The following is a 55,968-nucleotide window of genomic DNA, read 5'->3' on the forward strand; positions in this document are numbered from 1 at the left end:
CCGCTTTGCACCTGCTTGCTCATCTTCACAATGTCGTTGCCGGAATCGTAGTCGTATTCCCAGTGGAAGCCTTTATCATCTTCCATCAGTACCAGTCCCGAACGGTTGAGCACGCGCGTTCTCAACCCTTCTTTCGAGACGGTACAAATCAGGCGGTCGGTGGTGATGCGAAAGTGGTCGGTTTTTTCGCGAAACTCCAAAAAAACAGGCTCTTGCCGGGAAGGCACGCCTTCGGGGAAAGCATAGCTGAAATCGGGGGCAAACCCGTTATCGGTGGCAAAGCGAAACCGCAGCACCTTGTCGGTAATCACCTCTATTCGTAACTGAACACCATTGTCGCAACGGAAGATAAAGTCGGTGCCTTCTTGCTGACTGGCAACTACTTGACCAGGAAAGAAGTCCTGTTTCGCCTTAGCGACCAGGTCGTTCACCATATAATTTTGGCCTTCGAAATTATTTTCGTTCATAAAGGATATGTGGATAAAAAGAAAAAAGCACAGGAATTGAGAGTGAGTTGAACAAGCCCGAAAAAGTCCTGTTCAGCTTGCAAAGGTAAAAATGAATCCCACGAATTTTGCCTAACATTGACCATCATTCCCTATAATTGCTCTAGCGGCCCTGCCAGCGCATTTTTTGGGTACTACCGCTCTCCTTCGCCGCCGATCATGAAAACTGCCCCACTAAAGGTATTGCTACTAGGCTGGGACACGCCCAACGTGTCCACCGAAGTTGTACCGCCAACCACTGCCCTACTCCAGGCCCTCGCCCCGCGCGCTGAGCTAACGCTGCTATTACCGCGCCTCTCCGAGCCGATGCAACTCTCCAGCCTCGTACAAACTACGGGCCTTGGCAATTTGACGGCCGAGGAACTCGTGCAGCTAGAGGCCCTATACGAATCCGACCGGTCACAGACCTTGCAGTGGCCCGTGGCGCCTTACATCGGAGCTACGCTCGATCAGGAAAATAGTTCGAACGGAGTACCTGCCGCGCCTTACATAGGCCGCTCCGATGAGGAGGTGAACGTGTCGTCCTCTTCAGCGGCCGCCGATTTTGCCGCGCCGGACGAGGTATCGGCTGGAACGGTAGCAGTTGGTGAAGCAGCGGATCTGGCATCCGATGAGGTTGCTCCGCAATCCGATGACTATGCGTTTGCAAGTGAGGAAGCGGTACCGCAGCCTACGGAAGCACCTAGCGTTCATTCCAACAATGGAGTGCCGGCCGAAGTAATCCCGACTGGCTGGATGGCGGAGTTGCCAGTTCATCAATCCATTCTTGATGTGGCAACGGCTGCTTTGCAAGCAATACCAACCGACGATGCCAGCCTGAACTTTCGCGTTATTCAGTACGCCCGCCTGGCTACTCGGCTAGCTTCCAGCCAAGACTTTTCTGTGATTTACGCTTCTGATTGGCAGTCGTGGCTGGCGGGCATGGAAATTCGGCAGCTTACGGGCAAGCCGCTGGTGCTGCACGTCTATAGCCTAGCTCAGGAGCGAAATACGCCCGCTGACCGCGGTTGGGTGATGGAGTTAGAGCGCATTGCCCTGCGCCGCGCCGACTTGGTGCTAACAGCCACCGCCGAACTGGCTTTGCGGGTGATAGAGCTGCACGATGTAGCTCCGCAGCGCGTGCGCCGCCTGAGCCGGGCTGCCAATCAGGAGCCCGATCTTCTTGCTGAAACTATCTTGTCGGCGCTGCGGGAAGTGTCTTGATGCAAATAAGGTAGGGGTGAAAAAACTGTACTCAACCAGACAATTATTTTGTTTGACTCTGGTTAGCTAAGCCCTCGTGCTACCTTTGCGGCGCGCAAGAGTTTGCGCGCTACACTTTGCGTTTTTTCTATGGCTGATTCTCAGGAACAGGTTTTCGATGCCGAACTAGAGTTGCACCCCAGCGACGGAGGCGTGTTTCTTTTCATCCCTTTCAGTGTGCCAGAAGTATTTGGGCAGCGCGGACCAGTACACGTGCGCGGCACCCTCGACGGCTTCCCGTTCCGTTTGCCCTTAACCCTCGACGAAGACGGCCACCACATCCTGGCGGTAAACAAGCAGTTGCGCAACGCCGTGGATAAAACATGGGGCATGCCGGTGCACGTGACCATGACGCTGGATACCGACGAACCCGGTTTCACCGTTCCCGACGACCTCGCCCGTGCTCTCGACCGAGCTGGCTTGCGCGCTAAATTCGATCAACTAGCTTACCCTCACCGCCGCGAGTACGTGCAATGGGTGGAGCGCGCCAAAAAGCCCGAAGCCCGCATCCGGCGCATTCAGGAAGTACTGGAAGGTGCGGAAGCCGGCAAAAAATTGAGTTAAGTTCAATCAAAGCAAAAAGCCCGTCGTGCTGAGCACGACGGGCTTTTTGCTTTAAGAATAAGGGCTCCTACCCTATCCGCATCAAGACCAAAGCGGTGCGGTTGGTGACGTAAAGACTAAGTTTTTCCAAGCCTTCCTCTTCGAAGGTTTCATAGGTTAGAGTGGCATCGACGCGGTTGTGACCACCGAATTCGGGGGCGTCGGTGTTGAGCAGAATGCGGTAGCGTCCGGATTTGGGCACGAAGAAGTGATAGTCGGGGATGCTGCGCGAAACGTGAAAGTTGAACACGAACACCAACGGGCCCCGCTCGAAAATCAGCACCTGATTGACGGTGTCGATATTGAGTTGGTGCGCGGCCGGATGAGCTAGCAAATGGTTTTTGCGGGCCAGCGTGAGTTGGGCGTGGTCGAAGGCCAGCAACTGCTGAAACTTGAGGTCCTGGTTTTCGGCTAGGCTCCACTGGCGGCGGGCAAAGTGGTAGCTCCAATTGTTGCCTTCGCGCGGGAAGTCCACCCATTCCGGGTGGCCGAACTCGTTGCCGATGAAGTTGAGGTAGGCCTCGCCGCCGAGGCTCAGCGTCAGCAGCCGGATGAGTTTATGCAGGGCCACTCCCCGGTCGGTTATGGGGTCGGGGTCGTCTTTGCGCATGTGCTCGTAGATGGCCTTGTCGAGCAGCCAGTGCGAGAGGGTTTTGTCACCAACGAGGGCCTGGTCGTGGCTTTCGGCGTAGGCGACGGTTTTCTCGCCGGCCCGGCGGTTGGTAAGCGTGTACCAAAGGTCGTGCAGGTTCCAGTTTTCGTCGCGGGTGTGTTTGAGTAGCTTGATCCAGTAATCGGGAATGCCCATGCCAAGGCGGTAGTCGAACCCAACGCCGCCTTCCACAATAGGGCGGCACAAGCCGGGCAGGCCGCTCATATCTTCGGCAATCAGCAGTGCGCCCTTCTTCATTTCGTGTACCAGCGTGGTAGCTAGTTGCAGGTACAGAATGGCATCTTCGTCGGCTTCGGGCCCGAAATACTGTTCGTAGCCGCTGAAGGCCACGCCTTCGCCGTGGTGCTGGTAGAGCATGCTCGTCACGCCATCGAAGCGGAAGCCATCGAAGTGATACTCTTCCAGCCAGTAGCGCAAGTTGCTAAGTAGGAAGCGCTGCACTTCGGGCTTGCCGTAGTCGAAGAGCTTGGAATCCCAACCGGGATGGTTGCCGCGCGGGCCGGGGTGGAAATACTGATTGCCGGCGCCGTCGAAATCAGCTAGGCCCTCCGCTTCGTTCTTCACGGCGTGCGAGTGCACGATGTCCAGCAGCACCGCAATGCCGCGCTGATGCGCTTCGTTGATTAAATACTTCAGGTCTTCGGGGGTACCGAAGCGCGAACTGGCCGCAAAGAAGTTGGCGACGTGGTAGCCAAACGAGCCGTAGTACGGGTGCTCCATCACGGCCATCAACTGCACGCAATTGTAGCCGCCATCTTGAATACGAGGTAGGATGTTATCGGCAAACTCGCGGTAGGTGCCCACTCGCTCGTCCTCGGTGGCCATGCCCACGTGCGCTTCGTAAATCAGCGGTTCCTTGACGTGGTTGTGGATGCGGAACTTCTGGTCGGTCCAGACGAAGGACTTCTCGGGGCGCCAGAGCTGGCCGGCGAAGTCGTGGGTGTGCTCGTCTTGAACCGTGCGGTGCAAGGTAGCCGGCAGCCGATCCTTGCCGCCCTTGGCCGTGCGGACGTGCACCTTGAAACGGCTGCCGTGGGTGAGGCGGTCTTTGTAGTCTCTGTCGGGCAAGAATACTTCCCAAACGCCATCCTCCCCGCGCGTAAGCGGCGTGCCGTACCGGTCCCACCCATTGAAATCCCCGATAAGCGACAAGCCTTCCGCGGCCGGCGCCCACTCCCGGTACCAGAAACCCCGCTTGCGTGAATCGTAGTTCAATCCCAAGTGCTGGTGCAGGGAAGCAAACTTGCTCAAAGAGCCCCAACTATCCTTTATTTCGTCGAGGCGAAGGTTTAGGCGCGTGAGGCGGCGGCGTAATACGGGCTCGAAAGGCATGAGCCAGGGGTCTTGCTGCACCAGGGGAAGATGGGGTGTTTTCAGAGCCGGAATAAGCATATCGGGGGCCATAGGAGCAGGAGTAAGAGCGTGAATCGGTAAGATAGGAAGGTATACGAAGGTACAAGCCAGCTGAACGCCAGGCGCAAAAGGATGTACTTGCTCCCTGGCGGCAATTTTATGAAAATTCCTTTAGCAGGCGCTAGCGTGCAAACCCAGCGCAGTTGCTTTACTTCGAACCTAGCTTTTTCCTTGGTGTTAGGACCAGATGGCGACGTATCGTATACTCGCTCTGCTCCGATGCCGAAGCCGAAGCTTCGCGCTACCCCGAACTACCTTCGCTCTATGAAACGACATTTTCTTCCGCTGGCCCTGGCTGGGCTTGTTTTCTCTTGTACCACGGGGCAGCGCCCAGAGGCAGTTATTACGTCTGGGGCCGCTGCTAGCCTAGCGGCCCCGGTGCCGGCCGTTACACCCGTCGTGATGGAGAAGGCCATGGTGGTTTCGGCGCATCCGGAGGCGACGCGCATTGGGGTCGAGATACTGCGCCGGGGCGGCAATGCCTACGATGCCGCAGTAGCCGTGCAGTTTGCCTTGGCGGTGGCCCTACCTACGGCCGGTAATATTGGCGGAGGTGGCTTTCTGCTTTATCGTAGTGCCGACGGCACGGAAGGCGCGCTAGATTTCCGGGAAACCGCGCCGGCCGCCGCCACGCGGGATATGTACCTCGACAAGCAAGGCAATGTGATACCCGATTTAAGCACGCTCGGCCACCTGGCGGCGGGCGTGCCGGGTACGGTGGCAGGTATGGAGGCCGTACACAAAAAGCTAGGCAAGCTGCCGTGGCGCGACGTGGTGCAACCCGCCGTGGACCTCGCCGCCCAAGGGTTGAAGCTGACGGAAAAGGAAGTTAACGGCCTCAACAATCAGCGGGAAAACTTTTTGAAGTACAACCCCACTACGCCACCAGCTTACGTGCGTCCTGACGGGGCTACCCGCCCCTGGCAAACTGGCGACGTCATTAAATATCCCGACTTGGCCAGCACCCTCGGCCGCATCCGCGACCAGGGCCGCGCCGGATTCTACACCGGCCAAACTGCCGAACTGATTGCAGCGGAAATGCAGCGCGGCAAGGGCCTTATCAGCAAGCAAGACTTAGTTAATTATCAGCCCAAATGGCGCACGCCCCTGCACGGGCAGTACCATGGCTACGAAATACTGACGTTCCCGCCGCCTAGCTCGGGCGGCGTGGCGTTGCTGCAAATGCTGCAAATGCTGGAAGCCTACGACCTGGGCAAAGCCGGTTGGCACTCTCCGCAGGCCACGCACTGGATTACGGAAGCCGAGCGCCGCGTGTATGCCGACCGCGCCACCTACCTCGGCGACCCGGATTTCGGCCAGGTGCCGGTAGCACAGCTTCTCGACAAGCCGTACAACCAGCAGCGCATGGCGTCCACTCTACCCTACCGGGCCACGCCCAGCGCCCAAGTAGCGGCGGGCGCGGGCTTACCCGGCTACGAATCCGACCAAACTACGCACTACGACATTGTGGATGCCACCGGCAACGCGGTAAGCTGCACCACCACGCTCAACGGCGGCTACGGCAGCAAAGTGGTGGTGGCCGGCGCGGGCTTCCTGTTAAACAACGAAATGGATGATTTCAGCAGCAAGCCCGGCACGCCCAATGCCTACGGCCTAGTAGGCGGCGCAGCCAACGCCATTGCGCCCGGCAAGCGGATGCTATCCTCAATGACGCCCGCCATCCTCACCAAAAATCAGAAATTGGCCTTGGTAGTAGGCACTCCCGGCGGCAGCACCATTATCACCAGCGTCATGCAAGCCATCATCAACACCCTCGACTACGGCATGAACGCGCAACAAGCTGTGGCTGCGCCGCGTCTGCACCACCAGTGGCTCCCCGATTATATCGATGTAGAAGAAAAAGCCCTGCTCCCTGCCGCTCAAGACTCGTTGCGCGCCCGGGGCTACAAGCTAAACTCCCGCAGTCCGTGGGGCCGCATTGAAGTGATTCGGGTGCTACCCAACGGGCGGCTGGAAGGCGGCGCCGACCCCCGCGGCGACGATACGGCGGCGGGCTATTGAGTAGCCAAACGTAAGCCATTAAGCCCAACAAAACGGCCTACTTCCGCTTCGGAAAAGTAGGCCGTTTTGTTGGGCTTAATGGTTCAGTTCAACCACTACAAGCTTATTGCTGCTGCAAGTCGCGCTGGTGTTGCAGGTTGCGCGCCGCGTCGGTGAGGGCCTTGGATAGCTCGTCGAGGGAGTTGATGAAGCGCGGGTTAGCGTTATCGACAATGCTGTTGATGTGCTCAGCTAACGTTTGCAGCGTGTCGCTGATGGGATTGGGATCGGTGCCGTTGAGGAAGCCTTTTAGCTGCACTAAATCGGCGGCGATGGTAGCGTGGGCCGTCTCGCCGGAAGCGCGGAGCATTTGGATCCAGCCATCGATGTTTTTGTGGGCGAGGTCGAGGGCTTGGGCAAGGTCGCCGCTGCGGAAAATGCGCAGGGATGCTTCGAGTTGGTCGGCGCTGGCAGAATGGGAAACAGACATAGCGTAAGGGGTTCGGTGGAAAATGAGGAATCCTTATCTACTGCATCCCTAACGTTAGGGTTGGCCATGCCATATTATTTTCAATTACGGCGCAGCTTGTGCTTCCAAGCTGGTTTGTCGAGTCTCGCGCCCCTACTAAAACCGCAGTGGCTCTGTTAATTTACCGCCTGCACTTCTTCCTCGGCCCACTATGTAGCAGCCTTGCTGCCCCAGGCTTAGCAGCGCCGAATGAAGCTACAGCTGCCAGCAACAGAAAAGGCTGCTCCAATTGTTGGAGCAGCCTTTTCTGTTGCTGGCATGCAAACTTACGCTTTCAGCGAGGTAGCGGCCGAGCTGAGCGTTTGGCCGAGTTGCTGGAGCTTGGCGCTGGCGTCGGGAGTGGCGCTTTCGGCGGCTTTGGTGGTATGCTCGCCTAGCGTTTTCAACGACTGACCAATTTGGGCACTATCACCGCTACCAATGGCGGTTTGCAGGTTTTCTAGCTCGGAGGCAATGGCGCTCAGGGATGGGCTGCCGGCGCCGTTGAGCGTGGAAATCCAGCTTTGGATGTTGCCAGCGGCGGCTGGTGCGGCGGCGGTTAGGCCACCATCGAGGGCTTGTAGTGTGGCGTCGAGTTGACTGGTGGAAGAGCTCATAGCAAAGTGGTTTGGTTGGAAAAGAAATGAACACTTCTACTACCCTCCCGGCTCCTCAATGTTGATTTTCAAATCTTGAAACAAAGTTCAAGAAAACATATTACGCGCTAGTTGGTAGCTCGTCAGCTACGCGCTAGCTCAATTACGGTGCAAAAAACAAGGCCGGCCCTATCTCCCCGCAGGAGCCGGACCGGCCTAAATCTTATACACCATTAATTTATTATCGAAAACTTAACAGCTGTTCTACGACACCTTGAGGTTGCCGGACGCTGTGATGAGCGTTTGGCCCAGGTGACGCAGATGGTCGCCGGTTTCGCCGTGTAAATCGCGCGCTGCCAGGGAAGTATCTTGTCCCAACTGCTGAAGCGAGGCCGCAATGGCGGGCCGGTCGTCGCGCTCCACATGGGTGCGGAGAGTACGTAGTTGGCTTTGAATGCCCATCAAAGCCGAACCACCGAGGCCATCGAGGGCCGCAATCCAGCTGTCGATAGCGCCAAGGCCGGCATCGACGGGATGCGCACTAGGATGCTCGAACGTGTGGTAGATGCTGCGGATGGTCTCTTCGATGCGGTCGTTATGGTTCATGGGAAAGGAAGTTTGGAAGGTGACAGGAAATTCTACCCGACTGTACGCCGCCCAGCCAGCAGGCGTTGCCATAACCGCTTCGCTGAGGCCCATAAGGCATTGGGGGGCCTTCAGATAGCCATTGGCTTTTACGAGTTTACTGGAAATAGTAGCTCACAAATGCGCTTCTCATTCTCGCTATTGATGGCGTTATACCTTGCAAAGCATTATTGTTGACCGGCTATATTGAGAACATATAATAATAAGCCAGTAGTCGGTCGCGCTTCCAAGAGCTGTTGCTTGGATTAAGAAGGAGCCTATAGTCGCGGTAGCCTGATGCTTAGCTGGTCCTTACTATGGCTACCGTTCACCTCTTTGTTCTACCCCGATGTATACCAACAAAACCTTTCCCCTGCGCATTATTTTGTTCTTCTGCTGGCGGGAGCTGCTGTGGTTCACACTGTTGAGCGTGGTGGTGCTGGCCGTTTACAAAGGCCTGGGCTGGACGTTCGTAGCCATTCCGTTCTTGCCAGTAGCCACCATTGGCACGGCGGTGGCCTTTTATGTGGGCTTCAAAAACAACTCCTCATATGAGCGGCTCTGGGAAGCGCGGCGCATCTGGGGCGCCATCACCAACGCCAGTCGGTCGTGGGCGACGCTGGTAAACACGACGGTGGGTCGCGCGCAGTACGACGACAATCCAGACGCCATCATCCGGTTGCGGCGGCAGCTGATTTTGCGGCAGGTAGGCTGGGTGAATGCGCTGCGGCTGCAACTCCGGCGCCGGGTGCTCTGGCAGGAGGACCCCACGGTTCGGTCGTTGCACGTAAAGCTGGTGGAGCAGCAGCACCGGCAAGCCGAAGAAATGCACGCCACGCTGGCGCCCTTCTTGCCTTCTTTCGAGCTGGCCTGCACCGACTGCGGGGCCACCAACGTGCCCAACCTGCTGCTGCACGCCCATGCCGCGCAGCTTGCCGATTTGAAAACCCGAGGCCTGCTCGATGCCTTCGAGCACGCTGCACTATCGGCGCTAGTGGTGGAGTGCTTCGCCCAGCAAGGCGGGGCCGAGCGAATCAAGAGCTTTCCCTTCCCGCGGCAGTACGCCCATTTCAGCACCATCTTCGTCGGCCTCTTCACTTTCCTGCTGCCTTTCGCGCTTATCGGCGAAATGGCCAAGTTCGGGCCTAACGCGGTATGGCTCGCGCTGCCGTTCAGCGTGCTGATTTCCTGGGTTTTCTTCTCCATGGAATCCGTCGGTGATGCCAGCGAAAACCCCTTCGAAAACGGCCTCAACGACGTACCGATGTCCGCCATCTGCCGCAACATTGAAATCGACCTGCGCGAATTGCTTGGCGACACACCGCTGCCGGAGCGCCTTCAGGCCGTGGATGGGGTGCTGCTGTGAAGCTGTATTTATTGGGGCGAGTCGGCGCAACCAGAACGGCCATCTCACCGGCTCACAATTTCACGATTTCGCCGCTACTATAGTGAAGGCAAGCTGGAAGTCGTTGCGAATGGCGTAGGAGCCCAGGTTCTGGAAAAAGCTGCTGGAATTGTAATTAATGCCGAACTGGGTGCGGTCGAGGGTGGCGGTGCCTTTGATGCGCAGTTGGCCGTTGGGCAGGCGCTCCAGGGTCAGCGGAAACTGCACTGGTTTGGTTGTGCCTTTGAGGGTAAGCTGGCCGGCAGCCGTACCGTCCTTCATTTCGCGCAGCACAAACACGGCCGTCGGATATTGTTCGGCGTCAAAGAAATCAGTGCCGCGCAGGTGTTCGGCTAACTTGGCATCTTCCTGCTTGATAGTGCGCATGTCGAACTCGAAGCGGGCGTTGCGCAGCGTACGACCGTCGTACTCGAAGGTGCCACGCTGTAGCTGTACGGAACCCGTAGGCGCCCAAGTTCCGGCTTCGGCGTGGCCGGTCCAAGTGAGCTGACTGGCGTCCGGGTTGGCTTGGTAGATAGTGGCCGCTGGCTGGAAAGAGGCGAGCGACAGAACAAGCAGGAAGGCGAGGATAGTTTTCATGGGAAATTGGAAGGAGATGACAGACTGTGCGAGAAAAATGTGGGTGCCGCTCAGCGCACGGTAGCTTCGGTTTCGATGAGGCTGGTGCCTTTGTAGAGCTTGCCGGTTTTGTCTTTGGCCAGCACGTACCAGAGCGCGTCGCCGCCGTAGAGGCGCTGGGCGCTGTCGGCGTAGCGGTAGTTTTTCTCGAACGTGTAGGTCTGGCTGGCTTGAAGCCGTGCACCGGGGCAGCGGAACAGCTCGGCAAATTCCGCCGGAGTTTCCCGCATATTGGCCTTCCAGCCTTCGGCGTTATACCAGATGAAGCTGCCACATTCCACTACTTCCAACTCCCCTACTTCCGAACGAACCGTGGTACTGTGCTTCCACACGTAGCCGTCCGGCTGCTCGGGATTGGGCTGTGGATAAACAGGATTGGGCGTGTGCCAGAGCGTGAGGCCTACGGGCACCTGCCGGAGCTTGTCGGGCAGCACGCGGCTGTGGTCCGACCAAGTTGAAGGAACAGCAGCAGTAGTTTGAGCCAGCAGCGAGACGGCGGGGGTTGCCACTAAGGCAGCTAGCAGGAGGAGTAGTTTCATGGTCATACCGGGTTGAAGTATGACCCAAAGGTGCCCGCTCAAAACACCCCAAACGCCCCAGATCCAGCACCGGGACGCCCCATATCATGATATGGGCGTCCTTTAGAGTGACTGAGGAAGAGCGTTAATACAAGCAAGCTAAACAGCTAGCCACCAGCCTCATTCACTCTAAAGTCTCGCGGGGCTACGCCGGTGAACTGCTTGAAGATGCGGTTGAAGGTGGTCTTGGAATTAAAGCCGCTTTCGAAGGCGATGCCAAGAAGGGTGAGGCGCTGGGCATCGGAGGTGGCAAGGCGGCGCTTTACTTCGGCTACCCGGTAGCTATTCACCAAATCGTTGAAGGGCTGGCCGAAGCCGTTGTTGACGGTGAAAGAGATGAGCCGGGGCGCCAAGCCCGTATGCGCCGACAGTTCGGCCAGCGTGAGCGTAGGGTTTAAGTACAGGCGCTCTTCTTCCAGGGCCCGCCGAATACGCGCCACCACGGCCGCGTCTACCGCCGTAGCGGCAGGTTTTGCGGCCGTTGCTGCTGCGCTAAGTTTGTTTCCAACAACTCCAGGCAAGGAAGCAGCGCTTTCCGTGTTTCGCTGCGCGACTACGGCATACGCTTGTGCGGCAGGCGCTGCCCCGTTGGGCTTCAGCGGAGCAGCTTCCGGCGCGGCTGCATACGAGGCAGCCGCCGGTACTAAAGCATCGGCCTCCCCTTCTTCCGGCGCGAAGCGGACGGCGTACATATCGGCTTGCCGCAAGCCAACTACTCCAATCAGGAACACCACCACGCCGAGCAGTTCCGTGGAGTAGTCGTAGCGGTAGTAAAGTCCGAAGAACTCGCGTAGCACCAGTTCCGCCAGCCACTGCACGCTTACTACCGCCACAAGCACCAACAACGTGCGTAGCCACAGCAGCCGCAGCTGCGACGTTTCCGAAAAATTGTCGAGCAGCCAGCGGCGGTAGTGGCGCAGCAGGCGCAAGCTCAGCAGCAAGTACACGGTGAGCGAAAGCCAGGTGCCCACAAACTCGACGCGGTACGTGTAGGGCCGGTGAATGCTTTGCCAAAACCAGTTGCGGGTTTCGTAATCTTGTAAGCGCAGCCAGCCGTAAAGGGCCGCCTGTAGCAGCACGGGCACGAAGTGTGCCCAGTAGTGCGCTTCCCACTGGAAATCATGGTTGATAAGGCTGCGGACATAGAAATAAAGCAGCGGTCCGAAGGCAAACGAATAGTAGATAGGGGCGAAATACCAGTTCGGATTTTGCCCGTAGATGTCGGCCACCCGGAAAAACCCGTCGAGCAGCCACAGCGCAATGGCCAGCATGAGCAGGGCCAGAAAGCGGTTGGGCAACTGGTTGGCACGGGCCAGCCCCAACAGCGCCGCCGCAAATACAGCCTGGGCGATAACCGCAAACAGGAGCACAACTAAAGGCGTAAGCGGTATCTGCATAAAACCAAAGAAGGGCAAGAAAACGCGCCGGATAGAGCAGGCCATTACCTTGCTCTTGCTAACGGTAAAATAGTGGTTTCTCTAGTGTCTCGCACCTGGCTTGCATGAAACAGAAAATCCGGGAATGGTTGCGCCGGTATTTGCCCGCCGAAGTGCTATCGATGGCGGCCACGTTGGTGGGTGCCTGGCTGGCGCTGCACAACACGCACAGTGAGTTGAGCGCCGCGCTGGCGGGCACCTGGGCGGGCAACGTGGCGTATTTCGGTTACCTGCTGGGACAGGATATGCAGGCTGCGCGACGCGCTTGCCGCGCCCAGAACCGGCCGTACACGCGCCGCATCTTTGGGCGCAATGTGCGGGCATTGGCCGTGGAGTTCGGGCCGGCCGAGGTGCTGGATAGTTTGCTTATCAGGCCGGCGCTCCTGTATTACCTGCCCCGCTGGCTCGGCAGTTTCGGGGCCGGCGTTGTGCTGGCCAAGCTGCTGGCCGATGTTACGTTCTACGTTCCGGCCATTCTAAGCTACGAAGCCAGCAAGAAGCGGCTACGTAATTTCGGCGACGAGTGAAGCGCCAGGGAATAGCGCTACAGGCTTTGCGGGCTAACCCAGGCGCTAAATTCGCACCGTAAACCTAGCTTCTTTGCCTTTTTTAGACGTAGTAGTAAGGGTAGTAGCAAAACACACTTTAGTGTTCATCCCATGTCAGCAACAGATTCTTCGACGATAGCGGCGTTGCAGCAACGCTGCCCACGCTGCCACCAAGGTCGGCTGTTCACGTATTCGGCCTTCAACCTTACCAAGTTCGCTGATATGCCCGCGGCTTGTTCGGTGTGCGGCCAAGCCTATGAGCCGGAGCCCGGCTTCTACTGGGGTGCTATGTACATCAGCTTTGCTTTCTCGACGGGTATTATGCTGGTGGTAGGGTTTGCCGTGTATTTCCTGCTCAACGACCCCGATACGTGGGTGTATATTGTGAGCGTAGCGGTAGTGTCGGTGCTGCTCACGCCGCTGAGCTTGCGCTACTCGCGCACCCTGATGCTGTATTGGTTTGGGGGCATCAACTACGACCCCAACCGTGCCAACCCGTCGCACCGACCTGTTTAGCGCCACGCCTCTTGCCGAAGGTTGGGGTGGTGCCGACAACAAAGGAGTATATTTCAGCATGTCGAAATCCTTTGTTTGCTTTCTAAGCGGCCTGCTGACGCTGCTGACCTCCTGCACCCAAAACGGCGCTGGCACGGCCGCTGAGTGTGGACCCGCAGTACCAGAGGCTTATACCATTCGGCACCCGGCCTGGGCCAGCAACGCTAGCATCTACGAGGTAAATATCCGGCAGTACACGCCGGAGGGTACGTTTCAAGCTTTCGAGGCCCACCTGCCTCGTTTGCAGGAAATGGGAGTGGGTATTTTGTGGCTGATGCCGGTGCAGCCCATCGGCCAACTCAAGCGCAAAGGCACCTTGGGTAGCCCGTATTCCATCCAGGATTATCGGGCTGTTAACCCGGAGTTTGGGAGCATGACCGACCTGCGCCACCTCGTTGACGAAGCCCACAAGCGGGGCATGCACGTTATTCTGGATTGGGTGGCCAACCACACGTCCTGGGACAGTCGGCTTTCCCAGGAGCATCCGGAGTGGTTCACCAAAACCAAGCAAGGAAACTTCCGGCCACCCGTCGCCGATTGGCAGGACGTCATCGACCTCGACTACAGCAAGCCCGACCTGCGCCGCTACATGACGGAAAGCATGGTGTTCTGGCTGCGCGAAGCGGGCTTCGACGGTTTCCGCTGCGACGTTGCGGGTTTGGTGCCCACCGATTTCTGGAACGACACTCGCCAACAGTTGGAAAAGGTGAAGCCGGTGTTTATGCTGGCCGAGTGGGACGAGCTGTACCCGCCAACTTTTATTTCCAAGCAGGAATTCGACCCCAATACCAAGCTGCTGGAAAAGGCCTTCGACATGACCTACGGCCTGCGGCACCACACGCTCCTCGACAGCATCGGCAAAGGCCAGAAAACCACCGCCCACCTCGACAACTACTTGGCCGATGAGCGCCGGCGCTACCCCGCGCAGGTTTACCTAATGAACTTCACCAGCTCGCACGACGTGAACACCTGGGACGGCACCGAATACGAGCGGCTTGGTAAAAACGCTTTGCCTTTTGCGGTGCTGACGGCCCTGCTGCCCGGCATGCCCATGGTGTACAGCGGCCAGGAAGCCGCCCTGAGAAAGCGCCTGCGCTTCTTCGACAAGGATACCATTGCGTGGAGCGACTACCCGTTGCAAGAGTTTTATACCAAGCTTCTGCAACTCAAGAAAACTCACCCAGCCCTACGCAACGGCGACCCGTGCAGCGAGTTTGGGCGGCTACCGGCTAATGCCAGCACGGCCACGTACGCCTTCGTGCGGCGCAAAGACGACGCAGAGGTGCTAGTTGCCCTCAACCTAGACAACAAGCCGCATGAGTTGGTGATGCGCGAACTAGAGTCAGGAAATTTTCGAGAGTTGTTTACCGAGCAAAGCGTACGGCTGGGCTCCACTTCAAAGATGCTCCTAACCCCGCACAGCTACCGGGTATACGAGCGGTTGCCAGAGCAGCAGAAAAGTTGGTTTTAGGTGAGTAGGTGACGACGCAGCATTCGTATTAAGCACCCACTAGATACACGCCAGCAAAACAGCTTCCAATCACCCCGATTGTGGAGTAGCCGCTAAGCGGTTGTTCGATTAGGTAGCTTGGCGGCTTGTTTGCTGGTGTGTAAACCCGGGCAGTGCTGTTGTTACGCGGGTTTTTCACTTACAAAATTCGCTTGCCGTTTTCGAGCGTTGCCGCGAAAGGCGTAGCTTGCCTCCCTCATTCGCACGCCCATAATCGATGAAAACAACCTCCTTTGCCCTGCTAGCAGCTCTGTGCTTGCCAGCCGGACTATCTACGGCCCAATCAGCTAAGAAACCGGCGCCGGCCACTAAAACCATAGCATCCGCTTCCACTACGGCGTCGGCGCCTCTGGCTACCCTGTTCGACACCTACTGGGAAGACCGCGCCAAGCTGTTTCCGCTCAATGCTACCAGCCAAGGTGACTACCGCTACAACGACCAGCTGCCCAACGACCAAACCCGCGCCTTTCGGCAACGGCAGCAACAGTTCTACCAGCAGTACCTGGCGTCGTTGCAGAAGTTCGACCAAAGCAAGCTGTCGGCCGAAGACCAAGTGAGCTACGACATTTTTCAGTACGAAATGGAAAGCCGGCTCAACGGGCTGAAGCTAAACAGCTGGATGATGCCGTTTGCGCAGTTCTACAGCTTGCCCAACACGCTCGGTCAGTTGGGGGCCGGCACGGGCGCGCAGCCTTTCAAAACCGTGAAAGATTACGACGACTGGCTGAAGCGCGTCGGGCAGTTTCCGGTCTGGGCCGACTCGGCCGTTAGCAACTTTCGGCAGGGCATGAAGGCGGGGGTGGTGCTGCCGCGGGTACTGGTGCTGAAAATGGTGCCGCAACTACAAGCCCAAATCACCCCTGACGCCACCAAGAGCCTCTTCTACGGTCCTGTTACGCGGCTGCCGGCCAGCTTTTCGGCGGCCGACAAAACGAGGCTTACGGCTGCCTACCAGCAGGCTATTCTTACTCAGCTGGTGCCTACCTACCGCAAGCTGGCCGACTTCCTGCAAACCGAGTATCTGCCCAATGCCCGCACCAGCACCGGCCTGGCCGCCGTGCCCGGCGGCGCCGAAATGTACAGCTACAACGTGCAGCTGATGACGACCACCGACCGCGCCCCCGACGCCATCTACCAAACTGGCCTTGCCGAGGTGAAGCGCATTCGGGCCGAGATGGAAGCCGTCAAGAAGCAAGCAGGCTTCCAGGGTGAATTGCCGGCCTTTTTCACTTACCTGAATTCCGAGCCCAAGTTCACGCCCTACAAAACGCCCGAAGACGTGCTCAACGCCTTCCGCGCCATTCAGGCCCGCATCTCGCCCAACCTGCCCAAGCTGTTTGGCCGCACGCCGAAGTCGCCGTTCGAGATTCGGCAAACCGAAGCCTTCCGGGCCGCCACGGCCTCAGCCGAGTACAACCGCGGCACGCCCGACGGTTCGCGGCCGGGTATTTTTTACGTGCCCATTCTCGATGCCACCACGTTCAACACCACCTCGTGCATGGAGTCGTTGTTTGCGCACGAGGCCATTCCGGGACACCACTACCAGTTGTCGTTGCAGCAGGAAAACACCAGCTTACCTAAATTCCGCCGCTTTGCCTCGTATCCTGCATTCAGCGAGGGCTGGGCACTGTATTGCGAGAGTCTGGGGCCGGAACTAGGCCTGTACCAGGACCCGTACCAGAAAATTGGGGCGCTGGGCGATGAAATCCACCGCGCCATCCGCCTGGTGGTGGACGTGGGCATGCACGCCAAAAACATGACCCGCGAACAAGCCATCAAGTACATGACAGACAACGAACCCATCAGCGAACAAGGCGCCACCGCCGAAATTGAGCGCTACATGGCCATTCCCGGCCAAGCCTTGGCCTACAAAACCGGTGCCCTCAAGCTGCGCGAACTGCGCGACCGATACGCCAAACAGCTAGGCTCCAAGTTCGACCTGCGCGCCTTCCACGATGAAGTACTGGCCGGTGGCAGCATGCCCCTGGCCGTGCTCGAACGAAAAATGGACGCCTGGGCCGCCCGGCAGAAGTAAAAGCAAAGGCTTAAATCTTACGCTACTATTTGTCTACAGCCCTCATTGCGTAAGATACCCTACTAGAATTACAAGGCTAGCACGCTAGTTCCTCAGACCAATTCCGCGCTTTAAGCAACGTGGGTTGAGGGTGGTACTACCATCGTTGCTGACATTGTTTACCCCGTACGTCCTACTGCGCTGGTCGAAGCATCTCACTTGAATCGTTGCACAAGCGTCAGGGTTTATTACACGGGCGAGATGCTTCGACCAGCGCAGCAGGACGTTCCTTTTCAGCATGATGCTCGTTATATGTTGCTACTTCCAGCGTAAAACAGCCACCTCTATTTTCACTCACTTAATGGTCGGCCTCCTTCTCGCTCAGTATGCTTTGGTGCAAAGCGCCCGCGCCGCGCTGCTCGACTATTGCGCCACGCTAACACCAACCGACTTCACTGCTCCCGTGCCGGCCTTCAACAACAGCAGCCTGCGCGACTTGCTGGTGCACGTCGCCAACGCCTATCAGCACTGGCTGGGTGTTGTGGCGCAGGGCCAACCTCGCTCCTCCTTCGACCCAATTGCTACTCCTGGTGTGGAGGCAGTGCGTCAACTTTTTCAGGAGGTTGATCAGTTGGTAGTTGTTTACTGTACGCAGGTCGGGGAGCAGTGGCAAGCGGCAACCCAGTTTGTGGTTCCTAGCCGCCCCGAGCCATTGACGCTCACACCGCTGGCGCTGTTCACGCATGCCCTCACGCACGAGTTTCATCACAAAGGCCAGTTGCTGAGCATGAGCCGCCAACTAGGCTACACGCCCATCGACACCGATGTTATCCGGTTTTGATGCTGGAACGCTAGAGCGGCAAGCCAAACGATAGCAACCTTCCAGCGTAGCCGTACGCTGTTTTACTTCCCTCGAAAAAAGCTTCCACCCTGTGCCTAATTTTGCTCTGCATCCCGACTCGCATCTATTTCAAGTACAGCACCCGGCGTGGGCGGCACACGCTAGCATCTACGAGGTGAATGTGCGTCAGTACACGCCAGAGGGCACATTTCAAGCTTTTGAAGCACACTTGCCACGGCTGGCGGATATGGGCGTGGGCATTATCTGGCTGATGCCGATTCACCCGATTGGCGTCGTCCACCGCAAGGGCACGTTGGGCAGCCAGTACGCGGTGCAGGACTACTACGGCGTGAACCCGGAGTTCGGCACGCTCGATGATTTGCGCCACCTCGTGCAAGCGGCGCACGCCCTAGGCCTTTATGTGCTGCTTGATTGGGTGGCCAACCATACCGCCTGGGACAATCCGCTGGTGGCGGAGCATCCGGAATGGTACACCCGCGACGCAACCGGCAATTTCGTGCCGCCCATTCCCGACTGGCACGACGTCATCGACCTCGACTACCACCAGCCGGCCCTGCGCTGCTACATGACCGACGCGCTGCTGTATTGGGTGCGCGAGGCCGACATCGATGGCTACCGCTGCGACGTGGCCGGCCTGGTACCCACCGATTTTTGGGATGCCGCCCGCCAAGAGCTAGACCAAGTGAAACCCGTTTTCATGCTGGCCGAATGGGACGAGCTGTATCCCTCGGGCGGCCTGAGTTGGGAGGAATTCAACGGCAACACCCGCCTGCTCGAACGAGCCTTCGACATGACGTTTGGGTTGCGCCTGCACTACCTGCTCGACCACATTGCCGAAGACAAGCAGCCGCTCCACGACATCGACGTGTACCTGGCCGCCGAACGGGTTAAATACCCGCCTAGTGTGTACCTGATGCACTTCACCAGCAACCACGACGTGAACAGTTGGGACGGCACCGAGTACGAGCGCCTCGGCGCCAACGCCCTACCCTTCGCGGTTCTGACTGCCCTATTGCCGGGGATGCCGCTCGTTTACAGCGGCCAGGAAGCGGCGCTGCAAAAGCGGTTGGCTTTCTTCGACCGCGACCCGATAGAGTGGCAAGACTATCCGCTTCAGGAGTTCTACACCAAGCTCCTGCAACTCAACAAGCGCCACCCTGCCTTGCACAATGGCATCTTAGAAAGTTACTTCGAGCGCCTGCCTACTGTCCCCGATGTGTACGCCTTCGTCCGCCGCCATGAGGAAGCAGCCGTGCTTGCCGCCATCAACATAGCGCCTACTCCTCAGCAACTTACGCTACCAGCGGAAGCTAGCGGCATTTATTACGACGTGTTCAGTGGTGAAAAATTAGAGCTGCACGCCGGGTCGGAACTGCCGGTTTTGCCGCACGGCTGGCGGGTGCTGGAACGGGTGTAAGGTAACTTCTACAGCAGGTTCAGCTCTGCTAATATTTCCTCGGTAATAGCGCGGCGGCCAGCCACGAACTTGGTGTCGGCGACGGTGCGGCCGGGTTGGGGCTCGGCGTTGAGGGCAAAGTAAAACGTGCGGCCATCCGTACGCTCCAGCCAGCCTACAAACCAGCCATTATCGACGGGGGTGGCAATGCCAACCGCCCGACCAGTCCAGCCGGTTTTGCCGTAGAGGCGGTAGCTAGGCGTGCGGCTAAGTTGCAGTAGGGCCTTGGTTATCTGCTGATGCGCCCGCGTGGCGGGCAGGCGGTTGGCGTGCAGACGGCGCAAAAAATCGATTTGCTCGAACTGCGTGATGCGCGAAGAACCGGTGAGCCAGAAGCTGTCAACGGTGGCTTCCGTGACTCGCATTTGCCCGAATTGCAGCTTCGGCAGCTTCTGATTGTAGCGTTTGGCGCCCACGCGGCGGGCTATCTGCTGGTAGCACGGCACGCACGAAACGCGCAGAGCGCGGGCCAACGTCATGTCTTCGTTCCACTGCGGAAAGCTGCGCTTCTGGCCGTCCCACTTCATCACCTGGCTGGTGTCCTTGATTATGCCTGTTTCCAAGCCGATAAGGGTGTTGGGAATCTTGAAGGTAGAGGCCGGCAAAAAACCTTGGCGGCACCGTTTCAGGTCATAGGCGGTGAAGCGGCCGGCCTGCTCATCATAAAGCAAAAACGAACCCTGCACACCGTACCGGCTGAAATACTGTTGGAAATTTCGCTCCACTATAATCGGCGCGGGCGCTGTTCCCAGGCGCACTAGGAGCAGGGAAATTAGAACGAGAAGCTGCATAAGGTAAGGCCTGAAGGCGCAGCAAGTTAAAAGAGCGGCGGCTATTCTTGCTTACTGCCAAAGCGCTCCTTCCACCTACTTCTTTGGTTGGCTTGGCCTAATTTTTTACGGAATCAGATGTTCTTGTTTGCGGACGAGCTTCAAGAACAGACGCCTAAGGCCAGCTCATATTGGGAATCCCAAAAATAGATTTCCTCTCAATTTGGAACAAAAACTGTGCGAAGAGCGAAATTAACTCCGTGGCCTAACTGCTTGATTAAAAAGAATTAGCTGCTTGGTTTAATGATAGGTTATGGCATTGTTGCTATATGGTACGAAGAATGCAACAACGATTGGGCACTCCAAATCTCGCGACCATGAAACTGACTCACCACGAATTTCTTACGTTACCGGCTGAGGAGCAATGCGGCTACTTATTCAGCAACGGAACTTACCTGGCCGGTCGGCCGGAAGGCAACTATAGCATAAATCTCTATCACATGGGCACCTTTTATTGTGAACTATGGATGGAACAGACGTGCCCGGAACTCGATTTCTTCCGCACGTTCACCAATCAGCGCTGCCTCGAACCTTATCTGCTTCACCTGGATCTGCCGCTAGAGCACACCGTTATTGTCCGGCGCGAGGACCGCAAGCCATAAGTACATCCGCTTCAGTTAGCAGTTCAATTTCTTTGAATTTCAGGTAAGGCGCAGCCCTGAAAGCAAACAGCCAAATACTGGCTGCCTGCTTTCAGGGCTATTTATTTCCGAATTTACCATAACCCAATGCCGTATTTGCAGTTTGATAGCGTGTTCTGGCCACTCTGGTGAGTAGCTTACTTCATTCTATTCAGTATGCAACAACGAGAACTAGGCCGCTCGGGCCTTCATATTGCGCCGCTCATGCTGGGCGGCAACGTCTTCGGCTGGACGGCCGACGAAGCTGCTTCCTTCAAGATTTTGGACGCTTTTGTGGCAGGGGGCGGCAACGCCATTGACACTGCCGATGGCTACTCGGTGTGGGTGCCGGGCCACCAGGGCGGCGAATCGGAAACGATTATCGGCAAGTGGCTCAAGCAGCGCGGGCGCCGCAACGACGTGGTACTTGCCACCAAAGTAGGCTGGGAAGTGAATCCCGAAAACAAAGGCCTGGCCAAAAGCTACATTCTGCGCGCCGTGGAACACTCCCTCAAACGCCTCCAAACCGACTATATCGACCTTTATCAGTCGCACAAAGACGACCCAACGGTGCCCGTCGAGGAAACGCTGGAAGCGTATGCGCAGCTAGTGAAAGAAGGAAAAGTCCGCGCGATTGGGGCTTCCAACTTCACGGCCGAGCGCCTGCGCGAATCAATAACGGCTAGCGCCGCCCATAACTTCCCGCGCTACGAGTCGCTGCAACCGCTCTATAACCTCTACGACCGGCTTGAATTCGAGCAGCAACTGTTGCCCCTGCTCCAGGAACACCACATTGGCGTGATTCCTTACTACGGCTTGGCAGCAGGCTTTCTCACCGGCAAATACCGCACGAAAGCCGACCTTCAGAAAAGCGCCCGCGGCGGGGGAGTCGGCCAAAAATACCTCAACGAAAAAGGCCTTACCATTCTGCGCGCCCTCGACGCGGTAGCCGCCCGCCAGCAAGCCACACCCGCCCAAGTAGCTTTAGCCTGGATTATAGCGCAGCCCGGTCTTACCGCACCCATTGCCAGTGCCACCAGCCCCGAACAGGTAACGGAATTGCTACGCGCCACGGAACTGACGCTGAGCGCCGAGGATTTGCAAGAATTAGCTAAAGCTAGCGCCTAACCTTTCCCCTGATTAGCTGCGGCTAGTTTCAACGGTCATGCCCATTCTTTCAACGCCAGTACTCGATTCGGGTACTGGCGTTTTCAATGCAACTCTGGCGTAGTGGGCACTGTGCCCTTCATCGGGTCAACGGCAGTAGCATGACCACGGGATTCTGGCCAGCCGTGAATAGTTACGCGCCTGCTCTTTTCACGAAAAATACAGTTTCCGTTTCATTTGGAGCTGGCACGACACACATGCCAGTTTGCGAACTAGCATTTGCCGCCCTACTTTCACTTGTTTGCCTACTCAAGGCCCGTCCTTGCTCCACCTTGTATGATCATCCGCGAAGCTACTTCCCACGACCTCGACGAGCTGTACCGGCTGTGGTGCGAACTGATGGAAATGCACCAAGCCTACCACCCCGTCTTTGGCTACCACCGGGCCGCCAAAGCGGAACTAAGACGCCTGCTGCGCGACCGGCTCTACGAGTCGTACACCCGCATTTTTGTGGTGGAAAAGCCGGGCGGATTGGCCGGTTTGCTGGTAGCCACCTACCAGATCGGGAGCCGGGGCATGCACTTTCACCGCCGCGGCTACATTGCCGAAACCATTGTCGAAGAATCGCACCGCCGGCAAGGTATGGGCCGGGCCCTTTTCAATTCAGCCAAAGCCTGGCTCGCCGTTCAGGGCGCCGACCACCTTGAATTGCAGGTAGCCATAGCCAACCCAGCGGCGCAACAGTTTTGGGTTGCTCAAGGCTTCACGGTCACCACGCAGCATATGATTTTGCCTATGGTCGAGTTGTAGAAAAGCCGTCTGGTAACCGCCAGTATCACAGCCTAGTTTACAGATTGCCTAACTGAACAGCAACTTGTTGCGTTAGGAAACCCTGCGCCTTCGCGCTTTTCACTTTCTGGCCTGACTACGTATGCTTCTCGCAGCCCCTGTTGAACCCTTCGATTGGAATAGATTTTTTCTATCTGATAACGCGCCCCCCCTCTATCTGCTGGAAATAGCCCTGCGCTGCCTGATAACGTACCTGCTGGTGATCGGTGCATTGCGCGTAACCGGGCGGCGCGGCGTGCGACAACTGTCCATCTTCGAGCTAAGCATTATTCTGGCCTTGGGCTCGGCCGCTGGCGACGCCATGTTCTACGACGACGTGCCCATGCTGCACGTACTGGTAGTGTTCGTGATGGTTTCGGGCCTTTATTTGGCGTTTAATCGTCTCACCGAAAAATACCCCGCCTTCAGCGATTGGCTGGAAGGGACACCGGTGCTTCTAATAGAAAATGGTGAGATTAATCTTTCCAACTTCAATAAGCAGAAGCTCACCCACAAAGAATTGTTTGGCGAGCTACGGCAGCAGCAAGTGGAGCACCTCGGCCAGGTGCGCCGGGTCTACGTGGAGGCCACTGGCAACTTTAGCGCTTTCTTTTTCGAAGACCAAGACGTTCGGCCAGGCCTGCCTATCTTGCCCGAGGGCCTGATGCACCCGCCCCGTCAAGTCAAGACAGAGGGCCTGCATGCTTGCACCCTGTGCGGCCACGTGCAAGAGCTGACGCGTGGCACCGCCCGGTGCACCGTGTGCCAGAACGATAATTGGCTGGTAGCCAGTACCGCCAAACGACTAGCGTAGCAGCCCGCCAGCTATAGCTGCTCCGCGGCGGTAGCAGCTGCGGATAGTTGCTTGCCCAGCCAGCCAACCACATCGGCATCTACTTGGTCCCGGCATTCATCCAGCCCGTGCCGGCAACCGGGGTAGAGCAAAATTTCCTTCGGCTCCAACGCCCGCTCGTATATGTTTCGGGAGCATGCGTCCGATAAGATTTCGTCGGCCGTGCCGTGCAGCACCAGCAGGGGCCGCGGACTAACGCACGGCGCTAAGTCGGTGCCGTAGGTTTGGCTGCTCATGGCTACCACGGCCACTACCTCGTGGCTGAGGGCTCCGGCACTCACTACTACGGCGCCGCCAAACGAATGACCTACCAACGCAGTAGCTCCGTAGCCGCGCTGCTGCACTAAATACTGCACGCCAAGCAAGGTATCGACCACACAGTCTTCGAGGTAGTTGGGTTTGCGGTAGTGCAGGCGCAACGAGGCAATACCCTGCGCGGCCAGCTGTCCGGCCAGCCGCGGATACATGCCCCACGCTGGTCCATCGAGTCCGCCGCCGGACCCGCCAACCCAGATTACAGCGGCGGCACCAGGTCCGGCCGGATGCAAGCGGGCCGTAATCAGGCCAGCGTTGGTTTGCATGGCCAAGGTCTCCACGCCGTTCTCATCGGTGTCCTGAATCGTTACTGATTTCAACACAAAATCTTTCTCCTGCCGCCGTGCCATACTTGTGTAGTTGATTCTTGTCGTTTACACGGGTGTACTGATACGGCCTGAAATTGATGCGGCGGAGGTTGGCCGGGCTTACCTTCACCTAGGAACCGTAGCTACCCCAAGCTGGCCTAGGGGCATAGCCTGTTTGTCTTGCCTAACTTCACGGGCGCTTGCAACTGCTCTTGCAAACATTATCTGCCTGCTGACACCTTTCACCATCGCCCCAACCACGTATGCTTGGCCTACTCCACGTTCATCACATCGCCATCATTTGCCGGGAATACGCAGTGTCCAAGCGGTTTTACACCGAAGTTTTGGGCCTGGAGATTATTCGGGAAGTGCACCGCGCCGAGCGGCAGTCGTGGAAGCTAGATCTGGCCTTGCAGGGGCAATATGTGATTGAGTTGTTTTCCTTTCCCGAGCCGCCGCCCCGCCCCAGCCACCCCGAAGCCGCTGGGTTGCGCCACCTGGCCTTCGCCGTACCTAACTTAGATGCCACCGTGCGCGGATTAGATGCTCACGGCGTCGCCTCGGAGCCTATCCGCGTCGATGAGTTTACCGGCCGGCGCTTCACGTTCATTCAGGACCCCGACGGGCTACCGCTGGAGTTCTATGAGGTTTGATTTCAGCTAATAACAAGCATTTTTCTGCTTGAAAATGATTTTTCATCTGTGACAGACAAGGGAATCTATCCTACCTTGCCTTCACTATGCCCGAACCACAACCGCCGCTTCCGTACCTCATCATCGACTTCGACAGTACGTTCACGCAGGTAGAAGGCCTCGACGAACTAGCGGATATTGCCCTGGAAGGCCACCCGGACCGAGAGAAAGTAGTCGGCGCCATTCGTGCCCTTACTGATCGGGGCATGAGCGGAGAGCTGAATTTCTCGGAATCGTTGAAGCAGCGTTTGGCTCTACTGCCCGCGCATCAGCGGCATCTGGCGCCGCTGGTGGAACGGCTCAAAGGCAAGGTCTCGGAGAGCATAGCGCGCAACCGCAGCTTTTTCGAGCAGTTTCGGGGGCGGGTGTACATCGTGAGCAGCGGCTTCCGGGAGTTCATCGAGCCCGTAGTGGCTGAGTATGGTATTGCCGCCGATTTCGTGCTGGCCAACACGTTCACCTACGCCACCGACGGCAGCATCAACGGCTTCGACGCCAACAACATCCTCAGCCGCGACGGGGGCAAAATCGAGCAGCTCCGCCAGCTCGACCTCACTGGTGATGTGTACGTGCTCGGTGACGGCTACACCGACTACCAGATCCGGGAAGCCGGCCTGGCCAACCGCTTCTACGCCTTCACTGAAAACGTGACCCGCGACGCCGTGGTGGCCCGCGCCGACGAAGTGCTGCCTTCCTTCGACGAATTTCTTTATCAGAACAAGCTTCCCATGACCCTCTCCTATCCCAAAAACCGCATCCGCGTGTTGCTACTCGAAAACCCCGATGTCCGGGCCGCCGAACTGTTCCGCCAGGAAGGCTACCAAGTGGAAACCATTCCTGGGGGCCTCGACGAGGACGAGTTAGTGCAGCACATCGAAGGCGTCAGCATCTTGGGTATCCGCAGCAAAACCAACGTCACGCCCCGCGTGCTGGAAGCCGCCAACCGCCTGATTGCGGTGGGCGCGTTCTGCATCGGCACCAACCAGATTGACTTAACCGGCTGCATGAAACGTGGGGTTGCCGTGTTCAACGCCCCGTTCAGCAACACCCGCTCGGTAGTGGAGTTGGCGCTAGGCGAAATTATCATGCTGGCCCGCCGCATCCCCGACAAAAACCCCAAGATGCACCGCGGCGAGTGGGACAAGTCGGCGAAGGGCTCGTTTGAAATCCGAGGCAAAACGCTCGGCATTGTAGGCTATGGCAATATCGGCAGTCAGTTGTCGGTGGTAGCTGAGGCCGTTGGAATGAAAGTGGTGTACTATGACGTAACCGAAAAGCTGCAACTTGGCAACGCCGTGAAGTGCCGCACGCTGGAAGAGTTGCTGCGCCAAGCCGATGTGGTGACGTTGCATGTAGATGGCCGCAAGGAAAACACTAACCTCGTTGGGGCCACCGAGCTGGCCATGATGAAGCCCGGCGCACTGCTGCTCAACAACAGCCGCGGCCACATCGTGGACCTGGCGGCACTGGCCGATGTGCTCCGCTCCGGCCACCTCGGCGGTGCCGCCGTGGATGTGTTTCCCTACGAGCCCAAAACCAACCAAGAGAGCTTCGAGAGCGAGCTACGCGGCCTGCCCAACGTGCTGCTCACGCCCCACATCGGCGGTAGCACGGCCGAGGCCCAACGCAACATTGCCGAGTTCGTGCCGGAGCGCATCATGCAGTACGTAAACACCGGCAACACGCAGCAGAGTGTCAATTTTCCCAACATTCAGCTGCCCGTGCAGCAGGCGCATCGCCTCATCCACATTCACCACAACGTGCCCGGCGTGCTGGCCCGCATCAACAACGTGCTGGCCGCTCACCACGTCAACATCCTCGGTCAGTACCTGAAAACCAACGAGCACATCGGTTACGTGATAACCGACATCGACAAGCAGTACGAGCAAGAAGTAATCGGGGAACTGCGCAAAGTGGAGCACACGATTAAGTTTCGGGTGCTGTACTAAGGGATAAGTGATGCTTTCTACCGTTACTGTAAATCTGAAAAAACTTCTGAGTAATGGCTACGTCCTGAGTATCCTTGCAGGGTGCTTTTTTATTATCTGTGGCTTATTGATGGAATATAATGGAGTTAAAGAGTTCAGTTATGCTGATAAGCGCTCCAATCGGCAAAGCGGCTCTCCTCAAATGCTGTACTCCTTTGGTGGTTTCATTATTGCGTTGTCATTGATTAGAGCGTATCTCTTCGGAAAAGCTCGCAGGAAAATGGCCAGGCATCGGCGCAAGCGTCGGTAGCGTGTCAATTATGACGAATAAGCGCTACAGCTGCTAGAGTATCAGGGGCAAAATACATTGCGCGTAGAATATCATTACTGTGCTATTGTCAAGAAGCCGGAAGCAAGCAGTTAGTCGAATTGTCTATGGCTGAACCCCACGAAGTTGTTAGTGGACTTACCAATATCACCTTAGAATCAGAGGCATACCCGCCTACCACCTACTCAACGCTCTCTAGTGGAATAGGCGTAGCAGATTTAAGTACTCGTCTTCCATCAGCGAAAGTAGATTCCAGGGGCAAATTGGCCGGGTTGGCAGCGTAGATAGCCTGTGCCTGACGGTTAAGTTTTATGGCCGGCACCAACTGCTCGTACGGCGGCAGGCTCCAGTAGTAGCGGCGCTGTGTTTCTTCAGCTTTGTGGCGGGTTTTGATGATGGGCTGCATGGCGAGAGTTGACGGGGAAAATACGATGTCCAGCGTCGTTAGGATGAAGCTACAGCCGCTCCCGTTCGTGGGTCAGGACCCCCTCTGTCTCTTTCGGTTCCTCGCTTGTTTCCACTCCGTGGTTGTTGTTCATAAAGCTGTCGGCCAGCAGCCGGCCCGAGCGGGTGCGCAGGTAGCCTACCAGGTTGTGATTGTTGGTGAGCGTACCGGTTTTGCCCCACAGCCACGGGCCGCGTGGGTCGCGGTACACGCGGCGGAGGGTGCCATGGCCCCCACCAGTGGCCAGCAAGCTCAACAGGCGCTTTTCGGGCACCTCCTGGTGGAGTTTCAGCAAGAGCGCCACCATGGTGCGGGGCGTAACGAGGTTGAGGCGCGAAAGGCCCGAGCCGTCCACCCAGTGGGGCGCATCGGGCAGGTTGGCCAGAAACAGGGTCTGCATAACCCGAATGGGACGGCTGGTGCTCAGCGAGTCTTGTCCTAAGCGGCTGGAGCACATAAGCAAGAGCTGCTCGGCCAGAAAATTGTCGCTTACCTGCAACATGCGGCGGTACAGCGAGTCTACGGGTAACCCGTTGAGCACCCGTACGCTATCTTGGGAACGCAGGCGAAACGGCATAGGTAACACGGGCCGGTGTAGGGTGTCTTGCAGCAGTTGCAGCAGCAGACTCGGGCTGGTGCGGAAGGGCGTTTCGTCCACCCATTTTTTGGTGATGGGGAAGAAAGCAAACCGGTTTTCTAGCTCTGGGCGGCGCACGTGGTCGTCGGTGGGGTTGGGCGTACCAGCGGGAACGGCTTCGGTTAGTGGCCGGAAGAAGCGCGGGTATACGCGGGGCCGGGGCTGGCTGGCAGTGGCGTAGAAGCGCACCGTGTGGCCGTAGACGGGGAAGGGGCCTCTTTCGGGTTGGTAGTAGTAGTTGTAGTCGTCCCAAGTCCAGCCGGGGCCATAGGCAGTTACGTTGGGGATTTCGGCGTAGAACAGCTTTTCGGGGCGGGTGCGCAAGAAATCCAGGGCTCGGCGGCTCGGTACGTCGCCGTGCAGCAAGGTAGGGTCGCCGGTGCCCCAAAAGATCAGGGAGTCGTGGCGCACCACGTAGCGCAGGCTAGGCAACGAGTCGGAGAGCATGTGCAGGCCCGTGTACAAACTGAACAGTTTCATGATGCTGGCCGGCGTGAAGTACTTGTCGGCATTCAACTCATAAACCTTGGCTCCGGTAGCCGCATCTGTAACACACACGCCCACATTGTGCTGCCGCAACACCGGCGAATCTTGGAGCAGTTGCGTTAACCACGGCGGGTTCACGAAACTTGCGGGAGCTGCGGGGGCCGGTGCCACTTGCGCCCGCGCTGGCAACCCAAGTACATTCAACAACACGTCCACCAACAGGGCACGACCAACAATCAGAAAAACCGACATCTAAGACATTAACAGGCAAAAGTCCCGCAACATCAGCAAAAGCACCGCACTTTTCAACTTTCTTCCACGCCGTAATTTCCCAGCCCCGAATTCACTTCCTATCCGTGTCCAAACAAGGTCAGAGCCCTATCTGGCCGAATACGGTTATCCTAAGCGAAGCGTAAGTGGAACCATCCTTTTGCCAGGCATACGAATACCCAAAGGTTACCGACAGTTACGCGCGCACCAGAGCAGGCTATTGTGCTGACCTATAATATAATGGCAATTCCGACTCGATGCCCGCCGTACCGCAACCTCACTTGCAGCTAGGAGTATGCTATGGTATGTCGATCCTTTAGCTTTTGCTTTCTATGTCCTTCACCAACGAACTACTCAACACTGTGCTGCGCCATGCTGGCCAGGAAGTATCACGCAAAGAGTTCTTATCCTTAGCGGGCCGCGGGCTGGCGGTAGGAGTAGCTGCTGGCACGCTGGCTAGCTGTCAATCGGATGGCACCGGCAAGGCAGTAGCCGCCGTTCCTACCACTGGCACCCCAGCTTCAGAGGTCGATGCGTCTACTATCTACACCGCTTCCGATGGGCAAAAAGTGCCTTCGTCGGAAGCCGTTTCGCCTCCGGCCAAGGTGCCTAGTGAACTAGACAAACCCATCGAGCTAGAAGCTTGGAAATCCAACGTGGACCCGGAGTCGGGACCCACGCCCACCCCGCTGCCGCCCGATAAGCGAGTGGGTTACGCTCTGGTAGGCCTAGGGCATCTCACGCTGGAAGAGTTGCTGCCGGCTTTCGGCGAGTGTAAAAAGTCGAAGCCCGTGGCACTAGTGAGCGGCTCGCCGGAAAAGCTGAAGAAGGTGGCGCAGCAGTACGGCATCAAGCCTGAAAGCTGCTACAGCTACGAAAACTACGACAAGCTCAAGGACAACCCGGAGGTGCAGGTTATTTACATTGTATTGCCTAACTCCATGCACGCCGAATACACGGTACGGGGCGCGCAAGCCGGCAAACATATTCTGTGCGAGAAGCCCATGGCTAATTCCGCCGCCGAGTGCCAGCTTATGATTGACGCCTGCAAAAAGGCCAACAAAAAGCTGATGGTGGCTTACCGGATTCAGTACGAGCCCTACAACCGGCTGGTGCGCGACATGATTCGCGACAACAAGTTTGGCAAGACCAAATACATCCAAGCGCAAAACAGCCAAAGCTCGGCCAACCCCGAGCACTGGCGCCACAAAAAGGACTTGGCGGGTGGCGGCGCCTTACCCGATATTGGCCTCTACTGCCTGAATACCAGCCGTTTCCTGCTCGGCACCGAGCCTACGGAGGTGTTTGCTTACTCGTATAGCACGCCGGGCAATCCGCTGTTCAAGGAAATTGAAGAGGCCATGTCGTGGCAGATGCGCTTCCCCGGTGGCATCACCGTCGACAGTATCACGCATTACAACACCCACGACTCGCGCTTCTACCGCGTGAACACCGAACGAGGCTGGATGCACCTCGACAACGCCTACGCCTACACCGGCCAGAGGCTGCAAACGTCGCACGCCGAAGGACCGGCCAAAATGCAGAACCAAATAACCATCTCGCCAAAAAACCAATTTGCCGCCGAGATGGACCACTTTTCCGAATGTGTCATGAACGACAAGCCTCCGCACACCCCCGGTGAGGAAGGGTTGCAGGACCACCGCATTATGGAGGCCATCTATCAGTCAGCCCGCGAAGGAAAACCCGTGAAACTTACGCCAGTGCAAGGCACCGACGTATTTCGTGGCCCCGAGCCGAAGCAGGCATAACGAAGTAAGATTAGGCTACGATCAGCACACAAGCTCCTCTCGATTGAGAGGAGCTTGTGTGCTGATCGTGGCTTAGCTATTTGTAGTGGAATGCGAGCAGGAATTTGGCGAAAGAGGCAAAGCGGTAGCTCATTCTCGCGCGTAGCACAAAGTTTCGTGGGCTGCCCCGGATATATCCGCTAACTTTGTTTCCCGTTATGCCAGACCGAACCCCTACCCCCACGGCTGCAACGGCCAAGTACATTTTCGTCACCGGTGGAGTGACTTCCTCGTTAGGTAAAGGCATTATTTCGGCCTCTCTAGCTAAGCTGCTGCAAGCCCGCGGCTTCCGTGTCACCATCCAGAAGTTTGACCCTTACATCAACATCGACCCCGGTACGCTCAACCCCTACGAGCACGGCGAATGTTATGTAACCGATGACGGGGCCGAAACCGACCTCGACCTCGGCCACTACGAACGGTTTCTGAACGTGCCGACCTCGCAGGCCAACAACGTCACGACGGGCCGCATCTACAACCACGTCATCAGCAAGGAGCGCGAAGGCGCCTACCTCGGCAAGACGGTGCAAGTAGTGCCGCACATCACCGACGAAATCAAGCGGCGCATGCTGCTGCTCGGCGAAGACGACCGGTTCGATGTAGTTATCACCGAGATAGGCGGCTGCATCGGCGACATCGAGAGCTTACCTTTTGTGGAAGCTGTGCGCCAACTGCGGTGGGAACTGCCCCCGAATGATTCGCTGGTTATTCACCTCACGTTGCTGCCCTACCTGAAGGCGGCCGGCGAGTTGAAAACCAAGCCCACTCAACACTCCGTGCGCGACTTGCGCGAAGCGGGCCTGCAACCCGACATCTTGGTGTGCCGCTCCGAATACCCGATTCCGGCCGAAATGCGCCGTAAGATTGCGCTGTTCTGCAACGTCAAAATCAATTCCGTCATCGAGAGCCTGGATGCTGACAGCATCTACTCCGTGCCCCTCTTGATGCTGAAAGAGCAACTCGATGAGCGGGTAATCAAGCGCTTAAAGCTAACCGGCGGCACCCAGCAGCCCGATCTGGAGGTGTGGAAAGACTTCTTGGGACGCCTCAAAAACCCGACCGAGGAAGTTACGATTGCGCTGGTTGGGAAGTACGTGGAGCTGCCCGATGCCTACAAATCCATCAATGAAGCCTTCGTGCACGCCGGCGCCCAAAACGAGTGCAAGGTGACCGTGCGCAGCATTCAATCCGACCACATCAACGAAGACAACATCGCGCAGTTGCTGCACGGCGTTGATGGCGTGCTGGTAGCCCCAGGCTTCGGAGAACGGGGGTTTGAAGGCAAGATTCTGGCCGTGAAGCACGTGCGCGAAAACAACATTCCGTTTTTCGGTATTTGCTTGGGCATGCAGGTGGCCGTGGTGGAATTTGCGCGCAATGTGCTGGGTATGAAGGAAGCTTCCTCCACGGAAATGGACCCCCAGACGTCGGCTCCCGTCATTGCCATGATGGAAGAGCAGAAAAACATCACCCAAAAAGGGGGCACCATGCGCCTCGGGGCCTACGACTGCGAGTTGCGCCGCGGCTCGAAAGCCGCCAAAGCTTACGGCCGCAACCACATCAGCGAGCGGCACCGCCACCGCTACGAATTCAACAACGAGTTCCTGAAGCAATTCGAGGATGCGGGCATGGTGCCTTCGGGCATCAACCCGGCCACTGGGCTAGTGGAAGTGGTGGAACTCCCTAACCACCCGTGGTTTGTGGCCGGGCAGTTTCACCCCGAGCTGAAAAGTACCGTCCAAAATCCGCACCCTTTGTTTGTGCGGTTCGTGAAAGCCGCTATCCAGCACCGGAAGGTTTGAGGTGAGACATCAGGAACGTCATGCTGAGCGCAGGCGCAGCCGGAGTCGAGGTATCTCGCTAGTGTGGTAGTGTTTATAGCGCTACACCATCAGCACGCAAGATGCCTCAACTCCGGCTGCGCCTGCGCTCAGCATGATGTTCTTTTTCTGGATTTTGCCTGACAAAAACGCCGACTCGCAAATATTCGCCTGACAAGTCCGACCTTTGCGGTAGCGTCGCCGGATTTTTGAAGGGGACGCCAGTACTTCACACTCTCTAGTGCCCTCATTTTTACCTGAATGGACAAAAATTCAGCAACCGGCCTATTTCTAATTGCGGCCTTGCTTCTCGTCTACCTGTATTTCTTCAAGCCCGAACCGCCCAAAGAGAAACCGGCCGACAAGCCTACCACTGCCGCCAGCGCTAAGCCGGGTACTACCACTCCTACTGCCCCCGCTGCTCCGCTCGATTCGGCAGCCGCTGCCCGCACGTTGGGCGCTTTTGCCGGCGCCGCTACGGGCACCGCACAGCAGGTGCAATTGCAGAACGATAACCTCACCGTCACCTTTTCGTCGAAAGGTGGCCGCCCGGAGGCCGTGCGCCTCAGCAAGTACAAAACGTTCTTCGGCAAACCGCTAGACCTTTTTGATGCGCAGAGTGCGCAAATTGACACTCGTTTCCGCACGGTTGGCGGCCAGACGGTCCGCTTATCGGACTTGTATTTCCAGCCTAGCGCGCCGCAGCCGGTAACGGAAGGCGACAAAAAAGGCCAGCGCTTGAGCTTCGTGGCCAGCGTGGCCGGCGGCCAGATCGAGCAGGTGTATACTCTGTTCGACAACACGTATGAAATAGCGTACGATTTGCGCTTTACGGGTTTGCAACAGGCTATGTCGCAGGAGCCGCTCACGTTCACCTTCGTGGACCGGGTGCGCCAGACCGAGCAGGACCTCAAGCAGAACCGCAACCATACCACCATCAACCATTACCTCGCCAACGACGACCACGGTTCTTTGGCCGAGGCCTCGGAAAAGCCTGAGGAAGTAAGTATCACCGAGCCGTTGAAGTGGGCAGCCCACAAGCACGACTTCTTCGTGGCGGGTATTATTGCCAACAACCAGTTCCCGAACGGCAAGTTTGTGTCGACGGTTGACGTGGCGGATAGCACGTTTATCAAGACGCTGAGTTCGACGCTCAGCATTCCGGCCGCTGATGCGCAGCAGGGCAAGGCCAGCTTCCGTTATTTCTTCGGGCCCAACTCGTTCAGCATGCTGAAGGAAGTAGCGCCTGGCTTCGACCGCAACGTGTACTTGGGTTGGGGCGTGTTCCGCTGGGTGAACCAGTTCGTGATTCTGCCGGTGTTCCACGTGTTGGAGAAGTTCATTTCCAGCTACGGCATCATCATCGCGCTGCTTGTGGTGTTAATCAAGCTCGTGACCTGGCCGCTGACCTACAAAACTTACGTGTCGCAGGCCCGCATGAAAGTGCTAAAGCCGGAAATCGACGCCATCAAGGAAAAGGCTGGCGACGACCAGATGAAGGCGCAGCAGGAAACCATGAAGCTTTACTCCGCTTTCGGAGTAAGTCCGCTTAGCGGTTGCGTACCCACGCTGCTCACCATCCCGATTCTGTTTGCCATGTTCCAGTTTTTCCCCAACGCTATTGAGCTGCGGCAAGAGCCGTTCCTGTGGGCCAAAGACCTGAGCACCTACGACTCCCCCATTCGGCTGCCGTTCGAGATACCGTTTCTGGGTAGCCATATCAGCTTGTTCACGGTTTTCATGACCATTTCAACGCTGGTGATGACCTGGCAGAGCAATCAGATGAACCCGGCCGCCATGCAGGGCCCGATGAAGTTCTATAGCTACCTGATGCCGGTGGTCTTCATGTTCGTGCTGAACAGCTTTGCGGCTGGTTTGACTTGGTACTACCTCGTTTCCAACGTGGTAACGCTTGGCCAGCAGGCTCTTACCCGTCGCTTGGTAGACGACACCAAGATTCGGGCGCAACTCGACGCCAACAAAGTCAAAAACAAAGACAAAAAGCCCGGCGGCTTCTCGGCCCGCCTCCAGGATGCCATGCGGACTGCCCAGGAGCGCGACGCCCAAACCCGCAAAGGCGACGAAGGCACCTCGGCCTCGGTGGAGCCGAAGCCCAAAAAGCCAACGCGCCGCTCGTAACAGCACAGCAGCTTAACCAACCAAAAGCCCTGCCGTCAACTGACGGCAGGGCTTTTAGTTGAAAGGCGGAATCCGGTCCGTTTTTTGAAACTTGCTCGGCAATCCTTTTTCCGTGTATCCGATGCGTCTTCTGCCTTTCCTCCTGTTAGTTGCCTCACTTACTGGCTGCGCCTCGCAGGCCCAACAAGCACCTAAGGCCGCGAAGGCCGCTACCAAGCAAAAAGCAAAGGGCAATACTGCTGCCAGCAAGCCAGCAACCGAAGCCGCTCCGGTTATTGTCTTCCGCAAAACGCCCTGCTTTGGCCGCTGCCCGCACTACGAAGCCCGTATCTACGCCGATGGCCGCATGCGCTACGAAGGGTTCCAATATGCCCCGGTAGAAGGCAAGCGGGAACTGCAATTGCCAGTTGCCACTGTTAAAACGATTCTGGACGAAGCCCGGGTCCTGCACTTCACGGAGTTGCCCGAGCGCTACACCTTAGGCGCTAGCGACCTGCCGGCCACCAGTCTCACCATCAGCCCAGTTGGTGGCCCGGCCAAAACCGTAACCGCCGAAGAAGGTGTGCCCGCGGACTTGAAAAACCTCTTCGATTACATCGAAAAGCAGATAACTAACAGCCTTGGTGCCTCCAACGAGCGGTAGCTATTTCACGGTTTCCATACCAGTTGAATTCTCTACCTTCAGCGTGGAAGCGTCTTTTGTTTTGATGCTGACGTTTTCGAAGTGCCAGCCGCGGGAATAGGCAATACTGCCGGCAGCAGCGCCCTCTATTTGAATGTTCTTGAACTGAAAGTTGGTTAAGAGCGACTCGGGCAAGCCAACGGCATAGATTGCCCGCTTGGCATCCTTGGCTACGATGTCGGAGAGGTAGATGGAATTAAAATGCGGAATGCCTTTTTCAACTGGCTCTACTTTGGTTAGCATCTTTTTCCAGTGTGCGGGCAGGCTGGCTTCGGTGTAGGCTTCCGGCAGCTTCGAGTAGCTGTAGCTCGGATTCCAGTTCAAGGTCACCTGCAATACATTGCCAACCCCGTTCATAGTGATGTTTTGAAAGTGCACATCCTCCACCGTGCCCCCGCGGGTGGTGGCCGATTTGATGTTCATGCCATTGCCGGTGCCATTAGCCGTCAGATGCGTGGCAAACACATGCCGGATGCTGCCCGACGTTTCGCTGCCGAGCGTAAGCAGCCCGCCGCCGGCCCGCGCCACGCAGTTCCGAATCACTACGTACTCCGTGGGGCGGTTCACGCGTAGTCCGTCCCAATCCCGGCCCGCTTTCAAACAGAAATCGTCGTCGTTGCAATCAATATCGCAGTTCTGTATCAGCACGTAGGACGAGGAATCCACATCGATGCCATCGGTGCTGGGCCCGTGCCCGTCGATGTTGTTGCGCACAATAATGCCGTCCACGGTTACCTGCCGGGAATAAAGAATTTGCACCGTCCAGAACCCGGCCTGTTGCAAGGTTAGGTTCTTCAGCGTGATGTTGGACGACTCGGAAATAAGCACGGTACGCGGCCGTTTGGCATCGTAGTCTACAATCCAGCGCAAGCCCTTGGGCTCGTATTCCCGGCGCAGATTCCAGTAGAAATTCCAAAACGGCTTGCCCTGCGCATTCACAATGCCCTCACCCGTAATGGCCGCATTATCCTGGCCAAGGCAATTGAGTAGCGCCGCCGGCCACTTCATTTCAATACCAGCAATACGGGTGTCTATCTCCGGATAGTCCTTGATATCCTGACTGCCTTTCAGCTCCACTCCCTTCCCGATAATCAGGTTGACGCCTTTCTTGAGGAACACTGAACCCGTAAGATAAACCCCCGGCTCGAACGTCACCGAACCGCCGCCTTTGGCTGCACAAGCCTCAATAGCCGCCTGAATGGCGCGCGTGCAAAGTGTGCTTCCGTCGCTCTTCGCGCCGTACGACTTCACGTTGAAAACCTGTTTTTTGGTCGGAAAAGATTTGGCGCCCGTCTCTTTGACCCAAGCTGGTTCCGGTTCAGCTGCCTGAAGCATAGTAGTAAAGGACAGCAAGATAAAGCCACACAGCACCAAAATGTAGTTGCGGTTCATACGCGGATGAAATGGGTTTCTAAACCAGCCTCGTACTGGATAGCGTCATCGAACGTAGACAGCGTGCGGCGCCTGCGCATCCTGTAGCATCCTGTGTGCCGGGGGGACCTCACCCCTAGCCCCTCTCCAAAAGCTAGTCCTTGCGTACCCGCTCTAATACCAGCTGGTTCATGGGGTTTGGGGTGAGGCCTTGCACGTTGTTTTGCGTGAGGCGCACCACTTCATCATAATACACGGCAATAACTGGGCATTCTGCTACCACCATGCGGTCCATTTGCCGGTAGAGGTCGTAGCGCTTTTCTAGGTTTTGCTCGAGCCTCGCCTTTTCGTAGAGTTGGTCGTAGGCGGCGTTTTTGAAGTGGGTTTTGTTGGGACCAGCGGGCGCGAAGTTGGGGCTATAGAAAAGAGCCAGATAATTTTCCGCGTCGGGATAATCGCCGAGCCAGCTGCGAGTGAAAAAGGCGGCGCGGCCATTGTCGATTAGTTCGCCGTGGGCGGCCCCTTGGTTGACGTCTATCTCCACTTGCACGCCTACTTCGGCCCATTTCTTCTGGTAGTACTCGCAGTATTCCTTGCTTTCGGCTACCGTGCTTAGGCGCAGGCGCAACGGCTTGTTCGGCCCGTAACCGGCCTCACGCAGCAGTTGGCGGGCTTTGTCGGGCTGGTAGGTGTAGCCCGGCACCAGCTTGGCGCTGAAAGACGGCAGGGAAGCCGGCACGAAACCCGAATTGCCCGGCAGCCCAATGTTGTTGATGAAGTAGGCCAGAAACTCGGGCTTGTTGAGGGCGTAGTTCAGCGCCTGCCGCACCCGCTTGTCGCGCAGGGCACGGCCGGTTTCGGCGTTGTCGCCGCGCAGATTGGTGAGGTCCTGCTGCATGCCGATGTACTCGGTATTCAGGTACGGTACTTTCTGTAAGCGAAACTTACCCTTGAAATCTTCGCGTACCGACCCATCCGGATATAAAATTAGGTCGCGCGAACCGGAGCGGATGCCGCTGATGAAGTCTAGCTTACCTTGCTGAAACGTCAGAAACTCGGTTTTGCGGTCCTGAATAAAGCTGATTTGCACCGCATCAACGTAGGGCAGGCGCTGGCCTTGAGCGTCGCGTTTCCAGTAGGTCGGGTTGCGGTGGTAAATAATGGCGTTGCCTTCGTCCCACTCCTTGAACAGGAACGGCCCCGTGCCTACCGGGTGCTCCCGGAAGTCCTTGCCGTAGCGCTGCACCGCCTCGCGCGGCACCACGTAGGCGTAAGGCATCGTCAGCATTCCCAAGAACGGAATGAAAGGTTCCTTTAAATGGATGCGTAACGTGGAATCATTCACGGCCACAAAAGCAGTATCCGAAGGCTCGCTCTTGGCATTTTCCAGCACCTTGCCCCGGAATATCCAGCCGCCGGGGCTGGCTGTAGCCCCATCGAGCAGCCGCGTGAAGCTATAAACAAAGTCCTGGGCCGTTACGCGCCGGCCTTTGCCACCGGGAAATACATCGGAATCGTGAAAGCGCACATCAGACCTGAGCATGAACGTATAGCGACGGCCGTCGGCGCTGATTTCGTAGCGGCGCGCCACGGAAGGACCGGGCTTGAGGCTGTCATCTAACTCCACCAACCCATTGTAGAGCTGCGTAGTAGCCCAAGTGTTGGCTTGGTTGCGGGCGAAAGCCGGGTCGAGGGAAGAGAGGGATTCGGGCTGATTGTAGCGGAACACCCGCCGAGTCTCCGTAGCTGGTGCAGGGCCCTGGCAGCCGGTCAGTAGCACCAGTAACAAGAAAGCGGAACAGTAAACCAGGCGCGAAATCGGGAGCATGGGAAAGGCGGAATCACGTATATTTGCAACAAAGGTACCCTGTCTGGCTGTTGCGTTTCACGTCTGGCCAGCCACTTTCTTCTCCTTATGCAACTTACGTACTACGGTCACTCCTGCTTCCTTCTCGAAACCGGCGGCAGCAAAGTGCTTTTCGACCCCTTCATCAGTCCGAACCCGCTAGCCAAAGACGTTGCCATCGACCAGATTGACGCCCAGTTCATTCTGCTCAGCCACGGCCACGCCGACCACGTAGCCGATGCCGAAGCTATTGGCAAGCGCACGGGGGCCGAAGTAGTAGGCATGGCGGAGGTAGTGGGTTGGTTTGGTCAAAAAGGCCTCAAAGCCAACTACGCCATGAACATCGGTGGTAAAGTGTCGCTGCCTTTTGGCACGGTGAAAATGGTGGCCGCTTTGCATTCCAGCTCCATGCCCGACGGCTCCTACGGTGGTGTAGCCGCTGGTTTTGTGGTGGAAGCCGAAGGCAAAACCTTTTACTATGCCGGCGACACCGCCCTCACCTACGACATGAAGCTTATCGGCGAGCTACACAAGCTCGACTTTGCCCTGCTGCCTATCGGCGACAACTTCACGATGGGCATCGACGACGCGCTGATAGCCGCCAACTGGACTGGCGCAAGCAAGATTATTGGGATGCACTACGATACCTTCCCGCCCATCACTATCGATCAGGAAGTTGCCAAGCAAAAAGCCACGCAAGCTGGCAAAGAACTGCTGCTTCTTAAAATTGGTGAAACCATTAATTTGTAAGTTTAATGGCTGAATAGCTTACTTGTTAGATGGTTGCCGGCTCCACCAAGGGCCGTCGCAGAACTCGCCACTTCCTAAGATAGCAATTCAACCATTCAGCTATTTAGCCCTTAATCAAGCCCCCTCATGGGAAAAATCATTGCGGTAGCCAATCAGAAAGGCGGGGTGGGCAAAACCACTTCGGCTATCAACTTGGCGGCCAGTCTGGCGGCTTTGGAGTACCGGACGCTCCTCGTGGACGCCGACCCGCAGGCTAACGCTACTTCTGGCGTCGGCTTCGACCCCAAGGACATCGAAAACAGCATCTACGAGTGCATGGTGGACGGCATCAACGCCCAGGACATCGTGCTGCATACCAACGTACTGCCCCACCTCGACCTCATGCCCTCCCACATCGATTTGGTGGGGGCGGAAGTGGAGATGATCAATCTGCCCAACCGGGAGGAGAAGATGAAGGACGCCCTGCGCCCTCTAGCCGATCAGTACGACTTCATCATCATCGACTGCTCGCCAAGCTTGGGTTTGATTACGGTAAACGCCCTCACGGCCGCGCACTCCGTTATCATCCCGGTGCAGTGCGAATATTTCGCTCTTGAAGGCCTGGGCAAGCTGCTGAACACCGTAAAAATCATTCAGAGCCGCCTGAACACCGACCTCGAAATCGAGGGCATCTTGCTTACGATGTATGATGTACGTCTGCGCCTTAGCAATCAGGTAGTAGAAGAAGTGAAGCTGCACTTCCAGCAACTCGTTTTCGATACCATCATCCCGCGCAACGTGAAGCTAAGCGAGTCGCCAAGCTTCGGCATCCCAGTTATTCTGCACGACGCCGAAAGCAAAGGCAGCATCAGCTACCTCAACTTGGCTCGCGAAATTGTGGAGAAGAATGTGGAAGCCGCTGGCACCTCTGAAGCTGCTGAGGACGCGGCCGCTTAGAGAGAACAAGCATAATGCGAGCGGCTAGCAGAAATCTGCTGGCCGTTTTTGTTTTAGTGCCTGCAACTCCAGAAGCTAAAAAAGCCGAATAGCCCTCGCGCTTCCCTATCCTGCTCTTCCCTGGCTCTTACCTGGAGTGTTCCACGATTATTTACTGATCGTGGAACAAAATTATCTAGCCTTCCCAGGCGTTTGTGTATTTTTGGATCCTGCTTTTCCCGCGCCATTGCGAAAAAGCCGATTGTAGGTATGTCAGACAAGCAAGAAGAGAGAGCTATTCCAGCTACGCCGTCCGCCCCGGCAGTGAAGCGCAAAGTCGGTGGTCTAGGCCGCGGCCTGAACGCCTTAATTGAGGGTAGCTACGAGAAAAAGGGCGACCGGGTAGGCCTCGTGCCGCATCCTATGAATTCGGTTGGGCTGATTCCAGTGGGCCAGATTGAGGCCAATCCCTACCAGCCGCGCACCCACTTCGACCAAGATGCGCTGCATGAGTTGGCCGAAAGCATCAAGATTCAGGGCATTATTCAGCCCGTAACGGTCCGCCAAACGGGCACTAACGCTTACCAGCTCATCAGCGGAGAGCGTCGTTTGCAGGCTTCCAAAATTGCGGGCCTCGATACCATTCCGGCTTATATTCGGAAGGCTGATGACCAGCAAATGCTGGAAATGGCCCTCATCGAGAACATCCAGCGCGAAAACCTCAACGCCATTGAAATTGCGCTGAGCTACCAGCGGCTGGTAAGTGAGTGTAACCTCAAGCAGGAAGAACTCGGCGACCGGGTCGGCAAAAATCGCTCGACTGTCACCAACTATCTGCGCCTGCTTAAGCTTCCGCCCGATATCCAGATTGGCTTGCGCGACACGGCCATCAGCATGGGCCATGCCCGGGCTCTCATCAACATCGAGAACCCCGAGCAGCAACTCGCATTATTTCACCGCATCCTAGCCGAAGAACTATCGGTGCGACGCGTAGAGCAGTTGGTGCGGGCCGGCCTGAACCCAGTGGAGAAATCAGGAGCAGCAGCCACCAAACCTGCGCAAGAAGTGGCCGGACAAGTACCAGTAGCAGAACTGCGCCGCACCGAACGCCACCTGACCGAGCGGTTTGGAAGCCGGGTAATGGTGAAACCCGGCCCGCAAGGCCGTGGCGAAATCAAAATTGCTTTCGACTCGGTGGAAGACATGCAGCGTATTCTCCATATCCTGCAACCCGCCTAAGTGCTTGGCGATTGAAAGTGAGATATCAACATCGAGCTGCATTTCAACAGACTAGCCTTCATCCGTCAGCGTTATCGATTCGGTTTTCGTTGACTCGCCTTGGCTCCCCATTATGAAACTCCTATTCTGCTTCCGACACCTGGCTGCTACGCTTCTCCTATTGGCTCTGCCACTAGCGCAGCAAGTACGTGCCCAAACCACCCCGCCCGCCCGCACCACGGTCGTTACGGCGGGGCCAGATTCGGCGCAGGTAAACACACCGGTAGTACCCGACTCGGTGCGCCGCACGGCTACACTATTCGGCTTAAAGATGACTAAGCCCTCCAAAGCTGGTCTGCTCTCGGCGCTGCTGCCGGGCGCCGGACAGATATATAACCGACGTTGGTGGAAATTACCGTTAGTATACGGCGCTGTGGGTGGCACTCTTTATGGCGAGCTATTCTATCAATATCGGTATAAGACCTTTGTAAAGGCGAAGGATAATCGTAATAATGGCATTCCGGATACTAATGAGCTTACTAGAGAGTATAACAATTCCCAAATTCAGCGAGGCATCAACGATTACCGGCGGCAGCGTGACGTGTTTATAGCGTATGTTGCCCTGGCTTATGGAGTGCAAATACTCGATGCCGTGGTGGATGCTCATCTGCGCGACTTCGACATCAGCGACGATTTGAGTTTGCGTTGGGAGCCGACAATGCTGCGCATGCCTACGGCGGCTGTCACGCCGGGTATCGGCCTCACTCTCACATTTAAATGAGCTTCTGGTTGCTCGCTGCTGATTTCTAGTTGCTATTCGACTAGTCTCTTGGCACGACAACTGGAAAGCAGCAACCAGAACCTAGTACCTCACGAAATGAAGCTTCTGTTGATTGGCTACGGCAAAATGGGCCGCGCTATCGAGGCCCGCGCTGTGGCGCGGGGCCACCAAATTGTTGGTGTCATCGACCCTGTTTACCCCGAAGCCAGCATTGCCGACTTCGATACTACTACTGCCGATGTAGCCATAGAATTTACGCACCCCGATGCTGCCTTTGCCAACGTGCAAGCTTGTTTGCGCCAAGGATTGCCCGTGGTGTGTGGCTCTACGGGCTGGCTCCACCATTTTCAGGAGGCTGTAAAACTGTGCCAGACCAATGATGGCTCTCTGTTTTATGCCTCCAATTACAGCGTGGGCGTGAACCTGTTCTTTCACTTCAACGAATATATCTCCACCAAAATGCATCAGTTTGGTGGGTACGATGTGCAGGTACGCGAGATTCATCATACCCAGAAGGTAGACCAGCCTAGCGGCACGGCCCTCACGGCGGCAGAAGCTATTCTGCGCCATTTTCCGAGCAAAACCACCTGGCGCAACGAGGCTGCGCAAACTTCCAATGAGCTGGCGGTGCTCAGCGAGAGGACCGGCTCAGTGGTGGGCACCCACATTGTGACGTACACTTCCGAAGCCGATACCTTGGAACTCAAGCACGAGGCCCATACCCGTGACGGATTTGTGGACGGCGCCTTATTGGCGGCCGAGTGGCTGCCCGGGCACCAAGGCGTATTTGGCATGAAGGATTTATTGGGTATTTGAACGGCTGGCTGGTTGAACTGTTAACTGATTGGTTATTACGACCTATTTGTGAAGTGCAAGTCGGTCAACGTTTAAATACATAGCCATACACCCCTAATTTCTTCGGATATTCCGACTTTAACTTACTGCCTGGCCTAGCTGGGCTCTACCTGATTTTTCATTCTTGCTATGGCCGTACAACAGTCCTGGGAACAACGCATGAAAGCGGCTTCCACGCCTAAGCCTATCGAAAAAAAGAAAAGCTTCTTTCGGGAATGGGGGGATGCCATCCTGTTTGCCGTAGTGGCCGCCACCCTTATTCGTTGGGCTACTTTTGAGGCCTATACTATCCCGACGCCTTCGATGGAAGATTCGCTGCTGGTAGGCGACTATCTCTTTGTGAGCAAGCTGCATTACGGACCGCGTACTCCCCAAACGCCGCTGCAAATTCCGCTCACGCACCAAACCCTTTGGGGTACTGGCCTCAAAAGCTACTCCGACGCCATACAGCTACCGAGCTACCGCCTGCCGGGCTTCTCGGAGGTGAAAAGCGGCGACGTGGTGGTGTTCAACGTGCCTTTCGAGAGCCAGCACCCCGCCGACTTGCGCACCAACTACATCAAGCGTTGCGTGGCTATTGCCGGTGACGTGTTGGAAATCAAGGATACGCAGGTGTTCATCAATGGCAAGCCAATGGTGAATCCACCACAAAGCCAAAACCGCTATTTCCTGCAAGTACCCCAGCCCAACGACGACCTAAAAAAGGCGTTTCAGTTGCAAGGCGTCACCAACTTCAACCGCCCGGATGGCCAGCCGGAGCCTCTCTACGGAATGCAGGAGCCTACCTTCATGATTGATGCTACGTCGGCCACGGCGGATTTTTTCCGCAAGCAGCCGTATGTAAAGGCGGTGGTGCAAGACAAAGCCACGCCCGGTCAGGCAGAACCCGATGTTTTTCCCAACAATCCGGATTATCCGCAGAGCACGCCGCAGCCCATCAACAACTGGAACAAAGACAACTACGGACCGCTACAACTGCCCAAAGAAGGACAAACAGTACAGCTCACGCCGCAGAATACGCCTATCTACCAGAAAATCATTATGCGGTACGAGCACAATGAGGGGGTGACGATGGTGAATGGTGTGTTGACTCAGAATGGTCAACCGATGAAGAGCTACACCTTCAAGCAGAACTACTACTTCATGATGGGCGACAACCGCCACGACTCGCTTGACTCGCGCTACTGGGGCTTTGTTCCTGAAGACCACATCGTCGGCAAAGCCGTTCTGATCTGGATGTCGGTTGATCCATACGCCGATTTCTTCCACAAGATCCGTTGGAGCCGCCTCTTCAACACCATCCACTAGCCTATGGCTTTCAGCAATTAGCTTCAATAAAAAGGGCTTGCCAAATGGCAAGCCCTTTTTATTGAAGTTGGCGGCAGAGTTTTCATCGCCTTCAGAAAGTGCTTACTCTTTCTGAAGGCAGAACCTTACCAAACAATAGGCTTCAGGTCATGCTCTTGAAGGTAAGCGTTGGTTTTGCTGAAGGGACGAGAGCCGAAAAATCCGCGGTCGGCAGCATAAGGGGAAGGGTGCGCGGCTTTAAGAACGAGGTGTTTGCGCTCATCGATAAGCTCGGCTTTCTTTTGAGCATAAGCTCCCCACAAAATAAAGACGGCGTTTTGCTTTTGCTCGGAAATGGTTTGAATGACGGCATCAGTGAACTGCTCCCAGCCTTTCTTTTGGTGGCTGCCAGGCTCGGCCGCGCGCACGGTAAGCGTGGCATTGAGCAGCAAAACGCCTTGTTGCGCCCATCGGTCGAGGTTGCCATTGGGAGCCGGCGGCGTACCTGGCAAATCATCCTGCAACTCCTTGAAAATATTTTGCAGAGATGGAGGCGTGCGTTTGTCTTCCGCCACTGAAAAACTTAAGCCATGTGCTTGGCCTTTACCGTGGTAGGGGTCTTGGCCAAGAATTACCACCTTCAATGCCTCAAACGGACAGGCATCAAAGGCGTGAAAAATTTGTGGCCCTGGCGGGTACACCGTAGCCGTAGCATACTCGCCCCGCACAAAAGCAATTAAATGTTGAAAATATGGTTTCTCAAATTCTGGCTGTAATACCTTGCGCCAACTCTCTTCTATCTTTACATTCATACGTTGGAAAGAAATATTGCGGATTGAGCGGACCATGGTTAGCTCCGGCTGCGTACATAAACCAATTTCCGGCCTCGGCTGTTAGTCTCACCCACACCGCACAGTAATCATGAATACGACCACCACGCAGGGCGTTACCGTGAGCGTCACGACGAACTATTTGCCCGACTATTCGAGCCCCGGCCAGGAACACTACGTGTTTGCCTATAAAATTGATATTCGCAACAATGGTGAGTACACCGTGAAGCTGCTACGGCGCCACTGGTATATCTACGACGCCAACGGCGTAGTACGCGAGGTGGAGGGCGAAGGCGTAGTAGGTCAGCAGCCCGTCTTGGAGCCCGGTGAGGCACACCAGTATGTATCGGGCTGCAACCTAAAATCTGGGTTAGGCAAGATGCGCGGCACCTACGAAATGGAGCGCTTAGCTGATGGAAGTGTTTTCACGGTGGAAATTCCGGAGTTCACCCTTGTCGTGCCTTACCGCCTGAATTAATTTCAATGAAGAGTTGAATGGCTGAATGGTTAACTAGCTGGTCGTTCTGCTTTTTCGTTGAACGACCAGCTAGTTAACCATTCAGCCATTCAACCCTTTAGCAACTTGCTTTTCCAGGCTTTTCGCTACGTTCAATTTTTTTTTCGCTCGGGGAATGCGCATGGGCTGCATTCCCCGTTTGTTTTTGAGCTGTACAACCAAATTATTCAGCACGACGGGCAGTTTTCGGCTTTCAACGACATTGAAGCCCGGCGGCGCGAGTTGCTACAAAGCCAGCAGTTCATAGAAGTCCGCGACTTTGGGGCTGGTTCGCACACGGGTGCGGGCCGGCAGCGCCGGGTGGGCGACATAGCCCGTACTGCTGCGAAGCCCTCCAAGCTGGCACAATTGCTTTTTCGGCTGGTCAATTATTTCAGGCCTCGAACTATTCTGGAGTTGGGCACCTCCCTCGGCCTCACCACAGCTTACCTAGCGGCTGCTGATTCGCGCAGCCGCGTGCTTACTTTCGAAGGCTGCCCCAACACGGCGCAAATAGCCCGCGAAACGTTTCGGGCCCTGCACCTGCGCAACATCGAGCTGATTGAAGGCAACCTCGACCAAACCCTTGCTCCTGCCCTGGCCGCTCTAAACGTCCCCCTCGACTTCGCCTTCTTCGACGGCAACCACCGCTACGAGCCAACTCTGCGCTATTTCAATTTGTGCGTAGCTCATCGCACGGAGCAGAGCGTATTCGTGCTCGACGACATTCATTGGTCCGCTGAAATGGAACGTGCCTGGAACACGATTCGTCAGCATCCAGAAGTTCGCTTAACCATTGACCTGTTTTTTGTTGGCCTGGTATTCTTCCGTCGCAACCAACCTCGGCAGCACTTCCGGTTGCGCTTCAACAACGTGCTAGATAAGATGCTAAACCGGGTGAAGCAATTATCGGCATGAAGTAACACCAAGCGAAGCTCCAACTTGGCGTTACTTTACTGCCTCGCGTATCCGCGTGAGTTTCACCAGCAACTCTTCCAGCTTATCCAAGGCCAGCATGTTGGCTCCGTCCGATTTGGCGGTGGCTGGTGTGGGGTGCGTTTCAATGAACAGACCATCAGCTCCGACGGCAATAGCCGCTTTGGCAATAGTCTCGATAAGGGCTGGCTGGCCGCCGGTGACGCCGCTACTTTGATTGGGACGCTGCAAAGAATGCGTCACATCCATCACCACGGGCACCCCAAAGTCGCGCATGGCGGGCAAATTGCGAAAATCTACCACGAGGTCGGAATAGCCAAACGAGTTGCCCCGGTCGGTGAGGATGACGTGTTGGTTGCCGGACTGCCGCACTTTATCGACGGCGAACTGCATGGCTTCCCCGTTTAGAAACTGTCCTTTCTTGATGTTTACCACTTTGCCTGTTTCGGCGGCGGCAATCAGCAAATCAGTCTGCCGGCACAGAAACGCCGGAATTTGCAGCACATTCACGTACTCCGCTGCCAGCGCCGCCTCTCCCGATTCGTGAATATCGGTGACGGTGGGCACTCCTATTTCGCGGCCAACTTTCGCTAGAATCTGCAAGGCCTTTTCGTCGCCGATGCCGGTGAATGAATCAAGGCGGGAGCGGTTGGCTTTGCGGTAAGAACCCTTGAAGATGTAAGGAATCTGAAGCTTATCGGTGATGTGGCGCACTTTCTCGGCAATGCGCAGAGCCATATCTTCCCCTTCAATCACGCAGGGGCCAGCCATCAGAAAAAACTGGCCGGAATTGGTATTGCGGAAGTGCGGCAGGGTGTTGGCGAGGAGTTCAAGCATAAGAAGGAAAGTGTAGCAAACACATTGGCTTGTGCCGGTCGGCCTAAGCTAGTTCGGAAAGTCAAAGGTAGCAGAGACGCACTTCTTGGACTTGGTTGATAAACAGCGTCAATGTCTTTAGCGCAACCACCAGCATGCGCCGAGTGCATACCAGTTTACACTTCGTGTTTGCAGCACAAGTAAGCGGCAATACTACAAGCTATTGTGGTCCACTTATCCTACTTATGCCGCACCGCAGCTTTCTTTTTCAAACAAATGAATAATTCCCTGCCTTGCCGCGGCCGAAGCGAATTATAAGCCGTTTCGAAATGCGCAAAATTGAAATATGGATCGAAGTACGCTCGATATTCTTCCCTGGTGCCACCAAATGGAGGCTCCGGCGAATCGCCAAAGTCGGTTTCGAATAATAAGCCCACCAAGGTGCCGCCCGGGCGCAACAAACGAGCGCACTGTTCAGCATAAGCCGGGCGCAAGGCAGGATCGAGGGCACAAAAGAAAGTTTGCTCCACCAGCATATCGAACGGTGGGGAAGGCTGGAGCTCGAAGAAATTTCGGTGGAGCAGATGAGCTGCCGGAAACGCTGGCACTCGCTGCTGAAGCGCCTGCAAGGCTTCAAGGGCAATATCTGCTACAAACACATTTGGGAATCCTTTCTCGTGAAGATATTCAGCTTCATAGGCCCGTCCGGCGCCTGGCACGAGAAAACGCTGGTGGTCGGCGGGGCCTAGCTGGTCGAAATAGTCGCGCAGGGGCGGTGTTATAGCGCCGGCATCCCAGCCAGTTTGGTTGGCCGCGTAGCGTCCGCTCCAATAGGCTTCATTGAGTTGGATGGTAGGTTTCATATAGACCTCGTACCTTTCACCGTCTGATTTTACTTGACTGAAGTTAGATTGTTGTAAAATTTCGTTTGTTTGCGGACAAAGATACCACACTACCGGCGCGTCCGACTCTTACTTAACCCTGCTTGCAATGGAACAAGATCACAGCCCCACCCCCCGGAACAACAGTCGCTTTCTACTTATCGCTGCTCTAGCGCTGGTGCTACTCGGCATTAATGGCGTCCTGTATTGGATGAACCGGCAGAAGACCGAGGAAAACGAGCAACTCACTACCCAGGTAACCGAGAAAGATTCCAAGCTGCAAGAGCAGATCAAACAGTACGAAACGCTGAAAGCCGATTTCGAGCGGCAGAGCCAGGAAGTCCAGTCGATGGGTTTGTCGAACGATTCGTTGGAAGCTAAAATTGCTTCCGTGAATGCCGATTTGCTTAAGCTTCGCTCTTTTAAAGCTGGTAGTTTCTCCATCAAGGAGCAGCAGCGCTTCAAGCAGCGCGCTATCAACTTCGAGTCGCAGCTTCGTAAGAAGGACGAAGAAATTGCTCAGCTCAAGGCAGACAACGAGGCCCTGTACACGGAAACCACTACGCTCAAGGACCGCCAAAACAAGCTCACCGATACCATCACCACCATTGCCCGCTCCAACCAGGAGTTGAGCGAGAAAGTGGCCGTGGCATCGCGCTTACAAGCCGAAAACATCCGCATTGGTGTACTAAACTCGCGCGACAAGGAAAAAGACGACGACGACAACGAGTTCAAAGCGAAGCGTGTTGAAAAAGTAAAAATCACTTTTAATTTGGCTCGCAACGACGTTTCGCCCAAAGAAACCAAGCAGATTATGCTGCGCCTGATTGAGCCCGACGGCGCTGCCCTTTACAACTTGAGCACCGGCGGTGGCACGTTCATGGTAGACGGCTCTGAGGCTTTTTACACGGCCAAGCAGGACCTCGTATTCGACAACACCCGCCAGCCCGTTCAGTTTCTATACGCGAAAGGTGCTCCTTACAAAACAGGGCAACACACGGTAGAGCTGTATGAAGGCGGCGTGATGATAGGCAAGACTTCTTTCACGCTGAAATAAAGTATAGATGTAAATGGGGTAGATAGCGCAATTCCACTCCGTTTAACATTATAAAAAGAAAAGGGCCACCTCGTTTGAGGTGGCCCTTTTCTTTCGTTGGTGCTACTAGAATCTATGCGAAATCAGAAATTCGTGCTGCTTTCTACCGACTGCTTGCTTGCAGCCCAAGTGCTTGAGTTAGGCTTGTGATTCGTATTCTTCCAGCTTCTTCAGCACGGCCGTTATGTTCTCGGTGAAGAGCACGACCACCGAACCTTGTGGAGCATTGGCCATCACATAATCAACTGCTTCTAGCTCGTTTTCGATGTAGTTGATGGGTAGTTCGGGCTTATCAAGCCGCAGGCCGCGGGTCATGATTTCCTTGAGAAATTCGGCGGTCTTGCCCCGCAAGTCGCGGTCTTGGCGCAGGATTACCTCGTCGAAAATGCGGCCGGCCACCCGCGCGAAGCTTAGTGTATCTTCCTCGCGCCGGTCGCCTAGCCCCGATACCATTCCGATTTTACGAGTGGCTTGGGTGGCGTTCAGAAACTCGGCGAATTTCTCGATACCGTGGGTGTTGTGCGCATAGTCGACAATCACCTCGAAAGTCGGAAACTTAAACACGTTCATGCGGCCTGGCGTCTTGCTGGCCGATGGCACAAAGGTGCGCAAGGCAATCTTGATGTCTTCACGCTCAAAGCCCGCTAGGTATCCCGTCAAAGCAGTAGCCAAGCTGTTTTCGATATTGAAGGTAGCGCGGCCGCCGAAGGTTACTGGAAACTCGGCGGCCCGGTCGATGCGCAGTTTGTAGCTGTTCTTGTAAATAGTTACGTAGCCTTCCTCATACACGGCCGCTACCCCGCCTGCCTCTACATGGTCGAGAATGCGGGGATTGTTTTCGTCCATACTAAATAGTGCTACGCGGCATTCCAGCTTTTCGCGCATGGCATATACCAGGTTGTCATCGGCATTAAGAATAGCCCAGCCGGTTTTGCGTACTGTGCGAGGAAGCACGCCTTTCACCGCGGCCATTTCCTCGACCGTATGAATGTCGCGCATGCCGAGGTGGTCGGCGGCCACGTTGGTGACTACCGCAATGTCGCAGGTGTGGAATCCTAAACCTGAACGTAGCATCCCGCCGCGGGCTGTTTCCAGCACCGCATAGTTGATGGTTGGGTCTTTCAACACGAACTCGGCACTGACCCCACCCGTGCAGTCGCCTTTTTGTAATTGCCGGCCCTGAATGTAGATACCGTCCGTGGTAGTGAAGCCTACTTTATATCCCTTGGAGGCCACCATGTGCGCAATTAGCCGGGTGGTGGTGGTTTTGCCGTTGGTGCCCGTAATAGCAATGATTGGAATGCGGGAATTGCAGCCAGGTGGAAACAACATATCCACAACCGGCTCGGCTACGTTGCGAGGCAGACCTTCGGCTGGCGAGATGTGCATCCGAAAACCGGGCGCGGCATTCACTTCAATTACTGCGCCGCGCGTTTCATTTAAGGGCACCGCAATATCCGTTGTCATCAAGTCGATGCCGCAAATATCGAGTCCTACAATGCCCGCGACGCGCTCGGCAAGCAGTACATTGTAGGGATGCATCAAGTCGGTAACATCGGTAGCCGTGCCGCCAGTGCTGATATTGGCGGTGCTCTTCAGGTAGACCATTTCGCCTGCTGGCAGCACCGACTCCAGGGTGAGTTTCATCCCTCTCAGGATGTCCATTGTGTGCTTGTCGGCCTTGATGCTAGTAAGCACCTTTTCGTGCCCTACCCCGCGCCGGGGGTCTTTGTTTACTTCGTCGATGAGTTCCTGGATGGTGTGCTGTCCGTCGCCAACCACAGCGGCTGGTGTGCGTTTGGCAGCGGCCACCAACTTGCCATTCACGACCAATAACCGGAAATCTGCGCCCTCAATAAATTGCTCTACAATCACGGCCTTGGAATAGGCCTGGGCCATTTTCAGACCTTCCACCGCATCTTCCCAATTCATGATACGAATGGTGACGCCTTTGCCGTGGTTGCCGTCGAGCGGTTTAGTCACGAGGGGGAAGCCGTAGTCTTCAATGGCGTCGCGCAATCCGTCTTCCGAATACACGGTAGTTCCTTGTGGCACTAGCACGCCCGCATCGTCGAGCATGGCTTTTGTGCGGTTCTTATTACCCGCTATTTCCACGCCCGCGTGTGAGGTATAGCTAGTAGTAGTGGCCCAAATGCGCTTTTGATTTACGCCGTACCCGAGTTGGATGATGCCGCTATTCTTAAGTTGGATGTAGGGAATATCGCGCGAGGCCGCCTCCGATACAATGCTCCAGGTGCTCGGACCAATAAACTCTTGTTCCCGGATTTCGTGTAACTCCGCAATGATTGGCGCTAAATCCACCGTTTCCTTGTTGCAAAGCGCTTCCACTATTTCTACGGCAGCTTCGGCGGCGCGCCGACCGGCACGCTCTTCCTGGTAGCTGAACACTACAAACTCCACACCTTCTTCGCGCGCCGGATACGACTTCCCCCAATGCACGGGCATGCCGGCCTGCCGCTGCAATTCCAACGCCACGTGCTGAATAACATGGCCCAGTGGCTCCCCAGCGGCTAATTGCTCCTGTGTTAGGGGCGGATGCTTAGCGGCATGTTTCTGCGATTCGAAGGAGGCGTGTGGCTTGCCAAGCTCTGGCATCAGTTCAGTGAGTCGATCAGCTAGCTCTGGAACAGCATTCGACCAATGGTCGGCAAATTCTTCGAGGTCCACTTTCATTACAATCAACTTGTAATGTTTAACGGACCAGTAGCTGGGTCCGCGCATAGCGCGTAGGTCAATAATCTTCATGATAGCAAGTGGTGGAAGGCGAGTTAAGCGCGTTGTACGCGGAAGCTAAATGTAGGGATTTGAGCCTGCAAAGCCATCATAGCCTTCCTTTCAGCCTTTATTGCTCGTTTTTATTCAAAGCTATTCCCGAACAACTCCGCCCACATTTTTCCAATCAACAAGGCCTAAACCCTTCATTGCAAGCGTTACACGATCAGGCCACCGCCAAACAAGGAAAGGACCCGCTGCAATGCAGCAGGTCCCTTCCTTGTTTGAAGTCGGTCCGTAAAAAATTTGCCCCGGCTGGGGCTAATCAACCGGGGCACTCAGTAAGCGGAAAACAGAAAAGAGGTGACGGGCGAACCCGTACTTCCGGACAAAGGCAGACGAAAAGTGCCTAAGCGGCATCATCAACTGGGTTTTCAGCTACCGACTTCGACAGCGCTTGCCGCCCCGTGTCCGGCACTTGTTGTACTGGTGTTGTACTCAATGCTTGGTACACCTGCCGGGCGTGCTCGTCCACGGCGTAGGTATCCATCTGCTGTAAATAGAGCTGCGTGGTGCGGGTGTTCGTGTGGCCCAGCAAGCTGCCCACGCCGCGCAAGTCGCCTTTCAAAGTGCGGTCAGCTAGTGTGGCTAGCGTGCGCCGGGCCACGTGCGAGCTGAGCTTCTTTTCGATGCCGTACTGCTTGGCCGCCCGCTTCAGATTAGCATTAATCTTAGACGTCATCTGCTTGGTGAGCTCCAACTGGTCGCGGGGATGCAGCCGCTCGAAGTCCGCCGGCAAGTAGGGTAAGATATAAGCGTCCGGACTGGGCTTGCTCCCATCGGCCGGGCGGAAGGAGTCGAGTAACTGGGCTAGCTCGGGCGTCTCTTCCACTTCCTTGAGCCGGCCGCCCTTGTCCATTACGAACCGCACCCGGCCGTTTGCTCGGTCTTTCCACTTCAGCCGCAGAATTACCCCGATGCGGGAGCCGTGTAAATAATACTGCAAGTAATACACGGCCCGGGCCAGGTGCCGCTCCTTGGCGAGCACTACCGTTTCAAAGTTGTCTACTTCTTGCTTATCCATCCATACCCGTTTGGGCTTGGCTTCCGGATACTCGTATAACGCCATCGGGTCTTTATCGGGCGTGAGCAACCGCTTCTTGATAGCTTCCCGAATAAAGCTATGTAGCGTCTTCAGGTTCTTAACGGTGGTGGTGCCGGCGTTGCCCAACTCGGTGAGCAGGTAGCGCTCATACTTTTTAAGGAGCTCCTCCGTGATGAGTGGAATAGGCAGCGGGACCGGCGTGGGGCTATGGCACTCGCGTTGGTACCAGGTCTCTAGCTTGTCGACTATGGGCGTGCGGGAATCAATCGTGCCCTGGCTCCAGCCGGGTGACTCCACCCCTTTCTTATACGCCTCGTCGATTAATTGCTGCTCCTCGAGTAGACGCCGGCGGCAAAAAGTAAAGAAGTCTGGGGCGCTCGGGTCAAGGTCGCCATTGCGAAGCGTCGCCTTGAGTTGATCCGCAGACCAAGTGGGATGTACTTGCGCTAGCTTGCGGGCCCGGTTGTACCACGCCAGCAACTCCTTATTATACTGGGTGCACTCTCGGTGGCTGGACTTGATCCAGTTCTCCTTGTCGAGTGTAGCCTTGGGATTCCAGTGCTTCTCGGCAACTGCTACCCCCGTGTTGGTGAAACGAACTACCCGGTTTACCGTGATGCGCAGTCGTACATCATATAGACCGTCCGCGTCCGCACTGGCAGCTAAAGTTATCTTGAAGGTCGCAGGCATTAGACATTTGACAACTTGTCCCTTACCAGGGAAGATGTAAAACCCTGTATAAATTGATTCAAAACTCTAATTCATAAAAGGAACTCATAACTTTTTTTACATAGCTTTTCTGCCTTTCCGCCGACATTTTATCATATAGTCCTAATCCATATTTTATCACAGGATTTGGATTATTTTCCTTAATATAAGGTATAACAGCTGTGTGTATTAATAATAATTGAGCCTCAGTATCACTTGTTTTGTGCTTAATTAAAAAATCCTTAAAACCATTTACGTCGTCTTTATCATTTATCACTTTCAGAATGACATCCTTTAATTTATCTAATTCGTAGGCGCGAAAATCTATAGACTGTGTAGGCCTACGTGCTGCTATATAATCTGATTCATAATTTGTTTGAAACGATTTAATCTCTACAACCTCTTTTTTAAGCTCTTCTAACGCCTCGACTACGCTTACTTGTTCGGTAGGTATAGTAGCAGGGTTAATTGTCACTTCAGTAAAGTAAGATAGATAAGGGCGATACCTACCTACTGAATCATCTTTATAAACAGAATCAATAAGTTCCGCTAATTCATTTTTAAATTTAACCAAAGCAGAATATCTAAGGTTTCTTCCATAATTATAGTAACGTAGCTGACCTATATCGAACGGATATTTTTTCTCTGAATCGAAAATAATTATTACAGGTTTTTTAGCTGCAAATCTTAATCCTAATTCAATCATGACATTAGGGTTCATATCGCTTACATCACATACAACTATCTCATTATGAAATATATTATTTATAATTGTTGAATGAATTATGTCAGCTTTGCCATTTGCGCTTACCAAGTTAGCTTCAAAGCCCGCACTATCTGCTGCATCCTGAATCACTTGTAATACATCTTGCCAATGCTCTTCTGAGTAGCCTTCTGATGCACTGATAGGCATTATAATCCCGCATTTAGGCTTGGAAGTATTTGCTGGTTTTTCTTTTTCCGACATAGAAATTCTATTTAGAATAACACCCGCTACAGGGCCGGCGTTGTTGTTTCTTAGCCTCTGCGAACTTCACCTTGCGCGGCATCGTGCTGCTGTTGGCATGTATGATTAACCCTCTTCCACAAGCTCAACAATACTGCTGCGCTCCTCCCAAGGCACAATCTCACTAGCTCCTCGCAAAAGATTTATGACAGAAGTATTGCCGCCATCTCTATAGCCATTAGCGTTCGTATCGATTAAGCTTAATTTGTGCCTTACACTTGGCTCTAACGCGCTTCCTCTAACTGCTAAAAAATTAACAGTTGCTTTTGCCATGCTACTAGCAAAGTGGTATGTATTTGATCCTGTTATGAATTGAACTAAGCTTATATTAGATCCTCGATAAATTCCCGCGCTGAATGTAATATTATCACCACGGCGCAATTTCTGTCCCCATTTTATTTCCCGGCCAGGAAATACTTCGAGTAAGAATGAGCCAGCGTTTTTAGCAAATCTTTCTCTCGTTACGGCCTCTTGGTCAACCTCCAAAGTCATTTGCTGCGCGTTCACAATGCCAGTTATAAAGCTGGCCATGTCGTGAATAAGCGAAGTTACAAGCGCTCTATTCGAAGTTTTTATATAAAAAATCAATTTGTCATATCTATCTAATACACGCTGAACTTTATAATGTGCTTCATAATGACTAAGTGCTTGGTTATAGCATCGGCTTTGTTGAACATTTTCATTTTCTACATACTCTGCCAAATGTAGATAGCCTCCATCTGTGACAATAAAATCACTGCTTCGTTCTGTCAGAAAAACCGAAACAAACTTGTTGCTAGTAGTGGAAAAAGGAGTAATAATCTCCAGTGTTGCTCCCCGGAATTTAAAATCCCACATAGCAGAATGGTCTCGGATGACCTCGTGGTACAGGCCTTCAAAACTGGGTGACATAGGCGAGGGGGTCATCATCGACTGGAATTGGGAAGATTTCTTGTTGAGCAGTAGCCTGTAATAGAACAGACGGATAGCCAGCTGGATTATGACGAATGTTAAACTCGTCATAAAAGTGAATCACACAGTTAGCTACATCGCAGAGTTGAGCAGCAGCCTCGGGATTGTTTAGCACATCTGTTTTGTATTCATACCGTCGTCCA

The 55,968-nt window shown here is 55.6% G+C and carries 51 protein-coding genes; 29 read left to right on the top strand and 22 right to left on the bottom strand.

The window, feature by feature from the left end:
- Positions 1-467, bottom strand: a 467-nt coding sequence (locus ACFE7X_RS04545; RefSeq protein WP_375434477.1) for a DUF4968 domain-containing protein, incomplete at its 3' end; no start/stop codon positions are given.
- A gap of 198 nt (positions 468-665) precedes the next feature.
- On the opposite strand from ACFE7X_RS04545, the gene ACFE7X_RS04550 reads away from it, so the two are divergent.
- Complete coding sequence (locus ACFE7X_RS04550) at positions 666-1,709, top strand: glycosyltransferase (RefSeq protein WP_375434478.1); 1,044 nt, start codon at positions 666-668, stop codon at positions 1,707-1,709.
- Positions 1,710-1,838: 129 nt separating this feature from the next.
- Positions 1,839-2,312: a YdeI/OmpD-associated family protein gene (locus ACFE7X_RS04555; RefSeq protein ID WP_375434479.1), complete on the top strand. Its 474-nt coding sequence runs from the start codon at positions 1,839-1,841 to the stop codon at positions 2,310-2,312.
- Between the two features lie 67 nt (positions 2,313-2,379).
- On the opposite strand, the gene ACFE7X_RS04560 is transcribed toward ACFE7X_RS04555, so the two are convergent.
- Positions 2,380-4,428, bottom strand: coding sequence for an alpha-amylase family glycosyl hydrolase (locus ACFE7X_RS04560; RefSeq protein ID WP_375434480.1), 2,049 nt, complete (start codon positions 4,426-4,428; stop codon positions 2,380-2,382).
- Between the two features lie 273 nt (positions 4,429-4,701).
- On the opposite strand from ACFE7X_RS04560, the gene ggt reads away from it, so the two are divergent.
- Positions 4,702-6,459 (top strand): gamma-glutamyltransferase, encoded by a 1,758-nt coding sequence (ggt, locus tag ACFE7X_RS04565; protein WP_375434481.1) that lies wholly within the window; start codon positions 4,702-4,704, stop codon positions 6,457-6,459.
- 103 nt (positions 6,460-6,562) lie between these two features.
- Here ggt and ACFE7X_RS04570 read toward each other — a convergent pair whose 3' ends face one another.
- The 3 genes from ACFE7X_RS04570 to ACFE7X_RS04580 all read right to left on the bottom strand — a co-directional run bounded on the left by ACFE7X_RS04570 (position 6,563) and on the right by ACFE7X_RS04580 (position 8,148).
- Positions 6,563-6,928 carry a hypothetical protein gene (locus ACFE7X_RS04570; RefSeq protein ID WP_375434482.1) on the bottom strand — a complete coding sequence of 122 codons (366 nt, stop codon included), beginning with the start codon at positions 6,926-6,928 and terminating at the stop codon, positions 6,563-6,565.
- Between the two features lie 305 nt (positions 6,929-7,233).
- Complete coding sequence (locus tag ACFE7X_RS04575) at positions 7,234-7,563, bottom strand: hypothetical protein (protein WP_375434483.1); 330 nt, start codon at positions 7,561-7,563, stop codon at positions 7,234-7,236.
- Positions 7,564-7,806: 243 nt separating this feature from the next.
- Positions 7,807-8,148: a hypothetical protein gene (locus ACFE7X_RS04580; protein ID WP_375434484.1), complete on the bottom strand. Its 342-nt coding sequence runs from the start codon at positions 8,146-8,148 to the stop codon at positions 7,807-7,809.
- Between the two features lie 367 nt (positions 8,149-8,515).
- Here ACFE7X_RS04580 and ACFE7X_RS04585 point away from each other — a divergent pair, with 367 nt between their 5' ends.
- Entirely contained in the window at positions 8,516-9,532 is a 1,017-nt protein-coding gene (locus ACFE7X_RS04585) for a bestrophin family protein (protein ID WP_375434485.1), read from the top strand.
- Between the two features lie 60 nt (positions 9,533-9,592).
- Here the strand turns inward: ACFE7X_RS04585 and ACFE7X_RS04590 are convergent, their stop codons facing one another.
- From ACFE7X_RS04590 to ACFE7X_RS04600, 3 genes are all read right to left on the bottom strand, one after another.
- A complete protein-coding gene (locus ACFE7X_RS04590) occupies positions 9,593-10,150 on the bottom strand; it encodes a YceI family protein (protein ID WP_375434486.1) in 558 nt (185 codons plus the stop codon).
- A 50-nt stretch (positions 10,151-10,200) separates the two neighbouring features.
- Positions 10,201-10,728 (bottom strand): hypothetical protein, encoded by a 528-nt coding sequence (locus tag ACFE7X_RS04595; RefSeq protein WP_375434487.1) that lies wholly within the window; start codon positions 10,726-10,728, stop codon positions 10,201-10,203.
- A 146-nt stretch (positions 10,729-10,874) separates the two neighbouring features.
- Positions 10,875-12,164 (bottom strand): helix-turn-helix domain-containing protein, encoded by a 1,290-nt coding sequence (locus ACFE7X_RS04600; protein ID WP_375434488.1) that lies wholly within the window; start codon positions 12,162-12,164, stop codon positions 10,875-10,877.
- A gap of 104 nt (positions 12,165-12,268) precedes the next feature.
- Here ACFE7X_RS04600 and ACFE7X_RS04605 point away from each other — a divergent pair, with 104 nt between their 5' ends.
- The 6 genes from ACFE7X_RS04605 to ACFE7X_RS04630 all read left to right on the top strand — a co-directional run bounded on the left by ACFE7X_RS04605 (position 12,269) and on the right by ACFE7X_RS04630 (position 19,109).
- Positions 12,269-12,730 carry a hypothetical protein gene (locus ACFE7X_RS04605; protein WP_375434489.1) on the top strand — a complete coding sequence of 154 codons (462 nt, stop codon included), beginning with the start codon at positions 12,269-12,271 and terminating at the stop codon, positions 12,728-12,730.
- Positions 12,731-12,862: 132 nt separating this feature from the next.
- The gene (locus tag ACFE7X_RS04610) at positions 12,863-13,267 is read left to right on the top strand and encodes a DUF983 domain-containing protein (protein WP_375434490.1); all 405 of its coding nucleotides are present in this window, start codon (positions 12,863-12,865) and stop codon (positions 13,265-13,267) included.
- Complete coding sequence (locus ACFE7X_RS04615; RefSeq protein ID WP_375434491.1) at positions 13,239-14,777, top strand: alpha-amylase family glycosyl hydrolase; 1,539 nt, start codon at positions 13,239-13,241, stop codon at positions 14,775-14,777. Before ACFE7X_RS04610 ends, ACFE7X_RS04615 begins: the two co-directional genes overlap by 29 nt.
- 256 nt (positions 14,778-15,033) lie before the next feature.
- Positions 15,034-16,851 carry a DUF885 family protein gene (locus ACFE7X_RS04620; protein WP_375434492.1) on the top strand — a complete coding sequence of 606 codons (1,818 nt, stop codon included), beginning with the start codon at positions 15,034-15,036 and terminating at the stop codon, positions 16,849-16,851.
- Positions 16,852-17,191: 340 nt separating this feature from the next.
- Complete coding sequence (locus ACFE7X_RS04625; protein ID WP_375434493.1) at positions 17,192-17,671, top strand: DinB family protein; 480 nt, start codon at positions 17,192-17,194, stop codon at positions 17,669-17,671.
- Positions 17,672-17,762: 91 nt separating this feature from the next.
- Positions 17,763-19,109 (top strand): alpha-amylase family glycosyl hydrolase, encoded by a 1,347-nt coding sequence (locus ACFE7X_RS04630; protein WP_375434494.1) that lies wholly within the window; start codon positions 17,763-17,765, stop codon positions 19,107-19,109.
- 8 nt (positions 19,110-19,117) lie between these two features.
- On the opposite strand, the gene blaOXA is transcribed toward ACFE7X_RS04630, so the two are convergent.
- Positions 19,118-19,939 carry a class D beta-lactamase gene (gene blaOXA, locus ACFE7X_RS04635; protein WP_375434495.1) on the bottom strand — a complete coding sequence of 274 codons (822 nt, stop codon included), beginning with the start codon at positions 19,937-19,939 and terminating at the stop codon, positions 19,118-19,120.
- 356 nt (positions 19,940-20,295) lie between these two features.
- Between blaOXA and ACFE7X_RS04640 the strand changes: the two genes are divergently transcribed.
- From ACFE7X_RS04640 to ACFE7X_RS04655, 4 genes are all read left to right on the top strand, one after another.
- Positions 20,296-20,580 (top strand): hypothetical protein, encoded by a 285-nt coding sequence (locus ACFE7X_RS04640; RefSeq protein ID WP_375434496.1) that lies wholly within the window; start codon positions 20,296-20,298, stop codon positions 20,578-20,580.
- Positions 20,581-20,775: 195 nt separating this feature from the next.
- The gene (locus ACFE7X_RS04645; RefSeq protein WP_375434497.1) at positions 20,776-21,726 is read left to right on the top strand and encodes an aldo/keto reductase; all 951 of its coding nucleotides are present in this window, start codon (positions 20,776-20,778) and stop codon (positions 21,724-21,726) included.
- Between the two features lie 315 nt (positions 21,727-22,041).
- On the top strand, positions 22,042-22,515 hold the full coding sequence (locus ACFE7X_RS04650; protein WP_375434498.1) for a GNAT family N-acetyltransferase: 474 nt from the start codon (positions 22,042-22,044) through the stop codon (positions 22,513-22,515).
- A 121-nt stretch (positions 22,516-22,636) separates the two neighbouring features.
- Positions 22,637-23,347: a DUF421 domain-containing protein gene (locus ACFE7X_RS04655; protein WP_375434499.1), complete on the top strand. Its 711-nt coding sequence runs from the start codon at positions 22,637-22,639 to the stop codon at positions 23,345-23,347.
- A gap of 11 nt (positions 23,348-23,358) precedes the next feature.
- Here ACFE7X_RS04655 and ACFE7X_RS04660 read toward each other — a convergent pair whose 3' ends face one another.
- The gene (locus ACFE7X_RS04660) at positions 23,359-24,051 is read right to left on the bottom strand and encodes an alpha/beta hydrolase (RefSeq protein WP_375434500.1); all 693 of its coding nucleotides are present in this window, start codon (positions 24,049-24,051) and stop codon (positions 23,359-23,361) included.
- 221 nt (positions 24,052-24,272) lie between these two features.
- On the opposite strand from ACFE7X_RS04660, the gene ACFE7X_RS04665 reads away from it, so the two are divergent.
- Both ACFE7X_RS04665 and serA read left to right on the top strand, forming a co-directional pair.
- Complete coding sequence (locus ACFE7X_RS04665) at positions 24,273-24,662, top strand: VOC family protein (RefSeq protein WP_375434501.1); 390 nt, start codon at positions 24,273-24,275, stop codon at positions 24,660-24,662.
- An 86-nt stretch (positions 24,663-24,748) separates the two neighbouring features.
- Positions 24,749-26,650 (top strand): phosphoglycerate dehydrogenase, encoded by a 1,902-nt coding sequence (gene serA, locus ACFE7X_RS04670; protein ID WP_375434502.1) that lies wholly within the window; start codon positions 24,749-24,751, stop codon positions 26,648-26,650.
- A gap of 488 nt (positions 26,651-27,138) precedes the next feature.
- Here the strand turns inward: serA and ACFE7X_RS04675 are convergent, their stop codons facing one another.
- On the bottom strand, positions 27,139-27,363 hold the full coding sequence (locus tag ACFE7X_RS04675; protein ID WP_375434503.1) for a hypothetical protein: 225 nt from the start codon (positions 27,361-27,363) through the stop codon (positions 27,139-27,141).
- A gap of 49 nt (positions 27,364-27,412) precedes the next feature.
- Positions 27,413-28,777, bottom strand: a complete 1,365-nt coding sequence (locus tag ACFE7X_RS04680) for a D-alanyl-D-alanine carboxypeptidase (protein ID WP_375434504.1) — start codon at positions 28,775-28,777, stop codon at positions 27,413-27,415.
- Positions 28,778-29,127: 350 nt separating this feature from the next.
- Here ACFE7X_RS04680 and ACFE7X_RS04685 point away from each other — a divergent pair, with 350 nt between their 5' ends.
- From ACFE7X_RS04685 to ACFE7X_RS04700, 4 genes are all read left to right on the top strand, one after another.
- Positions 29,128-30,564 carry a Gfo/Idh/MocA family oxidoreductase gene (locus tag ACFE7X_RS04685; protein ID WP_375434505.1) on the top strand — a complete coding sequence of 479 codons (1,437 nt, stop codon included), beginning with the start codon at positions 29,128-29,130 and terminating at the stop codon, positions 30,562-30,564.
- Positions 30,565-30,761: 197 nt separating this feature from the next.
- On the top strand, positions 30,762-32,405 hold the full coding sequence (locus tag ACFE7X_RS04690) for a CTP synthase (protein ID WP_375434506.1): 1,644 nt from the start codon (positions 30,762-30,764) through the stop codon (positions 32,403-32,405).
- A 279-nt stretch (positions 32,406-32,684) separates the two neighbouring features.
- Positions 32,685-34,562: a membrane protein insertase YidC gene (gene yidC, locus ACFE7X_RS04695; RefSeq protein WP_375434507.1), complete on the top strand. Its 1,878-nt coding sequence runs from the start codon at positions 32,685-32,687 to the stop codon at positions 34,560-34,562.
- 121 nt (positions 34,563-34,683) lie between these two features.
- Entirely contained in the window at positions 34,684-35,205 is a 522-nt protein-coding gene (locus ACFE7X_RS04700) for a DUF6438 domain-containing protein (protein WP_375434508.1), read from the top strand.
- Here ACFE7X_RS04700 and ACFE7X_RS04705 read toward each other — a convergent pair whose 3' ends face one another.
- Positions 35,206-36,636 carry a glycoside hydrolase family 28 protein gene (locus ACFE7X_RS04705; RefSeq protein WP_375434509.1) on the bottom strand — a complete coding sequence of 477 codons (1,431 nt, stop codon included), beginning with the start codon at positions 36,634-36,636 and terminating at the stop codon, positions 35,206-35,208. It lies immediately after the preceding gene.
- A 133-nt stretch (positions 36,637-36,769) separates the two neighbouring features.
- Positions 36,770-38,443, bottom strand: a complete 1,674-nt coding sequence (locus ACFE7X_RS04710; RefSeq protein ID WP_375434510.1) for an ABC transporter substrate-binding protein — start codon at positions 38,441-38,443, stop codon at positions 36,770-36,772.
- A gap of 87 nt (positions 38,444-38,530) precedes the next feature.
- Here ACFE7X_RS04710 and ACFE7X_RS04715 point away from each other — a divergent pair, with 87 nt between their 5' ends.
- The 6 genes from ACFE7X_RS04715 to lepB all read left to right on the top strand — a co-directional run bounded on the left by ACFE7X_RS04715 (position 38,531) and on the right by lepB (position 44,288).
- Positions 38,531-39,211 (top strand): metal-dependent hydrolase, encoded by a 681-nt coding sequence (locus ACFE7X_RS04715; RefSeq protein ID WP_375434511.1) that lies wholly within the window; start codon positions 38,531-38,533, stop codon positions 39,209-39,211.
- Between the two features lie 126 nt (positions 39,212-39,337).
- Positions 39,338-40,147 carry a ParA family protein gene (locus ACFE7X_RS04720; RefSeq protein WP_375434512.1) on the top strand — a complete coding sequence of 270 codons (810 nt, stop codon included), beginning with the start codon at positions 39,338-39,340 and terminating at the stop codon, positions 40,145-40,147.
- 249 nt (positions 40,148-40,396) lie between these two features.
- Positions 40,397-41,365: a ParB/RepB/Spo0J family partition protein gene (locus ACFE7X_RS04725; RefSeq protein WP_375434513.1), complete on the top strand. Its 969-nt coding sequence runs from the start codon at positions 40,397-40,399 to the stop codon at positions 41,363-41,365.
- Positions 41,366-41,477: 112 nt separating this feature from the next.
- Positions 41,478-42,125: a DUF5683 domain-containing protein gene (locus ACFE7X_RS04730; RefSeq protein ID WP_375434514.1), complete on the top strand. Its 648-nt coding sequence runs from the start codon at positions 41,478-41,480 to the stop codon at positions 42,123-42,125.
- A gap of 96 nt (positions 42,126-42,221) precedes the next feature.
- On the top strand, positions 42,222-42,941 hold the full coding sequence (gene dapB, locus ACFE7X_RS04735; protein WP_375434515.1) for a 4-hydroxy-tetrahydrodipicolinate reductase: 720 nt from the start codon (positions 42,222-42,224) through the stop codon (positions 42,939-42,941).
- A 168-nt stretch (positions 42,942-43,109) separates the two neighbouring features.
- Positions 43,110-44,288 carry a signal peptidase I gene (lepB, locus tag ACFE7X_RS04740; RefSeq protein ID WP_375434516.1) on the top strand — a complete coding sequence of 393 codons (1,179 nt, stop codon included), beginning with the start codon at positions 43,110-43,112 and terminating at the stop codon, positions 44,286-44,288.
- Positions 44,289-44,413: 125 nt separating this feature from the next.
- Here the strand turns inward: lepB and ACFE7X_RS04745 are convergent, their stop codons facing one another.
- On the bottom strand, positions 44,414-45,079 hold the full coding sequence (locus ACFE7X_RS04745; RefSeq protein ID WP_375434517.1) for a uracil-DNA glycosylase: 666 nt from the start codon (positions 45,077-45,079) through the stop codon (positions 44,414-44,416).
- 109 nt (positions 45,080-45,188) lie between these two features.
- On the opposite strand from ACFE7X_RS04745, the gene apaG reads away from it, so the two are divergent.
- Positions 45,189-45,575: a Co2+/Mg2+ efflux protein ApaG gene (apaG, locus tag ACFE7X_RS04750; RefSeq protein ID WP_243796718.1), complete on the top strand. Its 387-nt coding sequence runs from the start codon at positions 45,189-45,191 to the stop codon at positions 45,573-45,575.
- A 105-nt stretch (positions 45,576-45,680) separates the two neighbouring features.
- Positions 45,681-46,511 carry an O-methyltransferase gene (locus ACFE7X_RS04755; protein WP_375434518.1) on the top strand — a complete coding sequence of 277 codons (831 nt, stop codon included), beginning with the start codon at positions 45,681-45,683 and terminating at the stop codon, positions 46,509-46,511.
- 30 nt (positions 46,512-46,541) lie between these two features.
- On the opposite strand, the gene kdsA is transcribed toward ACFE7X_RS04755, so the two are convergent.
- Positions 46,542-47,366 (bottom strand): 3-deoxy-8-phosphooctulonate synthase, encoded by an 825-nt coding sequence (gene kdsA, locus ACFE7X_RS04760; protein WP_375434519.1) that lies wholly within the window; start codon positions 47,364-47,366, stop codon positions 46,542-46,544.
- A 218-nt stretch (positions 47,367-47,584) separates the two neighbouring features.
- Entirely contained in the window at positions 47,585-48,208 is a 624-nt protein-coding gene (locus ACFE7X_RS04765) for a methyltransferase domain-containing protein (protein WP_375434520.1), read from the bottom strand.
- Positions 48,209-48,335: 127 nt separating this feature from the next.
- Between ACFE7X_RS04765 and ACFE7X_RS04770 the strand changes: the two genes are divergently transcribed.
- Positions 48,336-49,283, top strand: a complete 948-nt coding sequence (locus ACFE7X_RS04770; RefSeq protein WP_375434521.1) for a hypothetical protein — start codon at positions 48,336-48,338, stop codon at positions 49,281-49,283.
- A 177-nt stretch (positions 49,284-49,460) separates the two neighbouring features.
- On the opposite strand, the gene cphA is transcribed toward ACFE7X_RS04770, so the two are convergent.
- The 5 genes from cphA to ACFE7X_RS04795 form a co-directional block, all read right to left on the bottom strand.
- The gene (gene cphA / locus ACFE7X_RS04775; RefSeq protein WP_375434522.1) at positions 49,461-52,088 is read right to left on the bottom strand and encodes a cyanophycin synthetase; all 2,628 of its coding nucleotides are present in this window, start codon (positions 52,086-52,088) and stop codon (positions 49,461-49,463) included.
- Positions 52,089-52,464: 376 nt separating this feature from the next.
- Positions 52,465-53,850, bottom strand: a complete 1,386-nt coding sequence (locus tag ACFE7X_RS04780) for a tyrosine-type recombinase/integrase (RefSeq protein WP_375434523.1) — start codon at positions 53,848-53,850, stop codon at positions 52,465-52,467.
- A gap of 58 nt (positions 53,851-53,908) precedes the next feature.
- Entirely contained in the window at positions 53,909-54,835 is a 927-nt protein-coding gene (locus ACFE7X_RS04785) for a hypothetical protein (protein WP_375434524.1), read from the bottom strand.
- 105 nt (positions 54,836-54,940) lie between these two features.
- A complete protein-coding gene (locus tag ACFE7X_RS04790; RefSeq protein ID WP_375434525.1) occupies positions 54,941-55,711 on the bottom strand; it encodes a hypothetical protein in 771 nt (256 codons plus the stop codon).
- Positions 55,712-55,748: 37 nt separating this feature from the next.
- Positions 55,749-55,968 (bottom strand): hypothetical protein (locus tag ACFE7X_RS04795; protein WP_375434526.1); only part of this gene is annotated, 220 nt, incomplete at its 5' end.

Source organism: uncultured Hymenobacter sp. (genome assembly GCF_964242765.1).
In the GTDB taxonomy this organism is placed as follows: Bacteria; Bacteroidota; Bacteroidia; order Cytophagales; family Hymenobacteraceae; genus Hymenobacter.

Coding starts and splice junctions, on each gene's coding strand:
- ACFE7X_RS04550 (WP_375434478.1), top strand. CDS start 666: ATGAAAACTGCCCCACTAAAGGTATTGCTACTAGGCTGGGACACGCCC.
- ACFE7X_RS04555 (WP_375434479.1), top strand. CDS start 1,839: ATGGCTGATTCTCAGGAACAGGTTTTCGATGCCGAACTAGAGTTGCAC.
- ACFE7X_RS04560 (WP_375434480.1), bottom strand. CDS start 4,428: ATGGCCCCCGATATGCTTATTCCGGCTCTGAAAACACCCCATCTTCCC.
- ggt (WP_375434481.1), top strand. CDS start 4,702: ATGAAACGACATTTTCTTCCGCTGGCCCTGGCTGGGCTTGTTTTCTCT.
- ACFE7X_RS04570 (WP_375434482.1), bottom strand. CDS start 6,928: ATGTCTGTTTCCCATTCTGCCAGCGCCGACCAACTCGAAGCATCCCTG.
- ACFE7X_RS04575 (WP_375434483.1), bottom strand. CDS start 7,563: ATGAGCTCTTCCACCAGTCAACTCGACGCCACACTACAAGCCCTCGAT.
- ACFE7X_RS04580 (WP_375434484.1), bottom strand. CDS start 8,148: ATGAACCATAACGACCGCATCGAAGAGACCATCCGCAGCATCTACCAC.
- ACFE7X_RS04585 (WP_375434485.1), top strand. CDS start 8,516: ATGTATACCAACAAAACCTTTCCCCTGCGCATTATTTTGTTCTTCTGC.
- ACFE7X_RS04590 (WP_375434486.1), bottom strand. CDS start 10,150: ATGAAAACTATCCTCGCCTTCCTGCTTGTTCTGTCGCTCGCCTCTTTC.
- ACFE7X_RS04595 (WP_375434487.1), bottom strand. CDS start 10,728: ATGAAACTACTCCTCCTGCTAGCTGCCTTAGTGGCAACCCCCGCCGTC.
- ACFE7X_RS04600 (WP_375434488.1), bottom strand. CDS start 12,164: ATGCAGATACCGCTTACGCCTTTAGTTGTGCTCCTGTTTGCGGTTATC.
- ACFE7X_RS04605 (WP_375434489.1), top strand. CDS start 12,269: ATGAAACAGAAAATCCGGGAATGGTTGCGCCGGTATTTGCCCGCCGAA.
- ACFE7X_RS04610 (WP_375434490.1), top strand. CDS start 12,863: ATGTCAGCAACAGATTCTTCGACGATAGCGGCGTTGCAGCAACGCTGC.
- ACFE7X_RS04620 (WP_375434492.1), top strand. CDS start 15,034: ATGAAAACAACCTCCTTTGCCCTGCTAGCAGCTCTGTGCTTGCCAGCC.
- ACFE7X_RS04625 (WP_375434493.1), top strand. CDS start 17,192: ATGGTCGGCCTCCTTCTCGCTCAGTATGCTTTGGTGCAAAGCGCCCGC.
- blaOXA (WP_375434495.1), bottom strand. CDS start 19,939: ATGCAGCTTCTCGTTCTAATTTCCCTGCTCCTAGTGCGCCTGGGAACA.
- ACFE7X_RS04640 (WP_375434496.1), top strand. CDS start 20,296: ATGAAACTGACTCACCACGAATTTCTTACGTTACCGGCTGAGGAGCAA.
- ACFE7X_RS04645 (WP_375434497.1), top strand. CDS start 20,776: ATGCAACAACGAGAACTAGGCCGCTCGGGCCTTCATATTGCGCCGCTC.
- ACFE7X_RS04650 (WP_375434498.1), top strand. CDS start 22,042: ATGATCATCCGCGAAGCTACTTCCCACGACCTCGACGAGCTGTACCGG.
- ACFE7X_RS04655 (WP_375434499.1), top strand. CDS start 22,637: ATGCTTCTCGCAGCCCCTGTTGAACCCTTCGATTGGAATAGATTTTTT.
- ACFE7X_RS04660 (WP_375434500.1), bottom strand. CDS start 24,051: ATGGCACGGCGGCAGGAGAAAGATTTTGTGTTGAAATCAGTAACGATT.
- ACFE7X_RS04665 (WP_375434501.1), top strand. CDS start 24,273: ATGCTTGGCCTACTCCACGTTCATCACATCGCCATCATTTGCCGGGAA.
- serA (WP_375434502.1), top strand. CDS start 24,749: ATGCCCGAACCACAACCGCCGCTTCCGTACCTCATCATCGACTTCGAC.
- ACFE7X_RS04675 (WP_375434503.1), bottom strand. CDS start 27,363: ATGCAGCCCATCATCAAAACCCGCCACAAAGCTGAAGAAACACAGCGC.
- ACFE7X_RS04680 (WP_375434504.1), bottom strand. CDS start 28,777: ATGTCGGTTTTTCTGATTGTTGGTCGTGCCCTGTTGGTGGACGTGTTG.
- ACFE7X_RS04685 (WP_375434505.1), top strand. CDS start 29,128: ATGTCCTTCACCAACGAACTACTCAACACTGTGCTGCGCCATGCTGGC.
- ACFE7X_RS04690 (WP_375434506.1), top strand. CDS start 30,762: ATGCCAGACCGAACCCCTACCCCCACGGCTGCAACGGCCAAGTACATT.
- yidC (WP_375434507.1), top strand. CDS start 32,685: ATGGACAAAAATTCAGCAACCGGCCTATTTCTAATTGCGGCCTTGCTT.
- ACFE7X_RS04700 (WP_375434508.1), top strand. CDS start 34,684: ATGCGTCTTCTGCCTTTCCTCCTGTTAGTTGCCTCACTTACTGGCTGC.
- ACFE7X_RS04705 (WP_375434509.1), bottom strand. CDS start 36,636: ATGAACCGCAACTACATTTTGGTGCTGTGTGGCTTTATCTTGCTGTCC.
- ACFE7X_RS04710 (WP_375434510.1), bottom strand. CDS start 38,443: ATGCTCCCGATTTCGCGCCTGGTTTACTGTTCCGCTTTCTTGTTACTG.
- ACFE7X_RS04715 (WP_375434511.1), top strand. CDS start 38,531: ATGCAACTTACGTACTACGGTCACTCCTGCTTCCTTCTCGAAACCGGC.
- ACFE7X_RS04720 (WP_375434512.1), top strand. CDS start 39,338: ATGGGAAAAATCATTGCGGTAGCCAATCAGAAAGGCGGGGTGGGCAAA.
- ACFE7X_RS04725 (WP_375434513.1), top strand. CDS start 40,397: ATGTCAGACAAGCAAGAAGAGAGAGCTATTCCAGCTACGCCGTCCGCC.
- ACFE7X_RS04730 (WP_375434514.1), top strand. CDS start 41,478: ATGAAACTCCTATTCTGCTTCCGACACCTGGCTGCTACGCTTCTCCTA.
- dapB (WP_375434515.1), top strand. CDS start 42,222: ATGAAGCTTCTGTTGATTGGCTACGGCAAAATGGGCCGCGCTATCGAG.
- lepB (WP_375434516.1), top strand. CDS start 43,110: ATGGCCGTACAACAGTCCTGGGAACAACGCATGAAAGCGGCTTCCACG.
- ACFE7X_RS04745 (WP_375434517.1), bottom strand. CDS start 45,079: ATGAATGTAAAGATAGAAGAGAGTTGGCGCAAGGTATTACAGCCAGAA.
- apaG (WP_243796718.1), top strand. CDS start 45,189: ATGAATACGACCACCACGCAGGGCGTTACCGTGAGCGTCACGACGAAC.
- kdsA (WP_375434519.1), bottom strand. CDS start 47,366: ATGCTTGAACTCCTCGCCAACACCCTGCCGCACTTCCGCAATACCAAT.
- ACFE7X_RS04765 (WP_375434520.1), bottom strand. CDS start 48,208: ATGAAACCTACCATCCAACTCAATGAAGCCTATTGGAGCGGACGCTAC.
- ACFE7X_RS04770 (WP_375434521.1), top strand. CDS start 48,336: ATGGAACAAGATCACAGCCCCACCCCCCGGAACAACAGTCGCTTTCTA.
- cphA (WP_375434522.1), bottom strand. CDS start 52,088: ATGAAGATTATTGACCTACGCGCTATGCGCGGACCCAGCTACTGGTCC.
- ACFE7X_RS04780 (WP_375434523.1), bottom strand. CDS start 53,850: ATGCCTGCGACCTTCAAGATAACTTTAGCTGCCAGTGCGGACGCGGAC.
- ACFE7X_RS04785 (WP_375434524.1), bottom strand. CDS start 54,835: ATGTCGGAAAAAGAAAAACCAGCAAATACTTCCAAGCCTAAATGCGGG.
- ACFE7X_RS04790 (WP_375434525.1), bottom strand. CDS start 55,711: ATGTGGGATTTTAAATTCCGGGGAGCAACACTGGAGATTATTACTCCT.